We start from the raw sequence: 57,671 nt of genomic DNA, 5'->3' as shown, positions 1-57,671 counted from the left end.
GTGCATGGCTGGACTCGAGCGCGGGAATGACAGGCCCGTCAGCCATTGGATCAGAGAAAGGCACGCCCAGTTCGATGATGTCCGAGCCCCCGGCAACCAAGGCGTGCATCAATGGGACAGTCAATTCGGGTGCCGGATCACCTGCAGTGATAAACGGGATCAGGCCTTTCTTGTTTTTTGCTGCCAGCGCGGCCAACGTTGTTTTAATTCTGGACATGGTGAAATTTGCTCTTATAGGAGGTTCCGGTAGATGCCGGAACCTGTTGTCGCCACGGTCTCGTCAAACGGACCGCATTCGTCGAATCAAAAGATGGATGCCATGCAAAGCCAGCTCAGAGCTTCTTCTTCATGCGCTCTGCCACGGTATGCATGTCCTTGTCGCCGCGCCCGGACAGATTGGCCAGAATAATTTTGTCTTTCGGCAAAGTGGCCGCGAATTTGGCTGCATACGCGAGTGCATGGCTGGACTCGAGCGCGGGAATGATGCCTTCGATACGGCAGCAATTATGGAAGGCTTCTAGTGCTTCATCGTCGCTGATGGCGACGTACTGCGCACGCCCTGCATCCTTTAGCCATGCATGCTCAGGGCCGACGCCCGGGTAATCAAGGCCGGCCGAGACAGAATGCGTCTCGATAATCTGACCGTCTTCGTCTTGCAGCAGGTACGTGCGGTTACCATGCAGGACACCCGGTGAACCGGCGATCAGCGAAGCCGAATGCCGCCCCGTCTCCAGACCGTCTCCCGCTGCTTCGACACCAATCAACTGCACGTCGCGGTAATCGATATAGGGATAGAAAATGCCCATGGCATTGGAACCGCCACCAACGCAAGCCACCACATAATCCGGTTGGCGCCCCGTCATTTCCGGCATCTGCTCGATGCATTCATTGCCGATCACCGACTGGAAATCGCGCACCATCATCGGATACGGATGCGGTCCCGCCACCGTACCAATGATGTAGAAAGTGTTCTCGACATTCGTGACCCAGTCACGCATTGCTTCATTGAGCGCATCCTTGAGGGTCTTTGACCCGGACTCCACCGGCACGACCTTGGCGCCGAGTAGTTCCATGCGATACACGTTTTGCACCTGGCGCTTGACGTCCTCGCTGCCCATGTAGATTACGCACTCTAGGCCGAAACGCGCACAGATGGTTGCCGTTGCCACACCATGCTGCCCTGCGCCGGTCTCCGCGATGACGCGCGGCTTGCCCATGCGCTTGGCAAGCAGTGCCTGACCGATAACGTTATTGATCTTGTGTGCACCGGTGTGATTGAGGTCTTCGCGCTTGAAGTAGATCTGCGCGCCACCCATCATCTCGGACCAGCGTTTTGCGTGGTAAATCGGGCTCGGACGACCGACGAAATGCTTCAGTTCATTTTCAAACTCAGCCCGGAAATCCGGATCGCTGCGGAAGTGCGCATAACCTTCCTTCAACTGGGTCAGTGCATGGGTGAGTGTTTCAGAAACAAAACTTCCGCCGTAAGGACCAAAGTGTCCGCGGGAATCGGGAAGGTTGTAATGTGCGGCCTGATGCAAAGCCGTGGTCGGCATTGCCTGGCGCTCGGCAAAATTCTCAAGCGCGTTCAGTTCTTTCATGGTGATTCTCTCAACGTTTAAGTCAGTGAAGCGTCCGCCTGGCGCACGGCGCCGATGAAGGCGCGAATCTTGGCGGGGTCCTTGATGCCCTTGGACAGCTCCACGCCGCTGCTGATATCGACGGCGTGAGGACGTACCTGAAGCACAGCCTCAGTTGCGTTTTGCACGCTCAATCCACCACTTAAAACGACCCGAGGCGCGAGCTCTTTTGGAATGAGAGACCAATCGAAAACCTTTCCACCGCCGCCGTAACCCTCGACATAGGCATCGAGCAGCAAGCCGGAGAAAAGCTTGCTGGCGGCGCGATAATTTCGTTCGTATTCTAGCAAATTGGCGCCTGTCATCCCTTGCCCCATCCGTACTGCACGGAGAAATGGCCGATTGACGGCATGGGCGATGGCACAACATTGATCGACGGTTTCATCGCCATGAAATTGCAGCAGGGAAACCGGTGCCTGACGCAAGACGGCTTCTGCCTCCGCTTGCGCAATATTCACAAACAGCCCCACCGTCGTGACGAAAGGGGGCGCCGCCGCAATGAGATCTGCCGCGACCGATGCGTTTATGTAGCGGGGACTCTTTTCATAAAAGACAAAACCAATGGCGTCGGCGCCGGCTGCAGTCGCAGAAAGCATATCCTCCGCACGTGTCAGGCCGCAAATTTTGATTCGGGTGCGATGGTTCATTGGTTAATCGGAGTTGGTGGAACCGGCCTATTATGCACGCATTGAAGGGCTGGGGAAGTCACAGCCATGGCAGAGGATTGTCGGGCGATTGGGGAAGTCCCCACTTTGTATCGTATGCAATCTTTGCAAGGTATAGGCCGTCCGGCATGAAGGTCGGTGCGGCACGACTGCGATCGCGGCTTTCCAGTATCTCTTTCACCCACTCCGGACGCTGATTGCCATTGCCAACCACGATCAGCGACCCAACGATGTTACGTACCATATGGTGTAGAAAGGCATTCGCTGTGAGCGTGACAACGATGATATCTCCGCGTCGGGCGATACGGATATCCTGCATTGTCTTGACCGGCGATTTTGCCTGGCATTCCGCGGCCCGGAAAGCAGAGAAATCGTGTGTCCCCAGCAGGTGAGTCGCAGCGGCCTGCATCAGATCGACATCCAGCGGTCGAAAAACCCAGCCAACCCTGCCTGCCAGAAGAGGCGAACGTACCGGGTGGTTGTAGATAACGTAATGGTAGGTGCGTGCACTGGCACTGAACCGGGCATGAAACCCGTCCGGGGAATCCCCCGCAACCTCGCACGCCCAACGCACTGCAATGGATAGCGGAAGAAACGCGTTGACCCCACGTACCCACGAAAACATCTCGCGGCTGAGCTCCGTATCGAAATGGACCACCTGCTCCAGTGCGTGAACCCCCGCATCCGTCCGACCGGCACAGGTCGTGGCAAGATCCACCAGGGCAAAGCGCTTCATTGCCGCCTCCAGGGTGTCCTGTACCGTACCTCCGGACGGCTGGGTCTGCCAGCCCCGCCATGACATGCCATCGTATTGAACACCAAGAGCAATGCGTTTCAACTCAACTCCGATATCTAAATGCAGAAAACGAAACGGGCGCAAGCAATGCCTGCGCCCGTTTGCCAAGTCGATTTCCGATTATGCAAGCTCAAGCAACAGGGACTTAGCCTTCTCGGTTTGCTCCGGCGTGCCACCTTTGAGCACTTCATCCAGCAACTCGCGGGCACCTTCCTTGTCGCCAATCTCCTGATAGGCAATAGCAAGATCCAACTTGGTTGCCATCTCCGTGCTGCTCGAGGAGGACTCGTCGAAGGTGGACAGATCCATTGGCTGGTTCAAATCAAGCGACGGCTTGTCGCCGCCGACCGACGATTGCAGATCAAGATTAATACCAGACAAGTCAAAATCCATGGACTCTGGTTCGGCTTCCGCCTTGGCAGGTGCAGCTGACGCAGTGTCCTCCAGACCCGGAATGCTAAGTTCGAGCGGTGGCACATCGGCTTGCGGTGTTCCGATATCGAGTGCCACGTCATTCGCTTTCGGCGTTGCCGCTGGCTTCACTTCGTCGAGCGAGAACTCCAGATCTGGAACATCAGGAATCGAAGGAGCTGGTTCAACTTTCGACTCTGTCGGCTGCGGAGCAGGTTCAGCCACCGGCTCTGGCTTGGACTCACCCGGCACGTCAAGGAAGTCGAAATCAATCGATGCCAAATCCGCAGGCGGTTCGGCCGGAGCCGGACGCGGGATCGTATTTGGCACAGCCATGTCCTGCATGCCTTCGAGATCGAAATCCAGCTCGTTGGAAGAAACGCTCGATGCAGGAGAAGGCACTTCAGGCTCTGACGCCGGCTCCGGTTCCGGGGTCGGCTGAACCGGCTTTGCGACAGCAACACCCGTATTACCAAAGTAGGACGTATCGGCCGCGTCCAGAACGCTCGAACTATCCATTGATGGCGTGCCCGGTTGCGTGCTCGACAACAGTGTTGCCAGTCCCTGCTCCTCAAGCGGCTGCGTCGGCGCCACCAACACACTTTGCGCCGCGGACTTGTCAACCTTGCCGCCCGCATATAAGGGGTTTTTCGGGTCGAGATCGATTCCCATTGCCGCAGCCTGAGCCCAGTCCTCGCCCTCACCCTTGGTCAAGCCATACAGCTCGGTTGCCATTGTCTCGAATGCGCGCAGGTCCTTGCGGTTGGAGTAGATCTCAAGCAGTTTCACCCTGACGGCATGACGTTCCGGCTGGGTGCGGAGCGCCTCCTTCAGAATTTCCTCGGCCTGTGCATCGCGACCATAGGCAATGTACACATCCGCCTCGGCGACCGGATCGACTTCGTTGGTATCCAGCTGGCTGGCCGATGGCGCAAAGCTCGAATTGAACACACTGTTATTGGTGTCCACGCTCTGGCCACCAGTCGAGCCGAACAGTGAATTTGCCTTCAGGCTTGAGTCGGAAATCATGCTGTCGTCAAATGCCTTGGTTTGCTTCTGGCGACGGGCACGGTAAACGCCCAGCGCACCCAGCGCAACCAACAGTGCACCGACGCCCGGCAGGATCAGTGGATTTTCCAGCAACTCATCCACAAAGCTCATCTCGGGCTCTGGCGGGGGCGTAGTGACGGGTTTTGGTTTCGCAACCGGCGTAGCTTTCGCGACCGGAGGTGCAACCGGTGCTTGCTCTTCCGCCTTGCCTTCGGCCGTCTTGGCCGCTTCATCCGCTTGCGGAGTCTCTGCAGGAGCGGCAGGTGCCTGGGCGGTGCCAGCTGACGGCGCTGCGGGTGCAGGAGCTGATGACGTTGCTTCAGTTGCAGCAGGTTTGGCGTCCTTCGCGGCCTCGGCCTGCTTCTGCTGCTCGGCAAGGCTCTTGTTCTTGACCTCGAGCACCTTCTGCAGGTCGGTAACGTTCTTCTCGAGTTCTTTTACGCGTGCAGCGGCTTCGGCTGCTGCCTTTTCTTTGGCAATCTTGTCTTCGACGGTTGCAGCACCGGAGCCAGCCTTGTCGGCATTGGCACCAGGTGCTGGCATTGTGTTGGAGAGCTTGAGCTTGTCCTTCGCGTCACTTGCCGGCGTTGGCTGCTCTTCCACCTTCGCGGTGATCTTGCCTCCTGCGCTCTGTTTCGATTCTGCAGATTTTTGTGCATCAGCGGCGGCAACCTGCCCGGCGAGTTTGCTGCGATAGTTGTTGAAATCGGCCGCTTGAGCAACAACGATGCCACGTGCCTCTGGCTTGCTGATGGAACGTGCAGCATCTTCGCTTGGTACAGACAGGATCCGCCCTGCCTTCAAACGATTCATGTTACGCCCAGCGAAAGCTTCCGGATTGGCTTGGTAAAGTGCGACCAACATTTGGTCAAGCGACACGCCGCTTGGTTTGATTGCGCCAGCAATCTTGGCTAGCGTATCACCACGTTGAACGCGTACTTCCTCGGCAGCACCGCCTTCGCCAGGCTTTGCTGCCACTGCATTCCCTTGCGGCGGTTGCTGTGCAGGCTGCTGAGCTGGCGCCGGCTTCTCATTCTTTTGCGGCGCGGCAGTTTGGGCCGCCGGTTGATTCGCTTGTGCCTGCTGAGGGGCTTGTGCCGGCGCAGCTGGCGCCTTCGTTACCGGCGCAGGAGTGGGGGCAGTCGGCGCGACTTGTGCAGACTGCGTCGTACGCAAGTCGGGCGGGTCAAGCAGGAAAGTATATTCGCGCACGAGGCGACCGTTCGGGCCGCTCAATTCCAGCAACAAATCTACGAAAGGTTCGTTAATCGGCTGACTGGAAGTCATGCGGATAAACTGGCGTCCGTTACGTTGCTCAATCGAGATACGCAACGCGGACATCGAGGCACTGAAATCGATATTCGCTTGCTGGAATGCCTCCGGAGAAGCAATTTTCGCAGTCAGCGCGCCCACTTCATCTTTCGATACCGAGGTCAGCTCGATTTCGGCTCGCAAGGGCTGCCCCAATGCTGAGAGAACCGTCAACTTCCCAAGAGCAGCGGCGTACGCATTGGAAAACAACAGTGCCGAAGCAACAGCGGCAGTAAGCGTCTTCAAATTAAACGAGCCAAACGTTGGGCGGTTTTTATTTGAATGCATTTTAGATGGCATAGAGGGCATTCCGTCTGCGTATCTGATGGAGAACAAGTACCGCCCAATTTAACATTGTTCGGAGGAACTTTCACCATATCATCATGGACTTACGCGTGCAAGTGTAACTAACTTGCGAAGAAGTGTAATCAACTTGCCACAACGTCGTGAAAAGACATGCGACTGGACCGTTTTCTTGAAATTGACGTCATCTGCCATTTGTTGCAGATTGACAACGCAACTAGGGCCTGTCGATAACCGGAAAAAGCAACCGATCATCGGCAGGCCCTAGGTGCCGCTACTAACTTAATTAGTGTGCAGCGCGCCTATCAGTCTTCCAGCACGATGCGCAGCATGCGGCGAAGCGGTTCAGCCGCACCCCACAACAGCTGATCACCAACCGTGAAGGCGGACAGGTATTCGCCACCCATCTGCATCTTGCGCAGGCGACCGACTGGGATCGTCAGACTGCCGGTTACTGCCGCAGGCGTCAGATCCTTCATCGATGCGTCACGGGTGTTCGGCACAACCTTCGCCCACTGATTGTCGGAAGCGATGATGCCTTCGATCTCATCCAACGGGACATCCTTTTTCAGCTTGATCGTCAATGCCTGTGAATGGCAGCGCATGGCGCCGATACGCACACAGAGACCATCAACCGGGATGGCAGTCTTTGCAGCAGGGCCGAAGCCGGCGCCACGGCCGAGGATCTTGTTGGTCTCTGCACCGCCTTTCCATTCTTCGCGCGACACGCCATTGCCGAGGTCCTTGTCGATCCAGGGGATCAGGTTGCCGCCGAGCGGCACGCCGAACTGCTTGGTTTCTTCCGCGGTCATCGCGTGCTGCTTGGCGAGCACCTTGCGGTCGATTTCGAGGATTGCGGAGGCCGGATCATCGAGCAGTGCCTTCACTTCTGCATTGATCGTGCCGAACTGGGTCAGCAGTTCGCGCATGTGCTGCGCACCACCGCCGGAAGCCGCCTGATAGGTCATGGAAGTCATCCACTCGACAAGGTCTTTCTTGAACAGTCCGCCCAAGCCCATCAGCATGCACGAGACCGTGCAGTTGCCGCCGATGTAGTTCTTCACGCCACGGCCGAGTGCATCCTTGATCACATTCAGGTTGACCGGGTCGAGAATGATGATCGCATCATCCTTCATGCGCAGCGTGGAGGCTGCGTCAATCCAGTAACCGTTCCATCCGGCTGCGCGCAGTTGCGGGAAAATCTCGGTCGTGTAATCGCCGCCCTGGCAGGTAATGATGATGTCGCACTTCTTCAGCTCATCAATATTATTGGCGTCTTTCAGCGTCGTTTCGTTCTTCGCCATTGCCGGAGCCTTGCCGCCAGCGTTGGACGTCGAAAAGAACACCGGCTCGATATGAGCGAAATCGCCCTCTTCCTGCATGCGCTGCATCAGGACCGAGCCCACCATACCGCGCCAACCTACCAGACCGACTAACTTCACGATTTTCTCCCTCGGATACACTTCAAAAACTCTTGCGCCTACGCGAGCGCCTTCACGACCGCATCACCCATTCCCTTGGTGCTGACCTTGGTGGTGCCGTCCTCAAAAATATCGGGTGTACGCAGTCCCTGCGCCAGCACCTTCTTTACTGCGGATTCCACACGATCTGCCTGCTCGGACTTGTTCAGCGAATAGCGCAGCATCATCGCCGCGGACAAGATCGTTGCGAGCGGATTGGCGATGCCCTTGCCAGCAATGTCCGGTGCAGAACCGTGCGACGGCTCGTACAGACCCTTGTTGCTTGCATCCAGCGAAGCGGATGGCAGCATGCCGATTGAACCGGTCAGCATCGCCGCGGCGTCAGACAGAATGTCGCCGAACATGTTGCCAGTGACGATCACATCGAACTTCTTCGGCGCACGCACGAGTTGCATCGCTGCGTTGTCGACATACATATGATCGAGTGCGACATCCTGATATTCCTTGTGGACGTCGGTCACGATGTCTTTCCAGAACTGGAATGTTTCCAGCACATTGGCCTTGTCGACGCTGGTCAGGCGCTTGCCGCGCTTGCGTGCCGCCTGGAAAGCAACATGTGCGATACGGCGAATTTCCGTTTCCGCATAACGCATGGTGTCGAAACCTTCGCGTTCGCCCTTAAACGGGCCGTCCGGACACTCGCGCACACCGCGCGGCTGGCCAAAATAAATATCGCCCGTCAGCTCCCGGATAATCAGGATGTCCAGACCGGACACAACTTCCGGTTTGAGCGTGGAGGCGCCCGCCAGTTCCGGATACAAGATTGCGGGACGTAAATTGGCAAACAGGTTCAGGTTTTTACGCAGGCCGAGAATTGCCTGTTCCGGACGCAACGCGCGCTCCAGCTTGTCGTATTTCCAGTCGCCGACGGCACCGAACAGTACTGCGTCGGCTTCCTTTGCCAGCTTCAGCGTGCCTTCGGGTAGCGGATGGCCGTGTGCTTCATAACCGGCACCGCCAACCGGCGCCGTTTCCATTTCAAATTTTTCATCCAGTGCATTCAGCACGCGGACTGCTTGTTCGATGATTTCCGGGCCAATGCCGTCACCCGGCAGGATTGCAATTTTCATTTGTTTTTTTCAGCGGATGATTAAATCGTGTTGGCGAGCCACGGCTGGCTTGCGATATGGCGTTCTTCGAAGGCGCGGATCTTGTCTGCCTGGCGCAAGGTAAGTCCGATATCGTCGAGGCCGTTCATCAGGCAGTATTTGCGGAAGGCGTCGACTTCGAAGGAATAGGTTGCGCTGCCGTTCGTCGTACTGACGGTCTGCTTTTCGAGATCGATCACCAGCCGATACCCCGGGAACGCCTTGACCTCATTGAACAATTGGTCGACCTGTGCTTCGGACAGTACGATCGGCAGCAAACCATTCTTGAAGCAGTTATTGAAAAAGATGTCGGCAAAGCTCGGTGCAATCACGGCACGGAAGCCGTACTGCTGCAGCGCCCAAGGCGCATGCTCACGGGACGAGCCGCAGCCGAAATTCTTCCGCGTCAACAGAATAGAGGCGCCTTGATAGCGCGACTGGTTCAGCACGAAGTCCGGATTGAGCGGACGCGTGGAGTTGTCCATTCCCGGCTCGCCATGATCGAGATAACGCCATTCGTCGAACAGGTTCGGTCCGAACCCGGTACGTTTGATCGACTTCAGGAACTGCTTCGGGATGATTGCATCGGTATCGACATTTGCACGATCCAGTGGTGCGACCAAACCCTCGTGTACGTTGAATTTTTCCATGTTCTCGTTCCTGAAAACCTTAGCGCATCGCGCGCACATCGACGAAATGACCGGTGATACCGGCGGCCGCAGCCATTGCGGGCGACACCAAATGTGTACGGCTACCCTGCCCCTGGCGTCCTTCGAAGTTGCGGTTAGACGTCGAAGCGCAACGCTCTCCCGGTTCCAGTCGGTCGGCATTCATTGCCAGGCACATCGAACATCCCGGCTCGCGCCATTCGAAACCGGCTTCCTTGAAGATCTTGTCCAAGCCTTCGCGCTCCGCCTGCTCCTTGACCAGACCGGAACCCGGCACCACCAACGCCAGCTTGACGTTGGAAGCGCGGTACTTGCCGCGCACGACTGCAGCCGCCGCGCGCAAGTCCTCGATACGCGAGTTGGTGCAGGAGCCAATAAAGACCTTGTCGATGCGAATGTCGGAGATTGAAGTGTTTGGCTTCAGATTCATGTAAACCAAGGCCTTTTCCATCGCGTCGCGCTTGACGGCATCCTTTTCCTTGTCGGGGTCGGGCACGCGATCATCGATCGCAACGACCATCTCGGGCGACGTACCCCAGGTGACTTGCGGCTTGATTTCGGCGGCATTCAGCGTGACGACCATGTCGAACTTCGCGCCCGCATCGGAATGCAACGTGCGCCAGTATTCGACGGCACGGTCCCAGTGCGGGCCAACCGGCGAGAACGGACGGCCCTTGACGTAGTTGATCGTCGTGTCGTCAACCGCCACCATGCCCGCACGCGCACCGGCTTCGATGGCCATGTTGCAGATCGTCATGCGGCCTTCCATCGACAAGGCGCGAATGGTGGAGCCTGCGAATTCGATGGCGTAACCGGTCCCTCCGGCTGTGCCAATCTTGCCAATCACGGCCAGCACGATGTCCTTCGCGGTCACGCCAAACGGCAAGGCCCCATCAACCTGCACCAGCATGGACTTGGATTTCTTCGCCAGCAGCGTCTGGGTTGCGAGCACGTGCTCCACTTCGGAAGTGCCGATGCCATGCGCCAGACAGCCAAAGGCACCATGGGTCGAGGTATGGGAGTCACCGCACACCACCGTCATGCCGGGCAGCGTTGCGCCCTGCTCCGGCCCGATGACGTGCACGATGCCCTGTCGCTTGTCCTGCATGCTGAAATAGGTCAGGCCGTACTCTTTTGCATTCGCATCCAGCGTCTCCACCTGCAGGCGCGAAACCGGGTCGGCGATGCCGTTGGCACGGTCTGTCGTCGGCACGTTGTGATCGGCAACCACCAGGTTTGCGGACAGGCGCCATGGCTTGCGGCCGGCGAGTTTCAGTCCTTCGAAGGCCTGCGGGCTGGTGACTTCATGCACCAGATGGCGGTCGATGTAAAGGATGGCGGTGCCGTCCTCTTCAGTATGGACAACGTGCGATTCCCAGAGTTTGTCGTAGAGCGTTTGAGCCATGTGTCGAAGCGTGCCAGAAGTGTGCGCCGTAAGGCGCAAAACGAAGAAAACAGTCCTCGATTATGCCATAGTTGTGCAGCGCAAAAGCACGCCGAAGCCCCGTTGGCACAATGAAAAACGCCCACGGCTCTGGCTCCGCGGGCGTTCGTTTGTTGAATTTGTTGGTTGATTTACAAATCAGCGTTTCTTCTTCGCCTGCTCATACAGCGGCATCACTCGCGCCGAATAATTGGTCAGGTCGCTCAACCGGTCCGACTGCGACGGGTGGGTGGAAAGGAATTTGATGGGTTCGGCCCCGCCAACCTGGCCCATTTTCTGCCACAAGGTGACGGCTGCACGTGGATCGTAGCCCGCGCGTGCAGCCAGTTCCACGCCAAGACGGTCAGCTTCGGTCTCATGGCGGCGCGAGTTCGGCAGGCCAAGCAGCCCCATGTAGGCAAACTCGGCACCTTTCTGACCGATGTCGCCGATGCCGAGCACGGCAGCACCGACGGAAATGACGCTGCCGGCAATCGCCTGCTCGGATGCGCGTTCCCGCGCATGTTCGCGCAGGGCGTGAGCGATTTCATGGCCCATCACTGCGGCCAGCTCATCGTCGGTGATCTGAAGCTTTTCGATCAGGCCGGTGTAGACCGCCATTTTCCCGCCAGGCATGCACCATGCGTTTACTTCGGGCGCCGTCAAGACATTGACTTCCCATGCCCATTTAGCCGCGTCAGGCCGGAAGGCTACGGTCTGCGGCACGATGCGGTTGGCAATAGTCCGCACGCGCTCGACCTGCGACGGGTTACGGTTGAGCGTGCCCTTTTGCCGCTCCTGTGCAATCAGTTCGGCATACTGCTTGCGCGCGGCCTGGTCAATGCTCTCGGCCGAGATGGCCATTCGCTGTTCGCGGTCGACGCCGACGACACCGCCCTGCGTGGTTTGCACTGTTTCGCATGCCACGAGCGTGAGCATCGCTGCGGCGGCCAATACGTGTTTGACGATCAAATTCATTTTCTCCCCTCCGGTTGAAGTGGCTGCCAGCGATAACACAATGCCGCCGCAACGGCACCCGCCAGCGAAAATATTGCGGCCATTAAATAGACTGCCTGGGAGCCAAATGTATCCCAGAACCAGCTTAAGATCAGCCCGCCGATCGTACCACCCAAGCCGTAAGAAATGCTCGTGAACAAGGCTTGGCCGCGCGCCTGCAGCGGACCGGAAAACCAGCGCTGCAGCGTCGCGATCGACGCGGAGTGATGCACGCCAAAGGTGGCGGCGTGCATCACCTGCGCCACCAGCAACAGGAACAGCGATTCGGCGCCGAATCCGATCAGCAGGAAGCGCAGCACGGCAATCAGCAAGCTCGCCATCATCAGGTTCCGTATGCCGAAGCGCTTGAAGATTGGTGCCTGGTAGAAAAAGAAAACGATCTCGACCACGACGCCGAGCGACCACATCAGACCTATCACGGTGTTGCTGTAACCAAGTTGCGCCAGGTACAAGGAATAAAAGACGTACAAGGCCGCGTGAGCGGCGATCATCAGGAAGGTCGACGTGAAGAACGCAATTACCTCACGGCGGCGCAGAAGTGCCTGTACTGAAGGAGCCGCCGCATGATCATCGCCGTGGGCCGTCTCTTCCATGCGCAGGCTGGATGCCGTTACCAGCATGAGCAGCCCGAGCGCAATCCATAGCACCAGCCCGATGCCGAAGCGGTCAAGGAAGGGGCCGGCCAGTGTGACCGCAAGGATGAATCCGACCGAGCCCCATAACCGAAGCTTGCCGTAATAGGTAAGGTCACCGCGCATTTCGGAGAGCATCAGCGCTTCCGACAAGGGGCCTTGGGCGCTGGTGAACAGGTTGATGGCGACCATGACGACAAAAAATTGCGCAAAGGTCTGGCCGAAGAAAAGGCCGCAAAACGACGCCACCGCGGCAATCGCGGTAATCCGCAGCACACTCACCCGCTGCTGATGACGGTCTGCGACCCAGCCCCAGAGGTTGGGGCCGAAAATGCGCATGACCTGCATCAGCGACATCAGCACGCCGATCTGCGCAACGGTCATACCTTTTTCTGCGAAGTACAGGCTTGCGTACGGAGTAAAGACGCCTACGTAGCCGAAGTAGGCGAAGAAAAACAGGGCGAAACTGAACGACTGCTTGGGCCAGGGTGAATGCGGCACGGAGATATTTCTCGGGAAATGGTGCAACAGGCGCCGGACGGCGAGATTTTGCCCGGGCGGCGATTGCCGGCCGGGTGCAGCGATGATGCGTTACCTGATGCGGGCTGCGATCTTCGGCGTGCTGACGCGAACATCGCCGCACTGCGCACGGTGGCGCAGCGCATGGTCCATCAGTACCAGCGCCAGCATTGCCTCCGCAATCGGGGTGGCCCGGATGCCGACACAGGGATCATGCCGGCCGAAGGTTTCGACGTTGACCGGATTGCCGCTCTTGTCGATCGAGCGGCGTGGGGTGCGGATGCTGGACGTCGGCTTGATGGCAAGCGACACCGTAATATCCTGGCCGGTAGAGATCCCGCCGAGGATACCGCCGGCATGATTGGTTGCGAACCCCGCCGGGGTCAGTTCGTCGCCGTGCTCGGTGCCTTTCTGTGCAACCGACTTGAAGCCTGCGCCGATTTCCACACCCTTAACTGCATTGATGCCCATCATGGCAAAGGCGATGTCGGCATCAAGCTTGTCGTAGATCGGCTCGCCCAAGCCAACCGGCACATTCCGGGCGACCACATCAATGCGCGCACCGCAGGAATCACCATCTTTGCGCAGCTGATCCATGTACTCCTCAAGACGCGGCAGGATACTGGTGTTTGCGGCAAAAAAAGGATTGTTCGGGACATGTTCCCATGACTCAAACGGGATGGCGATCTCGCCGAGCTGGCTCATGCAACCCATGAACGTCGTGCCGTATTGTTCCAGCAGCCATTTCTTGGCAATGGCCGCTGCCCCGACGACTGGCGCGGTCAGGCGGGCAGACGATCGGCCACCACCACGCGGATCGCGGATCCCGTATTTGTGCCAGTAGGTATAGTCGGCATGTCCGGGCCGGAAGGTATCGGCGATGTTTCCATAGTCCTTGCTGCGCTGGTCTTCATTACGGATCAACAATGCGATCGGCGTCCCGGTTGTCTTGCCTTCGTACACTCCTGAAAGGATTTCCACTGTATCCGACTCCTGGCGCTGCGTGACGTGGCGCGAGGTGCCCGGCTTGCGACGATCGAGTTCCGGCTGGATATCTGCCTCGGACAAGGTTATGCCGGGTGGGCAGCCATCGACCACGCAACCGATTGCAGGTCCATGTGATTCGCCGAATGTGGTGACGGTAAAGAGCGTGCCAAAGGTGTTGCCGGACATGGTGATATCGAATTGATCTGGAAAGCGGAGATTTTAACGTATGGGCCGATTGTTCCCACGAAACTCCTTCTTGCCCGCCGCCGGGACGCCTGTGCGCCGACCGAAGGAAGAACGCCACCTGTCGCTTTTTTTCGACCTGCAATGTCGCGCGTTTTACTTTTGCTCAGCTGATGATTGCATGTCAACAAAATATGGGGCAACATCGATTCAAATTTGACAACAGGCAAGAAATGCCTACCCTTCACCTGCACTGCCGAGCACAACATTATTCAGAATGGCTTCGACATCATTGATAACCACAACTTCTCTGCGCAGGAGCATTCAATGATCCCGCCGGTGTCGTCGGTCGACGACGATCTGGTATTTCTGGAGGAAGATGCGCTCCCTGGCGAATTACCGCCACGTGCACAGACCGCGACATGGCGGGTGATGATCGTCGACGATGATGCCGACGTCCATCATGCAACCACTTTTGCGCTTAGGAACCTGGAAATCCAGCAAAGGCCGCTGGACTTTCTGCATGCGTACTCAGCTGCGGAAGCGCGTCAAATGCTGCGCCAAGAGAGCGGTATTGCGGTCATCCTGCTGGATGTGGTCATGGAACAGGATGACTCCGGCTTGCAGTTGGTCCGCCATATCCGTGAGGAGCTGAAACTGGACGAGACGCGTATCATTCTGCGCACCGGCCAGCCCGGATATGCGCCGGAAATCGAAGCCATCCGCGATTTCGACATCAACGATTACAAGACCAAGTCCGAACTGACACGCATCAAGTTGTACACGACGGTGACCGCGGCGATCCGTTCATACGAACAGATCCGCGCTATCAACGACAGCCGGCACGGGCTCGACCGGGTCATCTCTGCAAGCACCGAACTGATGGCATCTCATGGCCTGGAGGATTTTGCTGCAGGAGTCCTCCTGCAGATCGGGCAGGTGCTCAAACTAAGCCCGAACGGCATATTCTTCGCACGGAATTGCTTCGACGATCCAGAAAACCAGCCGATTGTCATCGCTGCCAGCGGTAATCTCGGATGCCTGCGCGACAACCTCTCGCAAGCTCGGGACAACCGCCACATCGCTCAAGCGCTGGATGAAACCTTCACATGCCGCCGCAATATCTACGGCCGGGATTTCGCGACGCTGTATCTCAACGAGAATGCAAACCGGGATTTCGTCGTCTTCTTTGATACCGGCCGGCCCTTGAACGACCTGGATCAGCGCATGCTTGATGTTTTCTGCCGCAATATCGCAGTCGGGTTGGACAACATCCTGCTTGTCACACGTTTGCACAGCGCTGCGTTCTACGATCCGCTGACCCGCTTGCCAAACCGTGCAAGGCTGAAGGAACTGCTCGACCATGCCCTCGCCCGGCAGGCTGATGAAACCCTTGCATTGATCGACATTGACCATTTTGCAGAAACGAATGACGCACTCGGTCACCAGTTCGGCGATTTGCTGCTGCTCGGTGTAGCTGCCCGCCTGCAGTCGGAGCTGGATGGCCGGATCATCCTTGGCCATATCGGCGGCGACACGTTTGCCGTCCTTGGCCCCGCACCGCTGATTGAGCCGCACGCCCTGCTGGCCCTGTTCCACAAGCCGTTTCATATCGATGGGCAGGAGGTTCAGTTGTCCGCAACGGCCGGCCTGGTCCGTCTGTGCGAACATGCAGGATGCGGCGTGGACGCGCTCAAGGATGCCGAAATTGCGTTGAAGAGAGCAAAGCTGCTGCAGCGGGCCGGCCATTTCTATTTCTCGCGAAGCATGGGCGTCGATATCCGCGAGCGGGTCAGCATGATGCACGCGCTGCGCACCGCCTTCGAAGAGAAAGACCTCTTCGTCGTCTATCAGCCTCAGGTCGACCTTGCCACACGCCGGCCGGTCGGTGCGGAAGCGCTTCTCCGCTGGAAAACCAAGAATGGCACCCATATTGCGCCCGATCGTTTCATCCCGATCGCGGAATTTTCCGGCCTGATTATTGAAATCGGAGAGCGTGTATTGCGCGCTGCATGCCGGGAACTGGTCCGCTTGCACGAACGAGGATTCGTGGACTTCACCCTGTCCGTCAATGTGTCCCAGGTCCAGTTCCGCCATCCGCGGTTTCTCGATATGCTGCACAGCATCCTGGCCGACACGCAGGCGCCGCCATCGCATCTGGAGCTTGAGATTACCGAATCAATCGCCATGGAGGACTCCAATGCGCTGATCCACCTGCTGGGCCAGATCAAGCAGACCGGCGTCAACATCGCGATTGATGACTTCGGCACCGGATTCTCCTCGCTCAGCTACCTGCAGCGGTTGAGTGCCGACCGGCTGAAAATCGACCGCAGTTTCGTGACCGAAATCACGCGCTCCGCACCCGGCGGCAGCATCGCAGAAATGGTGATCCAGCTCGGGCACAATCTCGGCCTGTCCGTCATCGCAGAAGGCGTTGAAGACGAACAGCAGGCCAACGTACTCGCTGCACTCGGCTGTCCTCTTGCACAGGGATACCTGTTTGCACCGCCGATGACCGCGGAACAACTCGCAGTCTGGCTGCAGAACAATGACGCTCGCTAACCAGGTCCGGCACACCGCCATTGCCGTGCGATGCTTCGTTCGCAGAATCCCTGCCCGCCCATGAATTCCGCTGGACGTACGTTGACCTTGCGCCGGACACTCGTGCTTGCTGTCGCACTTGGCCTGCTCCTTCCGGCGCTCCTGATCAGCGGTTACTCCTGGTTCAAGCAATTCAACGAAGGCATCCACAGACAGACCGAAGAGCTGCTTCAGCAGCACGCAGACATCCTTGCCAGCGGAATACAGGAACCGCTGTGGAACGTCAGCCAGGAAAGTGCCAATGCCCTGCTGGACGCAATGATCTCGCGTAGCGAAGACATCGTCCGCATCGAAGTTCGGGACAACACGCTGGGCGTATTCGTTGCAGGCGAGCGCGCGTGGCGTCGGGATGAACGGACTGCGGCGACAGAAAGACCGGTGACTTACCGGGGTGGCGTCATCGGTTCGGTGAGGATCGAGATCAGCAACAAGCGGCTGCGCACGGCGCTGATTGCGGACCTGCGCGAGTCGCTTGCGACCCTGTTGGCACAGGCAGCCTTATCCATTGCGCTGATCTTGATCCTGCTGGAGCATAGATTCGTGCGACCACTGAGGCGGCTCGGCGTGGGTGCAGAGCGCCTGTCTGCTCGACAGCTCGATGTGCCGTTCGAATGGAAGCGACTGGACGAAATCGGCAGGCTTAACAAGCGCCTTGAAGAGGCCCGCGTCAGCCTGCGTCGGTTTTTTTCCGAACTCGACTACAAGAACCACGAGCTGGAACAGGACATCGACAAGCGCAAGCGCATTGAGCAGGAATTGCATGAGCGCGAGGAACGCTTCCGCGCGCTGGTCGAGCATAGTCCCATTGCGATCATCGAATGGAACAATGAGCACAAGGTGCTCGAATGGAATGCTGCCGCAGAACGAATCTTCGGCCATACGCGCGAGCAGGCCATTGGCCGTCATGCCAGTTTCATCTTTTCGGATGTGAGCCGCGAGACGATCGATACCCGTTTTCTCCACCTGATTTATGGAGTTGGCGAAAGCCGCACCGTCAGCCGTAATCGCCGTATCGACGGGAAGACGATTACATGCCAGTGGAGCCACACACCGATCCTCGACGAAATGGGTGCCGCAGACCGGTTGCTGTCAATCGCCGAGGACATTACGGACCAGCGTCTGCTGGAGGAGCAGAAAGCGGAAGCCGACCGCGCGCTGCTGCGGCTCGCCCAGGGCACAAGCGATATGGCCGGCGAGTCGTTCTTTGAACTGCTGGTGGCCGACCTGGCGTCAGCCTTGCGCACTGATGGCGCCTTCATCGGGCTGCGTGGAGGCAGCACACCCGGCTCTATCCATACGCTCGCAGCCCACCTGCGCGGACATACGGTCGAGAACTTTCATTACACGAGCCGCGGTACTCCCTGCGAAAGCGCGCTGCAAGGCTGCATCTGCATCTTCTCCTCCAAACTCGAATCCAGATATACGGGTACCGGCGCATTTGCTGGCGAGCGCTGGGAGAGCTATGCCGGCGCGCCGTTGCGCGACGGCGCCGGCAACATCATTGGGGTGCTTGCTGTCATGCATACCGAAGCCTTCGGCAACCCGGGCCTGGTGAAGTCCATGCTCCAGGTCTTCAGCGAACGCGCCTCCGCCGAGCTGGAGCGCAAGCGTGCGGAAGAAGAGTTGCGCAGCAGCGAACAGCGCTTCTCGACAATCTTCCAGTCATCCCCGATTGCCATGTTCGTCACCCAGGTTCGCGGCAGCTATGTTGTGAAGGACGTGAACCGTGCTTTCGAGCGCCTGTTCCTGCTTCCGCGTGATTCCGTGATCGGCAAGAACACGATGGAACTCGGGCTGTACTGCGACAACGCCGACCGTACTTCGCTTATCGAGGAGCTGAAGACAACCGGGTCAACGGAAACGCATCGTGAAGTGTGGATGCGCCGCGGCGACGGCAGCAAGGTGCTGATTCAGTTCTCCGGTCATACCTTCTCGCTGGCCGGGGAAAAGTTCGGCATTCTTGCCTGTGATGACGTGACCGACAAACGGCGCATCGAGAATGAAATCCGTGAGCTGAATGCCCACCTCGAGCAGCGCGTGGTGCAGCGTACCGAGGAATTGCAGCATGCCAACGCAGAGCTTGCCTACACGCTGGAAACACTCGACATGGCGCAAGAGGAGCTCTCGCGCAGCGAAAAGCTGGCGGCACTCGGCTCGCTCGTGGCCGGCATTGCGCACGAGCTCAATACGCCGATCGGCAACAGCCTGATGGTAGCCAGTACGCTCGCCGACCAGACGCAAACCCTGTCGCGGGATTTCAGGAATGCCGGCCTGAAGCGCTCCACGCTGGAAAGCTATATCGCTGACGCTGAAAAGGCGGGCGACATCCTCGTGCGCAACCTGCTGCGGGCGGCAGACCTGGTCAACAGCTTCAAGCAGGTTGCCGTCGACCAGACGAGTTCGCAGCGACGCCTCTTCTCCGTCGCCGAGGCGGTATCGGAAATCATGCTGACGCTTTGGCCGACACTGAAGAAAACGGCGTTCTTCGTGAAGCAGGAGATTCCGGATTCGATTGTGATGGACAGTTACCCCGGGCCGCTCGGCCAGGTCATTGCCAATCTTGTCAATAACGCCCTCTTGCATGGATTCGACGGCAGACAATCGGGAACAGTGACGATTTCGGCCGAAGCGAGCGATACCGGGTGGATGGAACTTTGCGTCAGGGACGATGGCGTCGGCATTCCGTCGATCAACCTCAACCGCATCTTCGACCCGTTCTTCACGACCAAGCTCGGCGCCGGTGGTTCCGGGCTCGGATTGAACATCGCACACAATATCGTCAAAGACATACTCGGCGGCCGCATGCGGGTGCAGAGCGATCCGGGTGCAGGCAGCACATTCATTCTCAGCCTGCCGTTGATCGCCCCGCACCGGCCGGCAGAAGAGGTGGAGATTCCCTCCCGTGCCACAACGGTATGAGCAGGAATGCGCTGAGCGGAGCCGTTACTGGCCGATCGCTCTGGCGATTGCGCAGCCGCTCAAGTAAGCGTTTTCCATGCGTCCGCTACCTTCCAGCCCGGTGGAAAACCAGTCGCCGCACACACCGACTCGCGACGTTTCATCCCACAAACAGTCACCCGGCAACGTTGTGGTGGCCTGCGCAAAGCGCCAGAGATGCACGTCCGCGTATACCGGCTGGACATGGGAGCCGGTCGCTTCATGGAAGGCTTTCAGGAGCTTCTCCTTTACCCGCTCTGGATCATCGTTGAGATGCTCCGTGCTCCAATCGGGAGGGGCATGTCCGATCCAGTGCTCGCCGGGACGCCGCTGCGGCTTTGATGTATCACGCGCGATCCACCGCAGGCGAGAGCCCTGCACCCATGCGCCGTCATACTCGACGCCAAGCGCTTGCTCGAAACTCAGAATCAACGCCCAGCACGGCGCAAGATGTTCCTGTGCGATCTTTCCCGCCATGGATGACAGTGGTTGCAGCAGCGGCACTGCCTGGTCTGCCGGCATGGCAAGGATGACCGCATCGAACGCCCCCGCGCTGGCTGCAATCGGCACCGTATCGGACATGACCTGCAGCAACCACTGATCATCGAAGCGCTCCATGCCGTGGACGGCCTGTCCCGGGCGCAGCTCGATGCCGTCGGCCAGGTACGCTCCCAGTGTGGCCATGCCGGGGACGGCCACAAGCCGGTCACTCCCGTTCGTTCTGCCTGCTGGCTTGGCGACACCCTTCTCCAGCGTCACCAGCTTGCCGTCCCACGGCACTACCCAACCCGCCTTCCGCCAGGCATTGGCCTCCTTCTTGAAGCCTTCGCTGGATACAGTGAAGTACTGGGCGCCATGATCAAAACCGCCGAGCTCGGTCTGCCGGGTGCCCATGCGCCCGCCGGCTGTTTCGTTCTTTTCGTAGACGACGACGCTATGCCCGCGCTCCTGCAACTGACGGGCACACGTCAGGCCGGCGAGACCGGCACCGACAACGGCGATATGCATGGAAAACCTCCTGTATCAAGTCGTTCTATCGGAAAGTCACACTCAGGGAAAACCATGTGAAAAAGGCCGTTCATGCATCATCATGAACGGCCTTTGAAAGTCTGTGATATACGAACTGCCTATTCGTCACCATCGGCGGGCCAGTCGCGGATATAGGCCTTGAGCATCTTGTTTTCGAAGCTCTGCGCTTCGACAACGGCCTTGGCCACGTCGTAGAACGAGATCACCCCGAGCAGCGTCTTTGCATTCACCACGGGTACGTAACGGGCATGCCGCTCCAGCATCAGGCGGCGCACTTCATCGATTTCGGTCTCGGGGGTAATCGTGATCGGATGGTCGTCCATGTGCTTGCGCACCGTCGTCGTGCCGATGGATCCCTTGTTCTCGTGCAGGGTCTTCATTACCTCGCGAAAGGTCAGCATGCCGACCAGCTCACCGAACTCCATCACCACGAGCGAGCCGAGGTCTTTCTCTGCCATCGTATCGGCGGCTTCGCTCATCGGCGTATCGGGTGTAACGGTATAGAGGATATCGCCTTTGACTTTAAGGATTTCGGATACTTTCATGCGGGACCACCCTGGGAGCTAATGTGTTGTATTGTCGCCTTTGAAATGTAGCCTAAGCGCCCTGAAAAATCCAGCGCATAAGGCAAGCCCCTGTCATCCACATGACAGCGATCGCAGTCGCTTCGATGCTAGGATGTCGAACGGACAATCACACAGCCTCGGAGACAACAAACACGATGAGCGCCCCCAAATATCCAGGGTTCGACACCCTGTCCCTGCATGCCGGCGCGGCCCCCGATCCCGCTACCGGCGCGCGCGCAACACCGATCTACCTGACCACCTCCTTTGTTTTCAAGGATTCGGACCATGCCGCCTCGCTGTTCAACATGGAACGCGCCGGCCATGTGTACTCGCGGATATCGAATCCGACGAACGCGGTCCTGGAGGAACGCATTGCCGCGCTGGAGGGCGGCGTCGCCGGCATCGCCGTGGCCAGCGGTCAGGCCGCAATGCATCTGGGGCTGGCAACGATAGCCGGTGCGGGCTCGCATGTGGTGGCGTCGCGGGCGCTGTATGGCGGCTCCCAGAACCTGCTCGCGTACACGATGAAACGCTTCGGCATCGAGACCACCTTTGTCGATCCGCGCGACCTGGACGCTTGGCGCAATGCAATCCGGCCGAACACCAAGGTGCTGTTTGGCGAGACGCTGGGCAATCCCGGCCTTGACGTATTGAATATTCCCGCCGTCGCGGCGATCGCGCATGAGCATTACCTGCCGTTGATGGTGGACGCGACCTTCACCACGCCTTATCTGCTTCGCCCCTTCGACCACGGTGCCGACCTGGTTTTCCATTCCGCGACCAAATTCCTCTGCGGACATGGCACCGCCGTCGGCGGCCTCCTCGTGGACGGCGGCACCTTCGACTGGCAACAGGCGTACGAGAAGACCGGGCATTTCGCCGAACTGTGCGAACCCTATGACGGCTTCCATGGCATGGTCTTTTCGGAAGAATCGACGGTCGCCCCCTTTTCCCTTCGCGCGCGGCGCGAGGGTTTGCGCGACTTCGGCGCAGTGATGAGCCCGCACAACGCCTTTGCGATCCTGCAAGGCATCGAGACGCTGGGTTTGCGCATGGACCGGCATGTCACCAATACCCGCAAGGTGGTCGAATTCCTGGCGGCACATCCTGCAGTCGAATCGATTGCTTATCCTGAACTGGAATCTCACCCCGACCATGCACTGGCGAAAAAGCTGCTGCCCAAGGGATGCGGCGCGGTTTTGTCGTTCAGCATCAAGGGCGACCGTGCGGCGGGGCAGCGTTTTGTCGAATCGCTGAAACTATTCTCCCACCTTGCCAACGTTGGCGATGCCAAGTCGTTGGTAATCCATCCCGCGTCGACCACGCACTTCCGCGTACCGACGGAGCAGCTTGCGGCATCGGGTATTACAGAAGGAACGATGCGCCTGTCCATCGGGCTGGAAGATGCGGACGACCTGATCGAAGACCTCGCACGCGGACTCAAGGCCGCACAGAAGGGAGCGTGACATGCTGCTGAACGTACACGGACAAGATGCCTATTGCTATACCGGCGGCAAGTCATTCAATCCGCAACAACCTACCGTGGTGTTCATCCACGGTGCGCAGAATGACCACTCCGTCTGGATCCTGCAGACCCGCTATTTCGCGCATCATGGCTTCAATGTGCTGGCGGTCGATCTGCCGGGGCATGCGCGCAGCAAGGGTGCACCGTTGGCAAGTGTGGAAGCCATGGCCGACTGGCTGTTGGCACTGCTGGACGCAGCCGGCGTGCAGCAGGCTGCCCTTGTCGGTCACAGCATGGGCTCGCTGATTGCGATCGAAACTGCATTCCGCGCCCCGGCACGCGTGAGCAAGCTGGCGCTGGTCGGGACCGCTTACCCGATGAGGGTTTCGGACGCCTTGCTGGAAGCGTCCCTGAACAATGAACAGGCGGCCATCGACATGGTGAACATCTGGTCGCATACCTCGATCGCGCACAAACCGTCCTGTCCCGGCCCCGGCTTCTACGTCATGGGCGGGGGCCAGCGCCTGATGCAACGTATATCAGCGCAAAATTCGGCCAAGGTGTTCCATACGGATTTTTCTGCCTGTAACAATTATGCGAATGGTGAAACGGCAGCGAAGAGCGTCGGATGCTCTACCCTGTTCCTTCTCGGAAAGAAGGACATGATGACACCGCCAAAGGCTACGGCCGTACTCACGAAGTCCATTCCGCATGGCCGCACGGTGCAGATCGACAACTGCGGGCACGACCTGATGGCGGAGCAGCCGGATGCGGTTCTCGAAGCACTGTTCGACTTCATGGAAGCAGCTTAGGTCCTGTTGGCAATGCTCCGCTTCTTCTGGGAAATGACGTTGTTTTGAGGAATTCCGGTTGCAAGTCACCGCAACCGGACTATGCTGAGGAAAACAACATCGAGGAGACACCATGGCAAACGTCCTGCAGAAGGAATTCGCGTCGTTCGCGGAGTTCTACCCCTACTATTTGAGCGAACACTCCAATCGCACCTGCCGCGAACTGCACTTCGTCGGCTCGACCCTTGCACTGTTCTTCGTTGCGACGACGCTACTGACCGGCAACCTGTGGTGGCTGCTGGCGGCGCTGGTCAGCGGTTATGCATTTGCATGGATCGGCCACTTCATGTTCGAAAAAAACCGCCCTGCCACCTTCAAGCACCCGATCTATTCCTTTATGGGCGACTGGGTGATGTACTGGCAGATGCTTACCGGGCAAACATCCTTTTAGAGACTGTTCAGTATCTTAGACGAGCGCTCTCTGAGCAAAATGGTCGGCGAGGGTCTGGTGCAACCCTCGTTCGACGGCGCTTTCCACCTGCTTTGCAAGCGCAGCGTTTCCGGCGGTATTGAAGACGAACATCCGATACACGTCGGCAACCTTCAATTGCGCAGGATTCGCCAGCAAGACCCACGTATCCTGTCCCTCGATGTTCGGTTTCCCGAAGCCCGTGTGTTTTTTTGCCGGTTCTGCCTTCACACGTCCCACCCAACCGGCATCCAGCATCTTCTCCAGCAAGGCTTCCGACTCGTCATAACCGATGCGCGTCAGCTCGCGTATTGCCCTTGCATCGACGGCTGCGTTGCTTCCCTGCTCGCGAGCCTGATACAGGACATTGAGCACAGCCATGGCATCAATGAAGGCGCTGCCTGGCGTGGGAACATGCCACCAACGCTCGTACTTGACGATGGGCAGCGCGGCGGCAAGCACCGCGCCCATCAGGGTGATCAACCAGGAAATATAGAGCCACAATAAAAAGATCGGCAATGCGGCCAGCGCGCCGTACACCACGGTATAGGTGGGGAACTTCGACACGAACACCACAAAGATCCGCTTCGCAATTTCGAACGCTGCTGCTGCCAGCAATCCGCCGCAGGCCGCGTCGCGCCAGTCGACGAAGCGATTCGGCACAGCCATGTACAGCAAGGTGAAGGCACCGGTGGTAAGGGATACGGACAGCACCGTATTCCATAACGCAGCAGCGAGCGGCCAGCTTCTTGCGAATCCGTTAGTGGCATTGAACAGGTCGGATGTGAGGGTGATAGAACCGCCGATCATCAATGGCCCGAGGGTAACGACCGCCCAATAGATCACCAGGCGCTGCGTGAAGGGGCGTGCTGCCTTGACGCGCCAGATATGGTTGAACGCGCGGTCGATGGTCAGCATCATCACCAGCGCGGTCAGGATCAAGCCGATGGCGCCGAATGCCGACAGCCTGGTCGCCTTGCTTGCGAAAAGGTTCAGGTTGCCGAGAATCGTCTTGGCAATCGTCTTCGGCATCAGGCTCTTGATGAAGTAGGCCTCCAGCGATGCACGGAATGTGTTGAACAGCGGGAAGGTCGTGAAGATCGCCAAGGCGATCGTCAGGATCGGCACCAATGCCAGCACTGTGGTGAAGGTCAGGCTTCCGGCCACTTGCGGCAGGCGCTCTTCATTCAGCCTTGTCTTGGCAAAACGAAACAGTCCGCGCACGTCCTCCAGCGGAAAATTGCGGAAGATCGCGAGGTTGAAAGGAAACATGCGAACGAACTCGGGTTGAGGCATCGGGGCGCTGCGTTTTGGCGTTGTCAAAGCATCCTATAATACCAAGCATGAATTATTCATCCGATCTCACCATCCTCGTTCTGTATTATTCCCGTCACGGTGCCACGCGCAAAATGGCCGAACTGCTTGCACAGGGCATTGAGAGTGTCCAGGGCTGCGAAGCGCGGCTGCGGACGGTTCCTGCGGTGTCCACCGTCGTAGAAGCAACGCAACCCGCTGTTCCGGAAAGCGGTGCGCCTTATGTGGAGCTGCAAGACCTGGAAGAATGCGCCGGCCTTGCGCTGGGCTCGCCCACGCGCTTCGGAAACATGGCTGCGCCGATGAAATACTTTTGGGACAGCACCTCCGCGCAGTGGCTGTCCGGCGCATTGAGCGGCAAGCCGGCATGCGTGTTCACCTCCACCGGCAGCATCCACGGCGGACAGGAAGCGACGCTGCTGTCAATGATGATCCCGCTCCTGCATCATGGAATGATGGTGCTCGGCCTGCCCTATACACATCCGCAACTGATGACGACCACGACCGGCGGCACTCCCTATGGCGCAAGCCACTGGTCCGGCCCCAACGGCAATCACGCAATTTCCGACGATACGCGCGTCCTCACGATTGCACTTGGGCGCCGGCTGGCAGAAACCAGCGCCCGTCTGAGGAGTGCATGATGACCAACGAAACACAGAATCCCATGCAAAAGACTTTCCATGTCGGGGCAGCTATCAGCCTCGTCGCCCTGATCCTGTTGTGCGTCGCGTGGGAACTGATGCTCGCTCCCCTGCGTCCCGGCGGGTCGTGGATGGTGCTCAAGGTGGTGCCGCTGCTCTTCCCCTTGCGCGGCATCCTGAAACGCAACATCTACACCATGCAATGGTCGTCGATGCTGATCCTCCTGTACCTCCTCGAGGGCGTCGTCCGCGGCATGACCGACAGGGGGCTGTCTTCCACCCTCGGATGGATCGAAGTGGCGTTGGTCAGCGTGTTCTTCACCTGCACGGTCTTCTATCTCCGCCCGTACAAGCAGGCTGCCAAAAAACTGGCGAAGCAAGTCATCCAGAAGGCTTCAAAATGAATGAATTCCTCGCTCGCTGCCGCGATGCCGTCGGCGACGCTCATGTACTGACAGAGCCCGCCGATATGGCGGGCTACCTGACCGACTGGCGCCGCCGCTTTACCGGCAAGGCGCTCGCAGTCGTGAAACCGGGAACGACGGATGAAGTCGCTGCGATCATCCGTCTGTGCAACCAGTTCCGCGTGCCGGTCGTGCCGCAAGGCGGCAATACCGGCCTGGTTCTTGGCAGCGTGCCGGATGAAAGCGGCAATGCGATCGTCCTGTCGCTCACGCGGCTGAACCGCATTCGCGCGGTTGATCCGGTCAATAACACGATGACGGTTGAAGCCGGCTGCATCCTCGATCATGTGCAGAATGCAGCGGCCGATGCCGGCCGGCTGTTTCCGCTGTCTCTCGCCGCCGAAGGCAGCTGCACGATCGGCGGCAATCTGTCGAGCAATGCAGGCGGCACCGCCGTACTCCGCTATGGCAATACGCGCGAGCTCTGCCTCGGGCTGGAAGTGGTGACGGCGCAAGGCGAACTATGGAGCGACCTGCGCGGCCTGCGCAAGGACAATACCGGCTACGACCTGCGCGACCTGTTTATCGGCGCGGAAGGTACCCTTGGCATCATCACTGCCGCCGTACTCAAGCTGTTCCCGCAGCCGAAGGCGCAGCTGACCGCATTGGCAGCGATGCAGACGCCTGACGACGCATTGCGCCTGCTGTCGCTGGCGCAGGAGCGATGCGGTGCAGCGCTGACCGGGTTCGAACTGATGTCCGACTTCTGCCTGAAGCTCGTCGCCAAGCACTTCCCCCAGATCCGCGCGCCCTTCCCGCAAAGCTACGGCCAATACGTCTTGCTGGAATTGTCGGACAGCGAATCCGAAGAACATGCGAACGCCATGCTGGAATCGCTGATCACCGACGCGCTCGAGCAGGAGATCATCCAGGACGCAGCCGTCGCATCGTCGATCGCGCAATCCAACGGGTTGTGGAACCTGCGCGAACATATTCCGCTGGCACAGGCAGAAGAAGGCAAGAACATCAAGCACGATATCTCGGTGCCCATCTCGCGCATCGGCGACTTCATCCGCACCACGGACGCGCAGTTGCATCAGCACTTTCCTGGCTGCCGCCTGGTGACATTCGGCCATCTCGGGGATGGCAACCTGCACTACAACGTCTCTCCGCCGGAGAACGAATCGCCGGATGCCTTCATCGAGCGGCAGGCGGACATCAATCGTGTGGTGCACGACAGCGTGCATCAGTTCGGCGGCTCGATTTCTGCAGAACACGGACTTGGCGCGCTCAAGCGCGACGAAATCCGACAATACAAATCCGAAGTGGAAATGCAACTGATGCGTACGCTGAAGCAGGCGCTCGATCCCTTATGCCTGATGAACCCCGGCAAAGTCCTATGAGAAGAAAGCAACTTTCCCGCGCCTTGTTGAGCGCTCTCCTGTTGTCCTGTGCCGTTCCATCCATCGCCATCTACAAATGCGAGTCGGGCGGAAAGGTGGTCTACAGCGACACAGCCTGCGATGGCGGAAAGGCCATGCACGTCGACACCGCCCCTTCTTCCGATCCGGACATGGCGCTTCGCCGGGCCGCCCAGGAAAAGCAGCAGGTCGAGCGCCTCGTAAGTGCACGGCAAAAGCGCGAAGCCATCGAAGAGAAGGAACAAAAGCGCGCGGCGCATGCAGCAGCCGCAAAGCGCAAGCGATGCGACAAGCTGGCGCGACGCCAGAAATGGGCAGAGGAAGATGCCGCTTCAGTGACCAGGACCAGGGTGGAAGCGGCGCGCCGCAAGGCTAAGCGTGCTGCCGAGGAATATGTCGCCGAATGCGGCGGGCAGGACACGCTCAGCTTGGCACGCTGACGTCCCGGGCGACGGGGCGCTCGCCGTCGAGCAACGTGATCAGCGGCTGCAGTAGCTGCGCCTCATCTGAGACAAGCGCCTCCGCCTGCAATGAAAGGTCACGCGCGACATCGCGCAAGCGCCATGCGATCTCGCTACTGACAACGTTCGACTCGAACAGGACATCGATATCGCGAGGGTCAAAAAAACCGTCAGGATCATCCAGTGTGGAATCCAACCCGGTGCTGCTGAACGCGCGCTGGATGGTGGTAGCGCGCCGCTGCACTTCAGCAAGAAGATGTTTTGCTTTGGCAGATGCCAAGGCGTTGGTCGCAGCCAGGCTCTCTGTTGTCTCGATTACGGCCCCAATACGCTGGTGCAGCTGGGCGACCTTCGCTTGTTCCTCAGCGGCCGGAATGGCACTCCCGACTGTCATGTTCTCATTGCGGACCTGCCGGGCAGCACTCGATACGGCTGACACCAGCTTGTGCACATATTCTCCGGGTACAACCCGCAGCGCCAGTTCAGCGTGCTGAAGCGGGTGGTCAGAATCAACGAATACACCTGCAATCATCTCAGCAGTGGCCACAACCTGCCCGGCCGCGCTGATACTGCTTCCGGAGATCTGGCGTGGATAGCCGCTGCCATCGTGACGCTCATGATGCTCAAAAACAGCCTGCGCAACTGCCGCCGGATAATTTTCGAGATTCGAAACCAATAGTTGGCCGATGCGCGGATGCACGACCACATGCCGCCATTCGTGCGGATACAGGTGATTGCGCGAGTGCAGATACTGCGGATCGATATACAGCTCGCCAATATCATGCAGAAGGCCTGCCAGTGCGACGATGGACTGGTCCGTGCTGCTCATGCCCAGTTTCTTGCCGAGGCAGATCGATAGCAGGCTCACCATGACGCTGTGCTCCAGCGCACTCGATCCGCCGCGTTCAATGAGCGTGAGCATGGTGCTCATTGCGCTGCCAAACTGGATGCCGGAAAGAACCTGTACCGGGGACTGGCCACCGATACTCTGGACAATGGCACGCACCGGTTCGACGGTCTCGATGATGCGCTTTGCGTCGCTTGCGATGAGGCTGATGTCCACACCGGAATCGATGGCAATGCTTGATTCAAAAGGCTTGTTCAACTGGCGCTCCTGCAGGCTGGGCGAAATCTTCGTGCCCTTTGCGACCAGCTTCATGCCGCGCGCATCGAAGATATCCTCGGTCGCCATGATGTCCGCCGCGTCCGCGAGCGTCATCACGCGGTCGAGGTAATGCTTGTTGATGGAATTGATCAAGTGTTCTTCTGGCATGAGGCGTTTCTCGCTTTCGATTGCCGTGAGGTCGAGGCATCTTCTCTGCAGATTGCTGGCGCTCGAGACGTCAACTTCAATAATTTCATGATGGAAATTATGCTGAGTGTGCCTTTAGCATTAAATACATTTTCGAAAGACGCCTATTCTTCCTCGGTTCGCTCCACTCATATAGTTCCTCACCTCAATAGCGAAAAGCTACCAACCGATACTTTCCACAAATAAATGAATCTTTCAGGAAACTATTTCCTGCGAACATTGACTAAACCTACGTCTACTGCGCTTTACTTAGCGAAAGTATCTGTTTTAAACCGGGCGCCGTGTCCGGTTGTTAGGAGAAAGTTATGGGTTCGTTTAGCGTTTGGCACTGGCTAATCGTCTTGGTGGTTGTGATGCTGGTTTTTGGTACGAAAAAGCTTGGCAGCGTTGGCGCCGACCTCGGGAAAGCGGTAAAGGGCTTCAAGGATGGCATCAAGGATGATGAAGAAAAGGCACGCCCGGCATCAACGCAACCGCCAATCAGCGATACCGCCCCCCACTAAGTATCACAGTCAGCCTAAGGAAAAGGATCGCTTCATTGGCCAAGGCAGACAGAAGGTCTTCTTCCAATAAACCTTCGAAAGCAGGAAAGCAAGCGTCATTCCCTCCGGTGATCTCCGAATGGAAGACGCTTTTGAGCTCGCATTTTAAGAAAGCAGTAGTCAACCTCGTTTAATGCATTCCAACGTCGTCCTGCTGCTTATTTAGTTATCACAGATTGTTTTTTCCTTGTCTGCGAGCCTTTAAAGCCTGATGAGCGTTTTTGAGCATCCCCTCATCGGTACAGAAAGGTCTCTGCCAGACGAGTGATTCGGTGTAATGATGGTTTTAGACCCCTTCCGGCTTACTGTTCCGGCTCCATGGCGCTGGGCGATCGCATTCAGTAAGCAATCCGGAAAAGAAGTTGTTTCGTATGTACTGACGTTGCATTGCTTCCGCCGGTCGCGATGCAAGGTCAGTATCATCCGGGGCCATATCAACCTCCACATTGACTTCACTGCCTGCAGCCACCTAGCGACGGCCCGGTTTCCCGTTCGGGCAAACCGCGCGGCTCTGCGACGGCCCCAGTTTAGTGTGAGCTGTCCCGACCCTCAGCACCATCCGCCCTTTTCTCAGTACTCGGCCTAACGGCCACAGCTCTTCTTCGATTTCTCGCAATCGGCACTGATTGTCATCGCCTCTCGTTCGAGGCGAGGGGACAGTCATGCCCAAAACTTCTGAAAGGCACATAACCATGCAACGGTTATCCGTAAACCCTCCTAAATTCCGCCTGCGCCACTCGTATGCAGTCATGCTCGCCGCTGGCATTTGCATCGCGCCCAGCGTGCTCGCACAAACAGCCAGCACACAGGCGTCCTATGATGCAACCAATGTGTACTATCGCGTGCCTTACTCAAGCACGACAACATGGATACGCGTATATCTCGACACGGACCGAAACGCCACGACCGGATATCGATTCGGGACCATTGGTGTCAACCATTTGATCGAGAACGGCAAGCTCTATCGCTATTCCGGCACCGGAGGCACAAACTGGGCATGGACGCTCGTGAAGCAAGTTGGTTTTACGAAGAGCAGTGGAATTGCCAGCATTACCGCTGCCCGCACTGATTTGGGTTCGCCTGCAGGCATTGACCTCATCTCCCGTACCGATCCTCCGCTGCTCACATCGCCAACGATCACCCAAACATTTACAGTCGCAACCCCCACCGCGACCAACGATGCGACGAACGTTTATTACAAGATCCCGTATTCGGGTACGCCATCCTGGGTGCGCGTCTTCTTGGACACAGACCGTAATTCATCAAGCGGTTATCGATATGGGGACATTGGCGCGAACTTCCTGATCGAAAACGGCAACCTTTATCGTTACTCAGGTACTGGCGGAAGCAATTGGGCATGGACGCCGGTTAAACGTGTTAGCTATTCAGTGGGCACTGGAGTGGCGAGTGTGACGGTTGCCCGCACCGACCTAGGATCTCCTGCCGGAATCAATTTGATTACCAAAACAGATCCGCCGTCGAACATCTCGGCAGTCATCAGCCAAACGCTGGTTGCAGTTTCTGCACCTGCACCTGCACCTGCACCTGCACCTGCACCTGCACCTGCACCTGCTCCTGCTCCTGCTCCTGCACCTGCACCTGCACCTGCTCCTACACCTGCTCCTGCTCCTGCTCCTGCTCCTGCTCCTGCTCCTGCTCCTGCTCCTGCACCTGCACCTGGTCCCGAGCCAGCGCCGACGGGTCCGGTGTACTACATTTCACCCAATGGCAACGATGCCAATGCGGGCACGGCCACTGCGCCATGGCGTACCATCCAGAAGGCGGCCAGCACTGTCTCCGCCGGCGCCACCGTCATCCTCCTCGACGGCACTTATGAAGAACCCTCCATCAGCTTCCGCCGCTCCGGCACCGCTGACAACCCCATCACCTTCAAGGCGCAGAACAAGTGGAAGGCCGTCGTCGCGTCCACTTCCGGATGCAACCCGGCATTCAGCATCAAGGCCAGCCATATCCGGGTCAAGGACCTTCGCTTTACGCTCTCGCCGAAGAACGTCAAGTGCTCGACCTTCTCCTCTGCCAACGTCTCTATCCGCGCATGGGAAGCAACGGTGCCCAATCCGTCCAATCCCAGCACCGGACATGTCGGCTTCGTCGCTGACGGCATTTATGTCGACGCCATCGCCGGTCGCGACGTGGGGGTCAAGTCCAATCAGGATTATTCGATCATCCAGAATTCGGAAATCGGCAACGACGTCAATCTGCTCAACAACAAGAATTCGATCGTCCGCAACAACCTGATCTTCGGCCAGAACCGCTATGGCATTTCCATTGTGGCCAAGGGCGGCGTGCGCAATGCCCAGATCTACGGCAACGTCATCCGCAACAAGGCCACCAATGGTCAGGCCATTTATCTCGGCGGCTATTCCTGCGATGCCTGCTTCTACGATACCAGCGCCAAAGTTGAAGCCTACAACTCGGTGGCCTACAACAATGTCGTCATCAATGAAAGCGGCGTCGACATGGTGGGCCTGGTATTCCAGGGGGCCAAAGACAGCGCGTTCTTCAACAACGTCGTCATCGGCGGACAGCTGTCGATGCAGCTTGGCGGGCACAACACCGGACCGCAGGCATCGGTGCACAACCCGACCTTCAAGAACAATATCGTCATCTGCACCAGCGGCGATCCTGTTCAGAGCCCGCGCGGCTGGGCCGGCAATTACACCGGCACGCTCACTGTGGATTACAACAACTTCTACAACTGCTCCGGCACGCTCGCACAAGCCCATCCGATTAACGGCGATCCGCTCTTCGTGAATCGCACTTCGGACTGGCGCCTGCAAAGCGGCAGCCCTGCGCTTAACACCGGTGCGCCGACTTCCATCCAGGGGTACGGTGGCGAAACCATCGATGTCTCGCGCGACAAGAACGGCGCTGTTCGTTCCGCTCCGTGGGACCTGGGCGTCTATAACCAGTAACCCCCTCCTCCTCCGTCCATGACGGATTCTTCCCCATCCCTCCCCTCAGAGGGATGGGGAGCTCTTAGCTTTAATGAAGGCCGGTTCGCATACCGGCCCTTTAATTTCCGCATTCATATCTGCATGCATGCGTATTTCATAACGAGTGAGAAGAAAGGCTTCCTTTCTTATAAAGCCTTCGCAAAGCCTTCGCAAAAAACTTTTCCCCGACTGCAATTTTGCAGGAACCAATGCCTGTAAATGCTGCTCCTAAGAAACTCTTGCCCACGGGCATCGTTTGAATAGATTTAATAGGAGTGCAAATTGGCAATAACAGATTTTCAGCGCACGGCAGTTTCGAGAATTTCTTTTGCATGTGCAGCTGTATTGCTCGCCGCATGCGGTGGTGGGGGTGGATCCGGCGGCGAAGAGACGTCGGTACCTTCTAATGCGGGAGTCACAGATGCTGTTCAGTCGCATCAGGATAGCAATGCCGTGTTGTCGCCATCATCCTCTGCACAACCTTCGCCAACCCAACCTTCTGCCTCCGAACCCGAGCCAGCGCCGACGGGTCCGGTGTACTACATTTCACCTAATGGCAACGATGCCAATGCTGGCTCGGCCACTGCGCCATGGCGTACCATCCAGAAGGCGGCCAGCACTGTCTCCGCCGGCGCCACCGTCATCCTCCTCGACGGCACTTATGAAGAACCCTCCATCAGCTTCCGCCGCTCCGGCACCGCTGACAACCCCATCACCTTCAAGGCGCAGAACAAGTGGAAGGCCGTCGTCGCGTCCACTTCCGGATGCAACCCGGCATTCAGCATCAAGGCCAGCCATATCCGGGTCAAGGACCTTCGCTTTACGCTCTCGCCGAAGAACGTCAAGTGCTCGACCTTCTCCTCTGCCAACGTCTCTATCCGCGCATGGGAAGCAACGGTGCCCAATCCGTCCAATCCCAGCACCGGACATGTCGGCTTCGTCGCTGACGGCATTTATGTCGACGCCATCGCCGGTCGCGACGTGGGGGTCAAGTCCAATCAGGATTATTCGATCATCCAGAATTCGGAAATCGGCAACGACGTCAATCTGCTCAACAACAAGAATTCGATCGTCCGCAACAACCTGATCTTCGGCCAGAACCGCTATGGCATTTCCATTGTGGCCAAGGGCGGCGTGCGCAATGCCCAGATCTACGGCAACGTCATCCGCAACAAGGCCACCAATGGTCAGGCCATTTATCTCGGCGGCTATTCCTGCGATGCCTGCTTCTACGATACCAGCGCCAAAGTTGAAGCCTACAACTCGGTGGCCTACAACAATGTCGTCATCAATGAAAGCGGCGTCGACATGGTGGGCCTGGTATTCCAGGGGGCCAAAGACAGCGCGTTCTTCAACAACGTCGTCATCGGCGGACAGCTGTCGATGCAGCTTGGCGGGCACAACACCGGACCGCAGGCATCGGTGCACAACCCGACCTTCAAGAACAATATCGTCATCTGCACCAGCGGCGATCCTGTTCAGAGCCCGCGCGGCTGGGCCGGCAATTACACCGGCACGCTCACTGTGGATTACAACAACTTCTACAACTGCTCCGGCACGCTCGCACAAGCCCATCCGATTAACGGCGATCCGCTCTTCGTGAATCGCACTTCGGACTGGCGCCTGCAAAGCGGCAGCCCTGCGCTTAACACCGGTGCGCCGACTTCCATCCAGGGGTACGGTGGCGAAACCATCGATGTCTCGCGCGACAAGAACGGCGCTGTTCGTTCCGCTCCGTGGGACCTGGGCGTCTATAACCAGTAACCCCCTCCTCCTCCGTCCATGACGGATTCTCCCCCGCCCCTCCTCGTCAGGAGGGATGGGGAGAAACTCTCCTCCCTCCCTATCCATGTCGTGCGAGTCGTAACACGTACGTGGGCAATTGATCCATATCGATAGTCAGGCGTTTATGGATAGATACCGTTCAACCAAGATGATTAAATGCGTTGGTAAATAAAACCTTCCAGCTCAGGATGTAACGCACTGGTTCATCTCTAAGCGCAAGCACGAACATCGGAAAAGAACATGCTTCAATCATTTCACGGGCCTCTGTGGTATTGCCGTTTCCATTGCAATAGTCAATAGTGAGGTCCGTTCTCTTAATAGGTCGAGTGGCATGCATGGTATTTGTACCAATGCTTGGTCTGATGCCAAGTATTGCGTTCGCAGTGTCACGCTCGCATCCGGGGCCGACTAGTCCGGTGTACTACATATCACCCAATGGCAACGACGCCAATGCCGGCACGGCTCGTGCCCCATGGAGGAGTATCCAGAAAGCAGCTGACACCACTTCTGCAGGTGCGACTGTTATTCTCCTTGACGGCATTTACGAAGAACCCTCCATCACTTTCCACCGTTCAGGCACCGCAGACAAGCCAATCACCTTCAGGGCGAAGAACAAGTGGAAGGCTGTTGTTGCTTCCACTTCAGGATGCAACCCAGCATTCAGCATCAAGGCCAGCTACATCACGGTCAAGGATATTCGCTTCTCGGTTTCGCCCAGAAACATCACCTGCCCCATCTTCACTTCAGCTAATGCTGCTATCCGCGCATGGGAAGCAACGGTGCCCAATCCGTCCAATCCCAACACCGGACATGTCGGCTTCGTCGCTGACGGTATCAAGGTTGACGCCGGCCCCGAGCGCGCTGATGGCGTTAAATCCAACCAGGATTATTCGATCATCCAGAATTCCGAAATCGGTCAGGCGGTCGTTATCCTAAACACTCGCAACTCGATCATCCGAAACAACCTGATCTTCGGGCAGAACAAATATGGTGCATCCATCCTCGCCAAGGGCGGCGTTCGCAATGCGCAAATCTACGGGAATATTATTCGGAACAAATCTGCCAAGGGTCAGGCAATCTACATCGGAGGCTATTCCTGCGATGACTGCCACTTCGATACCGAAACGAATATTGAAGCCTACAACTCCGTCGCCTACAACAATGTAGTCATCAATGAGAGCGGTGCAGATATGGTTGGCTTGATTCTACAGGGAGCCAAAGACAGCGCGTTCTTCAACAACATAGTGGTCGGCGGACAGATATCGATGCAGATCGGTGGACATAACTCGGGGCCACAGGCACCAGTGCACAACCCGACCTTCAAAAACAATATCGTTATCTGTGACGGAAGGCCGGCCAAAAGCCGCCGCGGCTGGAACGGCAACTACACCGGCGCACTAAGCGTGGACCACAACAACTTCCACGATTGCAAAGACGTTCCACATCAGAAGAACCCCGTTGCCGGAGATCCGCTGCTGGTAAACCGAACGTCCGACTGGCGCCTTCAATCGGGAAGTCCGGCTATCAGCGCCGGTACCCCCATATCATTCAAGGGCTTTGATGGAGACGACATCGACATTTCTCGCGATCGGGACGGCGCCATCCGCACAACTCCCTGGGATTTGGGTGTTTATCGGTACAAGGAATGCTGCAAAGGCGGACACTCCGATAAAACAGCATCTCGCATAAGGAAACAACCGCCAAAATAGGAGCGTCTTTCTGTAAGTCGATCAGACAAAAAGGTGTGGTGCGCTATCACCACCGACTCAGCCTCGTGCACGAATTTTGTTGCACACACAACCAGGATAACAATGTAAAAACGAGAACACTCAAGCGGTTGTCGCTACTGTCCAATTCGTAGCAGTGCCACGTCCTTCGGGTTGCCGACAATACGGCTTCTGATCCGCTGGCCTTCCAAGCAGAGAGTAACAATTTAGTTTTTTCCGAACTTCATGAATATCATTGAACATCAGCACATCGATGATTGACAGTAAAGGAACAAACTCGTTTCGGAATTGCGGGTAGCTGACGTCACCGATCTTGTGGAACTTGAGCTCCATTCCGTGCGCCTCGAAGCGGTCGAAATCGTAGAGCTGCATCCCACCCACAAAGTTGATATAGGTTTGGCCATCAAGTTTCTTGGCCGTTCTGATCACTCGATCCTGCTTATCGCTGACATCGTTAATCTCGAGGTCAGACGCGATCAATATCGGGGTCGCGATGCTCATATAGGCACATAGTTTTCTGATCGAATTCTCGGCGTACTTTGCAAGATTCGTCTCCCTATGCATGAAAATTTCTTCCAACAGAGGATTCACCTTTTTGTAATAGGGGGCCTTCGCGTAAGCAGCATATAGCACCCTCAACAACCTTTGCATTTCCGATTGGTAGTCGTCACTCAAAGCCCGTTCGTTGATTTTCGAGAGATGAGCACCTTTCTTCAACGGAAAGGTAATCAGCTTATCCTTTCCGTTCATGAGAATTCTGTTTCTGTTGATCCATGACTCTTTGACATACTGCAGATCGTCGCCGAGGACAAACACATCAACTGCTGCAATCAGTTGAAAGTACCCCAGATAGGGAAACAGGTACGGCTGCATCATTCCGATTTTTTTTCCCATACTTGTATCCTGAAAAGTAAGTCCATTGACGAATATGCCCCCTGCAAGGCAGAGGCAAGCCACCCAACAATGCTTCAGCGCCTTTACCGATCCGCACCGCAATCTCATGGCAAATCGCTTTCCATCAGCAGTGCATTTTGGTGGAGGGAGCTGGATTCGAACCAGCGAACTCTAAGAGGACAGATTTACAGTCTGTTGCCTTTAACCACTCGGCCACCCCTCCACGTTTACCTTCAATAGATCTTTTCTTACAGCCTGTCAGTGAGCATGAATAAATCGATTCAATCTTCTTAGACATTGGCATCCGGCCTGCTTAATCTTCATCCGCTACGCTTCTCTTCTGGCGAAGATCAATCCGGTCCGGAGACTGCTCCAACTGCCGCAGGATGCCGAGCAAATACTCCCCATATCCATTCTTCGTCATTGGGTCGGCAAGTCGCTCGACATGCTCTGCCGTAATCCACTTCTGACGATATGCGATCTCTTCAGGGCAGGCGACCATCAATCCCTGGCGCTTCTGTAACGTCGCAATAAACTGTCCAGCCTCCAGCAGGGAGTCATGTGTCCCTGTGTCGAGCCACGCTATCCCTCGGCCTAGAATCTCCACGTTTAAAGCATCCATCTCCAGGTAACACTTGTTAATAGTGGTGATTTCCAGTTCCCCACGCGCTGAAGGACGAATAGTGGCTGCGATATCGCATACGCGCTCATCATAAAAATACAAACCGGTGACTGCATAGTTGGAGCGGGGTTCACGTGGCTTTTCGTCGATCGACAAAGCACGAAAATCAGCGTCGAAGCTCACTACGCCGTAGCGTTCTGGATCATGCACGTGATACGCAAAGATGCTCGCACCCTGAGGCTGCCCACTGGCCCTGCGCAATTTGCTCGCCAGTTCATGGCCGTAAAAAATGTTATCGCCAAGCACCAGTGCGCTTGGTTTACCACCGATGAAATCCCTTCCGATAATGAAGGCCTGCGCCAACCCATCCGGACGGGGCTGGACCGCATACTGGATATCCAATCCCCACTGGCTGCCGTCGCCTAACAGCTCCCGGAAACGAGGAGTATCCTCAGGCGTAGAAATGAGCAAAATCTCCCGGATACCCGCCAACATCAGGGTCGTCAGCGGATAGTAGACCATCGGCTTGTCATATACCGGCATCAGCTGCTTCGACACGGCGCGAGTGACTGGATACAAGCGCGTGCCGGAACCTCCTGCCAGAATGATGCCCTTGCGTTGAAAACTCGTCGTGTTAGTCATGTCTATGCAGGTAGTGGAAAGACTGATGCCTCATAGGGAGGCGATGAAGTGCGTTAATAAAAGCGCACATCCGGGTTCAAGATGCCTCCCCAGTGTCGGACAGTGTCGGCGCTGTGCACCTCTTGTTCCGGCTTATTACCTTCGTTATAAGGATCAGATTCTGACTAGCGATTCTAGAAAGCTTTTCTAAAATCGTTTTGAGGCAAAGCAGACGCTTTACCGGTTTGCGATGACTGCATGCGGAAGACAGTGATTGTCATTCCGCGATGCAGGTGTTTCAGGAAGTCTGCAAGAAGAGATTGGCACGACGAAGTGAACGAGCTAGTGCAGGATCAAGTCCCGTACTGCGTCCGTATCCATTCGCGATATGCACCACTGATCACATTCTCGATCCATGGCATATTTTCAAGAAACCATGAAACCGTCTTGCGAATGCCAGAATCGAACGTTTCTGCTGGCAGCCAACCCAGCTCGCGCTCGATCCGGGAGGCATCGATGGCATAGCGTCGGTCATGTCCCGGGCGGTCCTGCACGAAGGCGATCTGTGTTGCATAGGACTGCCCGTCGGCACGCGGCTTGATCTCGTCCAGAATCATGCAAATCGTATGTACGACTTCCAGGTTTGTCTTCTCGTTACGCCCGCCGACATTGTAGGTCTGCCCGACCACGCCCGCCTCCAGGACTCTTCGTACGGCACTGCAATGGTCTTTCACATACAGCCAGTCCCGGACTTGTTTCCCATCCCCGTAGATAGGCAACGGCTTGCCGGATAACGCATTCAGGATGCAGAGCGGGATGAGCTTCTCCGGAAAATGGTAAGGGCCGTAGTTGTTGCTGCAATTCGTCGTAATGACCGGAAGTCCATACGTGTGATGCCAGGCCCGCACCAGATGGTCACTAGCAGCTTTGCTTGCGCTATAAGGGCTGTTCGGCTGGTACGGCGTCGTTTCGGAAAACGCCGGGTCATCCGGGCCGAGCGTGCCATAGACCTCATCCGTCGACACATGCAGGAATCGAAAAGTGTCGCGCTCCGCATCGGGTAGAACGGCCCAATAAGCCCTGACCGCTTCAAGCAGATTGAATGTGCCTACCACGTTTGTCTGGATAAAGTCGCCGGGCCCATGTATCGAGCGATCCACGTGGGATTCCGCGGCAAAATTAATGACTGCACGTGGCCGATGTTTGGCGAGCAGTACACCGACCAGAGTCTTGTCAGCAATATCGCCACGCACAAATACGTGACGCTTATCGTCCTTGATACTGGAGAGCGTGTCGAGGTTGCCCGCATAGGTCAACTTATCGAGATTAACGACCGGCTCGTCGTGCGCAGCCAGCCAGTCCAGAACAAAGTTACCGCCAATGAAGCCGGCGCCGCCCGTTATCAGAATCACACATCACCTCTTTCTCGAATTCTCTACGCGGTTTATGGCTTCCGCATTGCCTTGCCTTGAATAGCGACCCCGCCGGTGGGGTTTAGCTGAAGCCCGCTATTTTCTCTCTCAATGCCAGCGAGCGCATCCAGGTATTTTTGAATTACCGTTTTCTCATCGAATTCACGCTCCACCTTTCTGCGTCCAGCCCAGCCCATCGCAAGTCTCTCTTCTGGCGAGAACTGGAACATCCTGATCATTTTTGCAGCGAGATCTTCAGGATCCTTAACCCTGCAGAGCAGGCCGTTTACATTGTCCTCCACGATGTCGCGGCATCCAGTCACATCGGTTGCGATAATAGGTCGGGCCATCGCCGCTGCCTCCAGAAGCGAACGCGGCACGCCCTCACGGTAGGAAGGAAGGACCACACAATCCGCGTTTTCCAAGTATGGCCGGACATCGTCCGTCTTTCCAAGATAGCTCGCGACTCCTTTCGCCTCCCAGTCCCGGATCCTCTCCATGGGAATGGAGTTCGGATTGGCCTCATCCACAAAACCGAGGAGATGAAACTGCACCGAAGGTATCCGCCGCCGGACGAGCCGCGCTGCTTCCATAAACTCTTCCACACCTTTGTCCTTGAGCATCCTTGAGACAAGCAGATAGACGAAGGACCGGTCTTGCAGAGACCGAGGCGCTTCCGGCTGAAAGCGCGCGAGATCCATTCCCGACCCAGGAAGCCTGTCCGTACGTTCCGGTCGCACCAGCCCGGTCGAAGTGAACAAAGCCTGGTCATCTGCATTCTGAAAAAAAACACGACGCGATCCATGCAGCGCAATGCGATAAAGCCCCCGCACGATACGCGTCAGCATACTGCTATTAATAAAAGCCGTTCCAAGGCCGGCAATGTTATTAATGACCGGGATGCCGAGGAAGTGTGCCGCCATGGAACCATACACATTTGGTTTCACCGTATAACCGAGATAGGCAAGCGGTCTCTCCGCCCGTAGCAAGCGAACATACCGTATCAGCAACTGCAGGTCGCGTCCCGGATGAGTACCGTTGCTGTCCATGGGGATATGCATGAAACGACATCCGAAGCTTTTCAGTCGCGCAGCATATTCGTCGCGCGGAGCCACCGCGACGACATCGTAACCACCATTGACAAGTGCCTTGATCAGGCCGGAACGAAAATTGTAGAGATTCCAGGCTGCATTGACGGAGATAATGATTTTGCGGTTCATAACGGATTGCCTGTAGAAGATCGCTACCTCAATTGAATTGTCCCGGAAAGAATGGATTTGGCATCACCACTACAGGACGACTGGGCGCTTAGAAGTAAATCTCGCATCAGTACATGACGGCGATTTTCTGCGCGGGCGAAGCGTCTTCATCCGCTTGTCCTGAGCAATCCGCCTGCATGACTTCGACCATCTTCAGCAAGAGGAAAACACGGAAAGCCAAGACATTGCCGTCCAGGCTCGGCTTCAACAGTAGATCTCGAATCCGGTTTTTCAGCGAGCGTGGAATAAAAGACTTCATCTTGCTTCCGGGCCGCTTCTCGTCGCTCGCGGTCGGATTACCTTCTTCCTTCATTCCACTCAGGACGTAATTCAGGAACTCGCTGTCAAAGATTTGTTTTGCTTCATCAGATTGGATTTTCCGCCGCATCATTTGTACAAGCTCCCGTTTCCTTAAAATGCTGCCGGGGCTCGCATTGGCGCCTTCATTTGCATACGGTACATCCGGCGCGATCTCGTGGACGATTTCCTTGAACAATGCCTTATCCGTTCTCAGTCCGTCCGGGAGTTCCCTGACACGCCGCAGTACCGATCTCGCGAGCAAGGGATTGATGATTTCAACGTAGCTCAACTTGATATCGGACAAGGCCGCGAGAATGACAGGCATTCTGTAGGCATGATAGAGACGGTCCCTCCAGGCATTGAGGGTTTCCCCTTTCTTCCGTTGAAGCTCAGCAGGAAGCGTCTGTTCGGGAAGCCTGAATTTTTTCATCATCTTTGCGAGATTGCGATAGTCGCTACACAGGCCAATCCCTACACTAAGCCGCGTTGTCAGTTCCGAAGAGACCGGAATCCACCCAAAACCCTCGTCGCCGCGGATAATGCCACTGCACTGCTCCTCCTCAAGAAGCCTTCTCCATATCTCCATTCCATCCATGTATCCGGACAAATGGTCGACGCGACCTTCACCGCAATGAATAAAACGGTCTATCACTTTTTCGACCGGCTCATCGCTGAGATCCGTATGGAAGTACCGGTGTCTGACTCCAACCCTGGATGCGAGAGCCTCGGCAACAGACGCATCGTTGCCGGTGCGATTGCGATTCTTACCTAGGCCCCAAGTAATTGTCCTCAGATTCTGTGGCATCCTGCGCTCGCCAAGGAAGCACAGTATTCCCCTGCTATCGTAGCCTCCGGAAAGCGGTAGCACATACTTGTCCAAGTCGACAGAACGACGTACTGACTGCACCGCTCCGCGAACTGCCTTTAATAGCAGTCCCTTATGTCTCACCCTGCTTTCATGCCTGACGGCAAACGATATCGGCTGGCTGATGACGGAAATTGACCAACGCTTCCTGTCCAGCACCAGAGACGATTCCGGAGGCAACCGTTTTATCCTCTTATCCCAAGACAATGCCGGTCCTAGCGAGCCGGTCGAAAGCATCCAGGGGATGACGCGCTCGTCAAACTCAAAACGCTCGAGATACATGACAATTGCCCTCTGCGACGTGGACGCGACAAGGAGCTCGTCGTCGAAGCAATACCATATGGTCCGGGAACCGGCGGCATCACTGACCAGCTCCACACAGTCATCGCTGCTGCGAAAGAGCGCATACGACCCATCCGGATGGCCCGATCGCGGCACGGACCAATCCCTCTCCTCCCCATAAAGACACCCCAGCAAAACACTGTTTCCCTCTATATAGGATCCACGTTCATTGCATACGCCATACACCAGACTTCCGCTTGCGGCGACCTTATGTGGCACGGGCATTGACAGGTTATCGGGGACAAGCCTGTTGCATATCTCTGTTACTTTTCTCTCCGTTCCCTGATTGAACGGTGTCTTGCGACTGCACGCATAAATAATCTTCGACATGGGAAACCCTGAAACGCGCATTGGATTGATTGGCTTCTGGTAGCGCTTCGAAGCCAGAACGACTGCCTACCTGCCCTTCTCTATTTTTATGCAACTCGTGCCACGATCCGGGATTCCAGCCTCTCCTCTGGTGTGTCATTCATCTTGCCGGTTTCCCGCTGCTGCTCCAGCCATGCCTGAAACATCAGGACATCCCATAGATAGAACTGCCTTGGCTCGCCTGAAAGATGCTCACTCCACTTCTTCCTGACCAGCGCGGGATTAAAGAATCCCTCCTGGCTTAACCGAGATGCATCTAACAGTGCCTCTGCCCAATCGCGCAAAGGGCCGCGCAACCACTTTCCGATCGGGACACCAAAACCCATCTTGGGTTGCCTGAAGAAATCCTGTGGAACGTGTTTGTACAAGACCTGCCGTAACACCCATTTCGTGACGCCTTCCCGCAGCTTTATGGACTGTGGAAGACGCCACGCAAACTCCACGACACGATGATCAAGATAAGGAACGCGTGTTTCGAGCGATATCCCCATGGCCGCACGATCGACCTTCGCCAGAATGTCGTCAGGCAGGTAGGTCATCATGTCGACAAGCATCATGCGCTGAATACTGTCCAGTCGCGTATTGGCCGGGTTCTCGTTCACCAGAAGCGGCGGTTCATGTCCACCGATGACCAGCGATGCAGGCGCATACCAATGGGATGCCATTCTCAGATACAGGCTTTCAACCGATCTGCATTCCAGCAGGCTTGCAGCCTTGTGCAGCTTCTCCCCCATGACGGATGCCCGTGATGAAGCGGGCAGTACCGCACCTGCAACAGCGGCCATGCGCTCCCAGGAGCGGGGGGAAATGCTTCCCACTCCCTTCACTGCCAGCCGGCGTAGCGGTAACGGCCCAAGCGAAATCCGATCCCACAGGTCTGCCATCCGGCGATAACGCGTATAACCACAGAATAGTTCGTCCCCAGCATCGCCGGAAAGCGACACCGTGACATGGCTGCGTGCAAGCTGCGACACCAGAAACGTTGGAATCTGTGATGAGTCGGAAAACGGTTCGTCATATAGCGTCGGTAACTTCGGGATCACTGCCTGCGCCTGTTCAGCGCTGACATAAAGCTCCGTGTGATCAGTACCGAGATGCCGTGCAACGGCCTTCGCATGCTCTGCTTCGTTAAACCCATCCTCGTGAAAACCGATGGTGAAGGTCTTGACCGGCCGTACAGACTGGGACTGCATCAATGCCACAATGGCGGAAGAATCAACACCTCCTGACAAAAAGGCGCCGAGCGGTACATCTGCCATCATCTGTTGGCGAACCGCATCCTTGAGCAACTTCTCGAGTTCGTCTACTGCCTGTTCCGGACTTCCCTGAAAGGTGTCCGCTGCACCGGATTCTGCCGCCTGCGCTATCGACCAGTAAGCCCGGGCTTTTTCCTCAGGCTGCTGCAAGGACACTCTCAGGAGATGACCAGGGGGTAGTTTGGAAATGCCTTCATAAATCGAGTGCGGCGCAGGAATGTAGTTGTGTCGCATCTGAAGGCTAAGTGCGCCTCTGTCGATTGCGCCCTCAAATACCGGGTGGGGGCGTAACGCCTTCAACTCGGAGCCGAACAGGAACACTGCGTGCCGGCCCTTTCCCTGCCAGCCGTAATAGAGCGGCTTCTCTCCCATGCGATCCCGCCCCAGGGTCAGTGTGGCTGATTCCCTGTCCCATACGGCAAAGGCGAACATGCCGATAGCACGCTCTATCGTGCCTTGAATCCCCCAAGCATCGAAGCCGGCGAGCAGTGTTTCCGTGTCCGCGTGACCGCGCCAGCACGGTGCATGTCCCGTTTTCTCAAGCTCCTTCCTTAACACGCGATGGTTATATATTTCCCCGTTAAAGATGAACATGTACCGACCACTTGCAGACTGCATGGGTTGATGCCCTGCTGAAGAGAGATCGACGATAGCAAGACGCCGATGCCCGAGGGCGATGCGCCTCTCCGCATCAAGCCAGTATCCAGCATCGTCCGGGCCGCGATGCGCGATCGCATTAGCCATACGCTTGATGACAGCAAGATCGCTCGCTGCGCCATCCGGGGCCGCCCCCCCGAGAAAACCTGCAAAGCCGCACATCAGTGTTCACTTCCCTTCAGTAAGCGTAGATAGATCGACTCAAAGTGTTCCCGCGCGCGCTCCAAGGTAAATTCCGCAAGGATTCGGGATCGTGCCTGCTGTCCCAGTTGCTGTCGCGCCGCCGGCCCCATGGCAAGCAACCGCTCTAGACCGCGTGCGAGTGCCGGCGAGTCTTCCTTCGGCACAACGATACCGGTATCACCTACCAGAAGAGCGGCGTCGCCAACATCCGTAACGACGCAAGGCACCCCCATTCCCATCGCTTCCCCGACGGCATTCGGAAAACCTTCATTGCGCGAGGAAAGGCAAAAGATGTCCATTGCCGCCAGGCAGACCGGAACGTCTGAACGCTCACCAAGGAGTACAAACCGGTCGGGATGTCCTGTATCCGCGATCCATTCCGCGAGCTCTTCGTTGTCGGCGTCAAGGCCGCGCCCCACCATGAGAAACCGGACATGCGGGTACTGCTGCGCAAGCAGCCCTGCCGCACAGACAAAATTCTGTTGATCCTTGCTTGTGTTAAACCTGCCTACACTACCAATGACGACCGCCTCATCATTCAAACCACACTGGCGGCGAAGCAAATCTACCTGTCCATCCTCAGCCGTGAGCCTTGAAAGATCAAATCCATTGGGCACAACCACCATTCGGGCAGCGTCATAGCCGGCATGTACGTGGGCGCGGCGAGCCGCTTCTGCCACGCATACGATGGTATGCGGCAACTGCCTTGACAGCCGTGCACATATTCGTCGAGCAAGTGCAGTCATCCTCGAGTTGCCTGCCGTTAGCTCCGATGTCCGGATGCCCCAGATAACATTGCGGTTGCCTGCAAGGCGAGCAGCCAACCCACCGAACATGTCCGCGTGGTACATCCATGTTTGTACGATGTCCGGTTGTTTGCTACGCAAGTAAGAAAACAAGCTGAAGAAATGCGCGATCGGGGATTTCCTAAAATCGAAAGTCGTCAGTTCGATTCCCGACGCAAGCAACCGGTCGCCCATCGGCCCGCCGGGCGTCAATGCGATAACAGCGTGTTCGTACTTGCCATTCACCGAACCAGTAATCAGCCGGTAAAGTGCCATTTCTGCACCACCGATTTCCAGTCCGCCGATTACATGCAATATTTTTGGCATGAATACTGCCCAGTCTCTAGTTGATCCAACTGAAAGGCGTCATAACAAATGCCGTAACATGCGCCGTAAAAGCACCGTTACGGCCGTTCTCCAGTGCGGGCGTCATCTCCGCTTAGGGCTAATCAAGCACGCGTTCGGTTATCTGTGAACGCATGGCACCCACTTCCATAAAAAAGCCATCCCACTCCCGAAGTACACTTCCGAGGCTGAACCGCCTGCGCACCGATTCCCTGGCCCTACTGCCGAGTGCCCGCCGCAACCCGATATCGCCCATCATCGAAGCAAGTGCAGCAGCCAGGCCGTCCTGATCATTCAAAGGGACAAGCAATGCATCGCGGCCGTTCGACGTAATTTCCCTCGGTCCGCTCGGGCAGTCGAACACAACGCATGGCAAACCAATGCCCATTGCTTCAAGCAAGGCGTTCGGGAAACCCTCATAAGCCGAGACCATCACGAATGCGTCGGCATGCGCCATGACTTCCCAAGGCTGGTCGGTTGCCCCCATCAGCATGGTGCGACCTGCCAATCCAAGCGCAAGAATCTGTTGTTGGAGTTCTGTCTGTGACCTGCCGTCGCCATAGATATGCAAATCCCAATCGGGAAAAGATGGCGCAACAACGGCAAAGGCGTCGAGCAGGCGGCCGATCTGTTTCTCTGGCGATAGGCGTCCAAGACTCAATAGCACTCTGCGCGGACTTTTCCGGTCGACGTGCTTTGCCGTCGCGGCAAGCACCCCTTCCGGCAAAGGATTTGGTATGGTGCGTACCTTTTCCACGCCTGGGAAAATTCTGCCGACCTTTGTAGCCACTGCCTGCGTCTGAACCGTCAGCATGTCCGCAAAACGGTAGGACAGTCTGCACAGCATTTTCAAAGCCCACGGATAGGAGCGTCCGGAGGGGTCACTCCTCTCGCAGATAATTATGGGGATTCCTAAGAATGCTGATGAAAGAAGTGCCGCGACGTTCACGTTTGGCAAGAATGAAACAATCACATCCGGTGCTGTTTCACGAATCAGCCGGCGCAATGTGACTATTCGGCGCACATAGCCAGTGACGCCTTTCTGCGTTGTTCCCGCTTTATCGGCCAGGTAGAAAAACTCAACTGACTCGGAAATGGGATAGAACGCGCCGCTCCCTCCGCCGGAAAAGGTAGCAATGAGGCTCACCCGGTCGCCCCGTGCTGCCCATGCGTTGCACAGCGTTGTGGCAACGCGTTCTGCTCCTCCGCCACCCATCGAACTGGTCAGTAAAATGATGTTCATACCTATCCAGTTTTCTAGACCGACTTCCCACAAACGCACATTGGCCGTTTTTCCTTTCCCTCACAAACAATCGCTCTGTTTTTCATTAACTATGTGCGCTGCCATGCAGGCAGGCGCGATGTGGCTCTCATGCCGAAAGCCGCGCCGCCGTATACCGTGACAGGCTTCTGTATCTTTATCGCGACATGCGCGGCATCGGCTTTAGTTTGCACTGGCCGACTTGCCACAAAAAAGGCATACGCAAGCGCAACCTGAAAGGCAGTTGTCTCAAAAAAATTGTGACTAAACAGGAAGGTGGGGAATATGCAGAGAAACAGGTATTTAAGTGACGGGACGAAATAGAACCTTAGGAAAACCATCAGCATGACGAAAAAGCCGACGATGCCAAAATTGGCCAGCCATTCGACAACTTCATTGTGTGTGCCGACGCCGAATGAGCCGACCATAACACGCATCCCATGTCCGATCAGGGGACGTTCAGCAAACTTGGCCAATGCGCTTTGCAGCACGTGGTAACGTTCGGCCGAACTGCCATCGCCCTGGAAGCGCTGAAAAATCGAGTTGTAGATATCCTCCAACGCACTTGATTCACTAAAGAACAGCAGCGCAACGGCAGCGCAGGCAACGGGAATAAAGTAGTAGCGCATCCGTTTGATACCGCCCTCGTAGAGCTTGCAAAGAAAATACAGAGCAAGGAATAGCATGGCCGCCCGCGACTGAGTCAACGAAACAACAAAGAGACAAAGTGCGACACTTGCAGACTTCAACCAGTAGGAATTTTTCCCTCGAGATTCGAGCGCACAGAACAGCCAGATGAGGCTCAAGGCTGCGGACATGTTTGGATTAAGGAATCCTCCGGGTCGCAGCAGCAGCCCTTCGTCCACCCCCTCCATCACCTCCCCATCGCGTCTTGATGCGAGATAACCGTTTAGTTGAAGCAGGATTGCCCCAGCAATTATCGTAAGACTGCTCAATGGCAGAAGACTTGGTAATCCACCTTCCGCCAGTAAGTGAAGGATCCGTCCAATAATTAAATACGCACAAATTCCGAGGGCGAAGTTCAGGTAGAGGCGGCTGGCAACGTCATTGCCCATATCTCTGCCGAAATTAAGAAGCAGGAAACCGACGTAGAGCAACAGAACAACGTTGCTCTGCAAGTTTACTTTGCACGCCCGCTGGAAAAGAAGAATTGAATAAATAAGCGCAGCAATGCCGATCAGAAGATAAAGTGCGGGCGTAAAAAGTACATACAGGCCCGTTCCAATAATCATTCCCAAAGGGAGAAGAAGACCGTACGCGACTTTTCTAAGATCTATAGTAAAGGGCTTCATTGGCATAGTTATCAGGCATGGAATCCAGCGACGGACCTGCTACATACGATCGCTAGAACAGTACCCTTGACCGGACGATGGCAATTCGACAAAAAGCAATCTTTAAAGACATTTCTTGGCGCCCACGAATTTTCTTCGAGCGTTAACCGAATCGATTGCGCTTTACGCGAATTGCGAAACCAATGAAATCGCTAAAGAACACCATTAGTTTTAGGAAAGCGCTATGTCTTCGATTTGAAATAATCCTTGTTGAATTTCGCGCGATTTCTTTTGCCAGCTCCACCCGATCATTTGCAATGAAGTTCTTGATGCAATCCCTGCACAGGGCAAATTTGCGTTTTTCAAGCTCGTCTTGGTCATTCACCACCTTGTGGATCTCGTTGAGGGCAGCGAGGTTCAGATTAAAGTAGCGTAGTGATTGATGTGAGCACGACGTCATCGATGCCCCATGCCGACGATACACGCCCAGATACTGATTGATGAACCCGATATGTCGGTCTCTTACGCGCCAAATGTGGAATAGAAAATCAATCGTTTCTTCCTTGATATCCGGAATCTTGTTGCAGGACGCACGATGCATGGTGGAGGAATTCGCCAGGAAGTTTCCATGTTCGTAGAAGGCGGATATTTTCATCACAGAAGGAAAATGATCACGATGATCGTCTGAGAGCCTCTCTCCGTCATCGGTCACATACATCCTGTGTCCGGAAACACTGCATTCCGGGTGCTTCTCCATGAATTGCACCTGCGCCTCCAGTTTCGAGGGCAACCAGTAGTCATCTCCGTCGCAGTTGCAAATGAGCTCACCTTCAGCCAAGCGGAGCACACTCAAATAATTGTTCGTCGCTCCCACGTTCTTTTCGTGTAATAGGGGGCGGATGATGTCAGGATATTTTTCTGCAAATTCCTGGACAATGGCACGTGTACCGTCCTTGGAACAATCCTCGCCCACTATCACTTCAAAACGGAAACTTGTTTTCTGGTCGACAATGCTTTGAAGACATTGGCGAATGTACTTTTCGTGGTTATAAGTCACCACGCATACGGATACCTTGACACCTTTTCTAACGCTGCTACTCATCGATCCTTTTCCATTCACATATCACTTGTTTAACAAGTTCCCGCAAGGGAGATGCTGAGTTGCGCCTATTAAATCGGACACCACGGTGGTTCATAACGAAGCAACGACAGAACCATTCGCTTCACTAAACTTGCACGAGCCGCCTCTTACTGAAAATTTTCCTCAGCCAAGAAGAACCAGTTGCTGCGGTCATCAATACACCAATGCCGACAAGGAAGACTGCTGTCGCAACTGACGTCCGTCCCTCGGGCCACTTCATTAACCAATGGGCGACTAAAGCCGCCGTCAAGGTGAGCAAGACAATTAACCCTACGTCCTTCACCAACCACGGGGCATGCAAGCCCTTTGCAAACCGTTGATGAACTCTAGGCACCCAGAACAGGAAAAGCAGTGCATTCGCGCTTAGCCAGGCATAGCCGGCGCCGACGACACCGAAATTCCAAGTGGCCCAGACCAGCGCCGGAATAAGAAGCACCACGAATAGAACATTGCCAATCAAATGAAGGCGCATGTCACCTTTGGCAAACTGGAGATAGTAAGAAAAGGCTCCTAGGGCGAGAATTCCATTCCCCAAGGCATATAGGGTTAGTACGGGTGCTGCCTTACGAGCGATATCGGCGTTACCTGTCCATGCCCACAGTATCTGTTCGGAGAAAAAAGCAAGCATCAGTGCTGCGGGAACGGCAATCACACCGACCAGCTGAGTGGCGTTTCGGTACAAACGAATGAAACCGATGTCGTCTCCCTGCGCAGCCATTCGCGTCAAGCGAGGCTGGAGAGCCAAACTCACCGGACCGCTTATCAGCGTCACGCCATTAGCAACAAGTACGGCAAGCGTGAAGTATGCGTATTCATCCAATGGCAGGATTCTGGATAGCAGCAACTTATCAGTCTGTGTAACCATTACCCACACCGAACTCGAGAAAGCGACACTGAGAGAGAACTTCAGAACCCCGCGTAATGGTTGCCATTCCCATACGATGCGTTTGGCGTTATCGAGTTTTGGCAAAACCCTATACGCCTGAAATACCAGCAACGTTAGCTCGGCAAGCGCCACCACGAGCTGAAAACTGAAGAAGTGAGCCGCGCTGGTTCCTCCAAAGATGAAGAACGGCACCACTAAAACAAAACGTGCGGTCGCTATACTAATGTTGAAGCCACTCAGCCAGACCTGACGCTCAAAACCCACAATCACGCCCCGATAGAGACCGCACACCCAACGTAAAGCGATGACGCCCGCCATCAGCATGATCGCGAGCTTTACGTCTTCCAAGGGTAGGGTTTGCACACGAAGCCAATTCCGGGCGATCGCGTCTGCACCCAAGAGCATGATGCCCGCTCCCAACACCGCTACTCCCACAAAAATCCCTTCGAGCGCGCGCAGCAAGCGGCGCAAACTTACTGCGTCGACTGCGCCCCCCCGAAAACGGGCGGTTTCGCGTGCCATCGTTGGCGTAAGACCTATGTCCAACAAATGGAACCATGCCTGGAGCATCGCAAAAAATCCGACCAGGCCATATGCTTCTATCCCCATGTAACGCACATAGGTCGGCACCATAACGATGCCTACCAAGGCCACATATATCTGACTGGTGTAGTTGGCAATAATGTTATGTTTGAGCGACATTCGATTTTGAATTTGAATTTCTCTCTTCAACCGGACGAGCCACGCAAAAAGGAGCGAATACTGATCATTTTTCTCGCACCGGCGAAGAGGGTTTAATGAACAGTCTCAACTGCTCCAATAACTGGTTTTCTGAACAAGAGCCCGATAGCTTTCCTGTGTAACGCCGGCCATCACCAGGTCGTAGTAGCGGCCGCCGCGGTAATACCAGTTCCTTCGCCTTCCTTCGATCTCCCAACCACAGCACTTCGTATAAAAGTTAATGGAGCGCTCATTGAATGCCACCATGCCTGTGTCCAGACGAATCAGCCCTAATTCATCGAAGGCATACCGCATCAGCGCCATGACCGTGTCAAAACCGAACCCTCTGCCGCGCACTTCTTCTTCACCCAGCATGATTCCATGCTCCGCGCGGCGGTTACGCCAGTCGATCTGGACCAGATTCGTCGTTCCAATCAACCCCAGCTCGGGTGTTTCAATACAGAAGATAAAGCTGGATTGGCTATTGTTGTTGAGACTTGAGATCCATCTCTCAGTCGAGAGACTACTGTGTGGAAAATGCCATCCCCCCAGCACGCGCCATATATCCGGGTCATTTGCCCATTTGTTCAACAGTTCCGCATCGCGCAACTCTGGGGCGCGCAGTACCACTTTCTTGCCGCGAATATTCATTCCTCAACCTCCTCATTGGTAGAACTCCGCCCGGCGTCGACCGCAGGCATGAATTCGTGGTGCTCCCTGATTCGGATGTTTCGGGACATTCACTTTGCCTCTTGCTTTCATTCTTGAATCTCCATAACGTCCTCCGGCAAAACGTTTGAAAAATGGTTCAGGCATGTATCGACCACTCTTTCCATGTCTTCTTCGTCGTATCTCTGGTCGCATGGGAGTGGAACGAGCCTGTCTACAAGATAAGCTTCCGTAGAAGTGGATGGCACGAGTTCGAGAACATCGCGCCAGTAGGTGGGGACATAGATGCGCTTGCTGATCAGCAGTTTGCGCAGGCCGTCGCAGTTGACGAGGAGCGGATAGCACATCGGGCCCTCCACTCGCAACTGGCCCAGATCCATCAGGTTGTGCCGGCCCAGGCGATCATGCAGATAGGCGAAGTTGCGGTTCCGCACCCGCGCTACCTGTGGATAATCGATCCCGGCAAGCATCCGTCTTGTCAGCACCGACATGGCCGCAGGCTCCTGGTCGAACAGCGTCTCTTCGGCGCAATGATGCTCGGCGTACGCGACTTCAGGCGAAAACGCGGCTCGCTTCAACAGGGAGATGGCACGGTCGAAGGAACCGTCGTCGCAATGCGCGGGCTCCTCCACATGGAGACAGGTCGCCAGCAATCCTCCATCGGGGACGCCGAGGAACTTTCTGGGGGAATAGATCGTGGCAAGGCAATCAAACGGGCCGGAGAACAGTGCTTGTGACGCATCGATGACAACGCGCTCCGCACCAAAACGTTTGATTACCGACACTGCATTCTCGGTACACAGCCCAAAATAGTTGGTGTAAAGGAGCCAGTCACCCTCTTGGAGAATGATGTCATCGGCAATCCGGAACTGCCGATCAATGGAATAAAAAACTACATCGACACCGGCCTGCCTCAGAGAGGCAAGCATCGTGAAGCAAGTGTAATACGGCATCCACACCCGACGTGGACGGCCCGCACGCAACAGGGCGAGAAACGCCGCACGCGCGGACTGGAACTTCACCGTATCGGAATGTAATGGCGGCTTTGCAGCCGGAAACTCCAGCTCAAAAAAACCGCCTAGTGCTTTCCCTCTCATTGCAGTGCTCCATCAAAGGCATACCGCCGGCGATGTCGCCGCTGCGGACAAAGTCGTCAATTGAGTCGACGCCGGCTCAATATTCGGCGCGACCGCCAAGACGATCCTTCTCCAGATGGAACGTCGCTGCGACATCGGCAATCGATATGGAGGGGAATTTCTCGCCGCGAGCGGCAATGATCTGGACAATGGTCTGGATCTGTTCATCCTCCAGATCCGGATAGATCGGCAGGCAAAGGACCCGGTTGGCAATATCTGCAGCCACAGGCAGGTTATCGCGATGCGCGGATGGCAGCCCTCGATACATCGGGAAATCCGAGATCAGCGGATAGAAGTAGCGCCGCGCAAAAACGTTGTAGTTGCGCAGCTCGCGGTACAACGCATCCCGGCTCATCGGGTAGTCGTTCTCGACGAGGATCGGGAAGTAGGAGTAGTTTTCAACCGTCTCGCCACTATTAGGAACACAACGGATGCCAGGCACCGCTGCGAGCAGCTCGCGATACGTGCTTGCAATCTCTTTCCGGCGCTCGATTGCATGATCGATGTATTCAAGCTGAAGCATGCCGAGTGCCGCGTTCAATTCGCTCATCTTGCCGTTGATCCCGGGAGCGACGACCGTTACCTCGTCGATGAAGCCGAAATTCTTCAGATGATCGATACGCTGTTTCGTCTTTGCATCCGGGCAGACAATCGCTCCTCCCTCAAAGGTGTTGAACACTTTGGTGGCATGGAAACTGATGACTGACAGATCACCGTGGCGAAGAATGCTTCCCCCTTCGTCCTCCACCCCGAACGCATGCGCTGCGTCATAAATGAGGTGGAGATTGTAGTTGTCCGCAATCTTCTGGATCGCCTTCACGTCGCAGGGATGGCCATAGCAGTGGACCGGCATGATCGCTGTCGTCTGCGGTGTAATCGCCGCCTCGATCTTGGCGGGATCCATGTTGAGCGTATGCGGGTCGATATCGACGAAGACCGGCTTGATACCGTTCCAAAGAAGTGAATGAGCGGTCGCAACAAATGAATACGGTGTGGTGATCACCTCTCCCGTCACGCGCAGCGCCTGCAGGGCAGTCACCAGCGCGAGCGTTCCGTTCGAGAACAAGGCAATGTGCTCTACGCCGAGGTATTCGCACAGCGCTTTCTCGAGGCGTTGGTGAAACGGGCCGCCGTTCGTCAGAACCTTGCTGTTCCAGATCTTTTCGAGATAGGGAATGAATTCCGCCAGCGGTGGCAGATGCGGCTGGGTAACGTAGATCGGCTTGCTTTCCTGTGCCTGGATCGCGTACACGGCATTGGTATTGTTCATGGTCGCCTCGATGATTCGTTGAATCTGTGCCCTCAAATGCACGGTATCGGACCTTGTGCGAATTCGTCTTAAGGTCTTAAGACGGGCCCCGCCAGTGGGTGTTACGCATGCCGACGCTATCCGGCGGTGTCGGCAAGACTGCGTTTTGTCGCCTTTTTTACATACCACGGCATTGCTGCCGCGATTCCGTCACGTATTCGGTAAGCCGGGCTGTAGCCAAGCCGTGTAGCCGCCTTTCCGATATCGGCCTGGGAATGCTTGACGTCGCCTTGACGGAAGTCGCCATACCGCGGCTCCTTGCAGAACTCGATATCGTTGTTCCGCAGTTCCGACTTCAGGTAACCGAACAGCTGGTTGAGCGTCGTGATGTCGCTTACGGCAACGTTATAGACGTGGTTCTTGCATTCTTCCGGTGCGGTGGCCGCAAGCAGATTTGCCTGGACAGCGTTGTCGACGAAGCAGAAATCCCGGCTTGTCGTACCGTCGCCATTGATAACAACATCCTGGTTGTCGATCATGGCGGCGATCCATTTCGGGATCACTGCCGCATAGGCGCCATTCGGGTCCTGGCGCTTTCCAAACACATTGAAATACCGCAAACCAATTGACTTGAAGTCATAGCAGCGAGCAAACACCTCGGCGTACAACTCGTTCACGTACTTCGTTACTGCATAGGGCGACAGCGGCTTTCCGATACGGTCCTCGACCTTCGGCAAACCGGGGTGATCACCGTAAGTGGAACTGGAGGCGGCATAGACAAAGGACGACACGCCGGCGTCACGTGCTGCGACCAGCATGTTGAGAAAGCCGGTGATGTTCACATCATTGCTCGTCAGCGGATCCTTAATCGACCGCGGTACCGATCCGAGAGCAGCCTGATGCAGCACATGATCGACACCAGTGACAGCTTCCCTGCAGGCATTGGCGTCACGAATATCTCCCCGGATGAACTGGAACCGAGCCCATTGCCGAGCGCTTACCGCCTCTTTCACTTCATCCAGGTTGTGTTGATACCCGGTTGCGAAGTTGTCCAGGCCGACCACTTCCTGATCCAGCAAGAGAAGTGTCTCGAGCAGGTTGGATCCGATGAAACCGGCACATCCGGTCACCAGCCATTTCTTCGGCTGTCTCCGCAGTTCTTCCTTGATCTTTTCAAACTGATTCATAGATGGCTCTTGTTGCGCATTGGTGGGAATCCACAACTGATTCGCTTCTCTTCTGCGTCGTGACGCCGTGTCGAATAACGCAGCGTTCCTGACGAAACGAACAGTGCGAGTCTCTATAGGTACGGTTCGCGATATTCCGCTTACAGCCGAATGTCAGCTGCCTCCTTCGGAAGCACATACTTAAGGTCGAAGAGCACATGCTTTTCCTTGCCAAAGCGACGCAAGCCTTCCGCTCCCAGTGCCTTGAACTGGCGATGACCAACAGCAAGGACGACGGCGTCGTACTTGCCCGGTTCAGGCTCACTGATCGGTGTAATTCCGTACTCGTGCTGTGCCGCTTCCGCATCGACCCACGGGTCGTACACATCAACGTTGATGTTGTAATCCTTCAGCTTGTTGATGCTGTCGATAACCTTGGTGTTGCGCAGGTCCGGGCAGTTTTCCTTGAAGGTCAATCCCATGACGAGCACGTTCGCATTTTCGATCTGAATACGCTGCTTGATCATTTTCTTGACCAACTGGCCAACGACGTACCCGGCCATGTTGTCGTTGATGCGACGGCCTGCCAGGATGACCTGTGGGTGATAGCCAAGCGCTTCGGCTTTGTGCGTCAGGTAATACGGATCGACGCCGATGCAGTGGCCGCCGACGAGGCCGGGGCGGAACGGCAGGAAATTCCATTTGGTTCCTGCTGCCTGCAGGACGTCTTCGGTATCGATCCCCAGTTTTTTGAAAATGATGGTCAGCTCGTTCATCAGCGCGATATTGAGGTCGCGCTGCGTGTTCTCGATGACCTTCGCTGCCTCGGCCACCTTGATCGATGAAGCCTTGTGCGTACCGGCGGGAATGATGCTTGCGTAGAGTGCATCCACAAACTCTGCCGTCTCCGGGGTGGAGCCGGACGTCACCTTGGTGATGGTCGTCAGGCGATGCTCTTTGTCACCCGGATTGATGCGCTCCGGGCTATAGCCGGCAAAGAAGTCTTCGTTGAACTTCATGCCGGACACGCGCTCGATCACCGGCACGCAGTACTCCTCCGTTGCCCCCGGGTAGACGGTCGATTCATAGACGACGATATCGCCCTTCTTCAACACCTTCCCCACTGTCTCGGACGCCTTTTGCAGCGGCGTGAGGTCGGGGTTCTTGTGCTCGTCAACGGGCGTAGGGACCGTGACGATGTACACCGTGGCACGGCGCAAGTCTTCGATGTCCGTTGAATAGGTCAGGCGTGACGCCTCTTTCAACTCGTCCGCCGTTGTTTCCAGCGTCATGTCGATTCCCTCCTGCAGCTCCTTCACGCGTCGCGTGTTGATGTCAAAGCCGAGGGTGGGATACTTCTTGCCGAATTCGACAGCCAGGGGCAAGCCGACATATCCGAGGCCGATGATCGCAATGCTGGTATTCTTCGAGACTTTCATGATTATTCGATTTCTATCGGTGAATGCAGACGTTGTTGATAAAGGCGGATACCTCTGATACTTGGTACTACTGAGTTACTCGCAAATTTTTTGGGCACGCTACCGCCCTTGGATTACTGGTCATCTTCCAAAAAACCAAATCACTTCATCTATGTAATCAGGCGCTTAGAGCCTGTTTGAAAACTTACTGCACAGCCCGATTTTGG

General features: G+C 56.3%; 43 protein-coding genes, 1 tRNA gene and 2 pseudogenes (1 of these 46 only partly in view). 13 read left to right on the top strand and 33 right to left on the bottom strand.

The window, feature by feature from the left end:
- From ACYVIA_RS09995 to aroC, 12 genes and pseudogenes are all read right to left on the bottom strand, one after another.
- Positions 1-217: pseudogene (locus ACYVIA_RS09995) on the bottom strand (tryptophan synthase subunit alpha); its annotated part reaches 32 nt to the left of the window's first position; the annotation flags it as partial.
- A gap of 115 nt (positions 218-332) precedes the next feature.
- Positions 333-1,601, bottom strand: a complete 1,269-nt coding sequence (gene trpB, locus ACYVIA_RS09990; RefSeq protein WP_460840331.1) for a tryptophan synthase subunit beta — start codon at positions 1,599-1,601, stop codon at positions 333-335.
- Between the two features lie 17 nt (positions 1,602-1,618).
- Positions 1,619-2,287: a phosphoribosylanthranilate isomerase gene (locus ACYVIA_RS09985; protein ID WP_460840329.1), complete on the bottom strand. Its 669-nt coding sequence runs from the start codon at positions 2,285-2,287 to the stop codon at positions 1,619-1,621.
- A 58-nt stretch (positions 2,288-2,345) separates the two neighbouring features.
- Complete coding sequence (truA, locus tag ACYVIA_RS09980) at positions 2,346-3,143, bottom strand: tRNA pseudouridine(38-40) synthase TruA (RefSeq protein WP_460840536.1); 798 nt, start codon at positions 3,141-3,143, stop codon at positions 2,346-2,348.
- Positions 3,144-3,221: 78 nt separating this feature from the next.
- Positions 3,222-6,161 (bottom strand): FimV/HubP family polar landmark protein, encoded by a 2,940-nt coding sequence (locus ACYVIA_RS09975; RefSeq protein WP_460840327.1) that lies wholly within the window; start codon positions 6,159-6,161, stop codon positions 3,222-3,224.
- 320 nt (positions 6,162-6,481) lie between these two features.
- Positions 6,482-7,618, bottom strand: coding sequence for an aspartate-semialdehyde dehydrogenase (gene asd / locus ACYVIA_RS09970; RefSeq protein ID WP_460840325.1), 1,137 nt, complete (start codon positions 7,616-7,618; stop codon positions 6,482-6,484).
- Between the two features lie 38 nt (positions 7,619-7,656).
- A complete protein-coding gene (gene leuB, locus ACYVIA_RS09965; RefSeq protein ID WP_460840323.1) occupies positions 7,657-8,727 on the bottom strand; it encodes a 3-isopropylmalate dehydrogenase in 1,071 nt (356 codons plus the stop codon).
- Positions 8,728-8,747: 20 nt separating this feature from the next.
- Positions 8,748-9,395, bottom strand: coding sequence for a 3-isopropylmalate dehydratase small subunit (leuD, locus tag ACYVIA_RS09960; RefSeq protein WP_460840321.1), 648 nt, complete (start codon positions 9,393-9,395; stop codon positions 8,748-8,750).
- Between the two features lie 19 nt (positions 9,396-9,414).
- The gene (gene leuC, locus ACYVIA_RS09955) at positions 9,415-10,818 is read right to left on the bottom strand and encodes a 3-isopropylmalate dehydratase large subunit (protein ID WP_460840319.1); all 1,404 of its coding nucleotides are present in this window, start codon (positions 10,816-10,818) and stop codon (positions 9,415-9,417) included.
- A gap of 177 nt (positions 10,819-10,995) precedes the next feature.
- Complete coding sequence (locus tag ACYVIA_RS09950; protein WP_460840318.1) at positions 10,996-11,814, bottom strand: M48 family metallopeptidase; 819 nt, start codon at positions 11,812-11,814, stop codon at positions 10,996-10,998.
- Complete coding sequence (locus ACYVIA_RS09945; RefSeq protein WP_460840316.1) at positions 11,811-12,986, bottom strand: MFS transporter; 1,176 nt, start codon at positions 12,984-12,986, stop codon at positions 11,811-11,813. Before ACYVIA_RS09945 ends, ACYVIA_RS09950 begins: the two co-directional genes overlap by 4 nt.
- A 90-nt stretch (positions 12,987-13,076) precedes the next feature.
- Positions 13,077-14,177 carry a chorismate synthase gene (aroC, locus tag ACYVIA_RS09940; protein ID WP_460840314.1) on the bottom strand — a complete coding sequence of 367 codons (1,101 nt, stop codon included), beginning with the start codon at positions 14,175-14,177 and terminating at the stop codon, positions 13,077-13,079.
- A 324-nt stretch (positions 14,178-14,501) separates the two neighbouring features.
- Between aroC and ACYVIA_RS09935 the strand changes: the two genes are divergently transcribed.
- Together ACYVIA_RS09935 and ACYVIA_RS09930 are read left to right on the top strand one after the other, a co-directional pair.
- Positions 14,502-16,736, top strand: coding sequence for a GGDEF/EAL domain-containing response regulator (locus ACYVIA_RS09935; protein ID WP_460840312.1), 2,235 nt, complete (start codon positions 14,502-14,504; stop codon positions 16,734-16,736).
- Between the two features lie 60 nt (positions 16,737-16,796).
- Complete coding sequence (locus ACYVIA_RS09930) at positions 16,797-19,694, top strand: PAS domain-containing sensor histidine kinase (protein WP_460840311.1); 2,898 nt, start codon at positions 16,797-16,799, stop codon at positions 19,692-19,694.
- A gap of 24 nt (positions 19,695-19,718) precedes the next feature.
- On the opposite strand, the gene ACYVIA_RS09925 is transcribed toward ACYVIA_RS09930, so the two are convergent.
- Both ACYVIA_RS09925 and ACYVIA_RS09920 read right to left on the bottom strand, forming a co-directional pair.
- Positions 19,719-20,720, bottom strand: a complete 1,002-nt coding sequence (locus ACYVIA_RS09925; RefSeq protein WP_460840309.1) for an NAD(P)/FAD-dependent oxidoreductase — start codon at positions 20,718-20,720, stop codon at positions 19,719-19,721.
- Positions 20,721-20,839: 119 nt separating this feature from the next.
- Positions 20,840-21,286, bottom strand: a complete 447-nt coding sequence (locus tag ACYVIA_RS09920; RefSeq protein ID WP_460840308.1) for a CBS domain-containing protein — start codon at positions 21,284-21,286, stop codon at positions 20,840-20,842.
- A gap of 176 nt (positions 21,287-21,462) precedes the next feature.
- Between ACYVIA_RS09920 and ACYVIA_RS09915 the strand changes: the two genes are divergently transcribed.
- The 3 genes from ACYVIA_RS09915 to ACYVIA_RS09905 all read left to right on the top strand — a co-directional run bounded on the left by ACYVIA_RS09915 (position 21,463) and on the right by ACYVIA_RS09905 (position 24,014).
- Positions 21,463-22,773, top strand: a complete 1,311-nt coding sequence (locus ACYVIA_RS09915) for an O-acetylhomoserine aminocarboxypropyltransferase (RefSeq protein ID WP_460840306.1) — start codon at positions 21,463-21,465, stop codon at positions 22,771-22,773.
- Position 22,774: 1 nt separating this feature from the next.
- Entirely contained in the window at positions 22,775-23,584 is an 810-nt protein-coding gene (locus ACYVIA_RS09910) for an alpha/beta fold hydrolase (RefSeq protein ID WP_460840304.1), read from the top strand.
- 112 nt (positions 23,585-23,696) lie between these two features.
- Complete coding sequence (locus ACYVIA_RS09905; RefSeq protein ID WP_460840303.1) at positions 23,697-24,014, top strand: Mpo1-like protein; 318 nt, start codon at positions 23,697-23,699, stop codon at positions 24,012-24,014.
- Between the two features lie 15 nt (positions 24,015-24,029).
- Here ACYVIA_RS09905 and ACYVIA_RS09900 read toward each other — a convergent pair whose 3' ends face one another.
- Complete coding sequence (locus ACYVIA_RS09900; protein ID WP_460840301.1) at positions 24,030-25,304, bottom strand: YihY family inner membrane protein; 1,275 nt, start codon at positions 25,302-25,304, stop codon at positions 24,030-24,032.
- A 71-nt stretch (positions 25,305-25,375) separates the two neighbouring features.
- On the opposite strand from ACYVIA_RS09900, the gene wrbA reads away from it, so the two are divergent.
- From wrbA to ACYVIA_RS09880, 4 genes are read left to right on the top strand one after another with little or no spacing between them, the layout of a single operon-like run.
- Positions 25,376-25,987, top strand: coding sequence for an NAD(P)H:quinone oxidoreductase (gene wrbA / locus ACYVIA_RS09895; RefSeq protein WP_460840300.1), 612 nt, complete (start codon positions 25,376-25,378; stop codon positions 25,985-25,987).
- On the top strand, positions 25,984-26,391 hold the full coding sequence (locus ACYVIA_RS09890; protein ID WP_460840298.1) for a DUF2069 domain-containing protein: 408 nt from the start codon (positions 25,984-25,986) through the stop codon (positions 26,389-26,391). Before wrbA ends, ACYVIA_RS09890 begins: the two co-directional genes overlap by 4 nt.
- Positions 26,388-27,794 (top strand): FAD-binding oxidoreductase, encoded by a 1,407-nt coding sequence (locus ACYVIA_RS09885; protein ID WP_460840296.1) that lies wholly within the window; start codon positions 26,388-26,390, stop codon positions 27,792-27,794. The genes ACYVIA_RS09890 and ACYVIA_RS09885 overlap by 4 nt, the downstream gene beginning before the upstream one ends.
- Positions 27,791-28,252, top strand: a complete 462-nt coding sequence (locus ACYVIA_RS09880; protein WP_460840294.1) for a DUF4124 domain-containing protein — start codon at positions 27,791-27,793, stop codon at positions 28,250-28,252. The genes ACYVIA_RS09885 and ACYVIA_RS09880 overlap by 4 nt, the downstream gene beginning before the upstream one ends.
- Here the strand turns inward: ACYVIA_RS09880 and ACYVIA_RS09875 are convergent.
- A complete protein-coding gene (locus ACYVIA_RS09875; protein WP_460840292.1) occupies positions 28,236-29,546 on the bottom strand; it encodes an HD-GYP domain-containing protein in 1,311 nt (436 codons plus the stop codon). The two genes, ACYVIA_RS09880 and ACYVIA_RS09875, sit on opposite strands and share 17 nt — an antisense overlap.
- A 344-nt stretch (positions 29,547-29,890) precedes the next feature.
- Here ACYVIA_RS09875 and tatA point away from each other — a divergent pair, with 344 nt between their 5' ends.
- The 4 genes from tatA to ACYVIA_RS09855 all read left to right on the top strand — a co-directional run bounded on the left by tatA (position 29,891) and on the right by ACYVIA_RS09855 (position 36,578).
- Positions 29,891-30,088, top strand: coding sequence for a Sec-independent protein translocase subunit TatA (tatA, locus tag ACYVIA_RS09870; protein WP_460840291.1), 198 nt, complete (start codon positions 29,891-29,893; stop codon positions 30,086-30,088).
- A gap of 731 nt (positions 30,089-30,819) precedes the next feature.
- Positions 30,820-33,063 (top strand): chondroitinase-B domain-containing protein, encoded by a 2,244-nt coding sequence (locus ACYVIA_RS09865; protein WP_460840289.1) that lies wholly within the window; start codon positions 30,820-30,822, stop codon positions 33,061-33,063.
- Between the two features lie 555 nt (positions 33,064-33,618).
- The gene (locus tag ACYVIA_RS09860; RefSeq protein WP_460840287.1) at positions 33,619-34,848 is read left to right on the top strand and encodes a chondroitinase-B domain-containing protein; all 1,230 of its coding nucleotides are present in this window, start codon (positions 33,619-33,621) and stop codon (positions 34,846-34,848) included.
- 356 nt (positions 34,849-35,204) lie between these two features.
- On the top strand, positions 35,205-36,578 hold the full coding sequence (locus ACYVIA_RS09855) for a chondroitinase-B domain-containing protein (protein ID WP_460840285.1): 1,374 nt from the start codon (positions 35,205-35,207) through the stop codon (positions 36,576-36,578).
- A gap of 120 nt (positions 36,579-36,698) precedes the next feature.
- Here ACYVIA_RS09855 and ACYVIA_RS09850 read toward each other — a convergent pair whose 3' ends face one another.
- The 17 genes and pseudogenes from ACYVIA_RS09850 to tviB all read right to left on the bottom strand — a co-directional run bounded on the left by ACYVIA_RS09850 (position 36,699) and on the right by tviB (position 57,465).
- On the bottom strand, positions 36,699-37,490 hold the full coding sequence (locus ACYVIA_RS09850) for a WbqC family protein (protein ID WP_460840283.1): 792 nt from the start codon (positions 37,488-37,490) through the stop codon (positions 36,699-36,701).
- Between the two features lie 138 nt (positions 37,491-37,628).
- Positions 37,629-37,713: transfer RNA gene (locus ACYVIA_RS09845), tRNA-Tyr, on the bottom strand.
- Between the two features lie 90 nt (positions 37,714-37,803).
- Positions 37,804-38,754 (bottom strand): glucose-1-phosphate thymidylyltransferase RfbA, encoded by a 951-nt coding sequence (gene rfbA, locus ACYVIA_RS09840; protein WP_460840282.1) that lies wholly within the window; start codon positions 38,752-38,754, stop codon positions 37,804-37,806.
- Between the two features lie 332 nt (positions 38,755-39,086).
- The gene (rfbB, locus tag ACYVIA_RS09835; RefSeq protein ID WP_460840280.1) at positions 39,087-40,145 is read right to left on the bottom strand and encodes a dTDP-glucose 4,6-dehydratase; all 1,059 of its coding nucleotides are present in this window, start codon (positions 40,143-40,145) and stop codon (positions 39,087-39,089) included.
- Positions 40,146-40,177: 32 nt separating this feature from the next.
- Positions 40,178-41,365 carry a glycosyltransferase family 4 protein gene (locus tag ACYVIA_RS09830; RefSeq protein WP_460840277.1) on the bottom strand — a complete coding sequence of 396 codons (1,188 nt, stop codon included), beginning with the start codon at positions 41,363-41,365 and terminating at the stop codon, positions 40,178-40,180.
- A gap of 106 nt (positions 41,366-41,471) precedes the next feature.
- A complete protein-coding gene (locus ACYVIA_RS09825) occupies positions 41,472-43,241 on the bottom strand; it encodes an asparagine synthase-related protein (RefSeq protein WP_460840275.1) in 1,770 nt (589 codons plus the stop codon).
- A gap of 86 nt (positions 43,242-43,327) precedes the next feature.
- Complete coding sequence (gene asnB, locus ACYVIA_RS09820; RefSeq protein WP_460840273.1) at positions 43,328-45,355, bottom strand: asparagine synthase (glutamine-hydrolyzing); 2,028 nt, start codon at positions 45,353-45,355, stop codon at positions 43,328-43,330.
- Positions 45,355-46,488 (bottom strand): glycosyltransferase family 4 protein, encoded by a 1,134-nt coding sequence (locus tag ACYVIA_RS09815; protein ID WP_460840272.1) that lies wholly within the window; start codon positions 46,486-46,488, stop codon positions 45,355-45,357. The genes asnB and ACYVIA_RS09815 overlap by 1 nt, the downstream gene beginning before the upstream one ends.
- Positions 46,489-46,606: 118 nt before the next feature.
- Positions 46,607-47,749 (bottom strand): glycosyltransferase family 4 protein, encoded by a 1,143-nt coding sequence (locus tag ACYVIA_RS09810; protein ID WP_460840270.1) that lies wholly within the window; start codon positions 47,747-47,749, stop codon positions 46,607-46,609.
- Between the two features lie 89 nt (positions 47,750-47,838).
- Positions 47,839-49,080, bottom strand: coding sequence for an O-antigen ligase family protein (locus ACYVIA_RS09805; RefSeq protein WP_460840269.1), 1,242 nt, complete (start codon positions 49,078-49,080; stop codon positions 47,839-47,841).
- A 142-nt stretch (positions 49,081-49,222) separates the two neighbouring features.
- Positions 49,223-50,161 (bottom strand): glycosyltransferase, encoded by a 939-nt coding sequence (locus tag ACYVIA_RS09800; RefSeq protein WP_460840267.1) that lies wholly within the window; start codon positions 50,159-50,161, stop codon positions 49,223-49,225.
- A 124-nt stretch (positions 50,162-50,285) separates the two neighbouring features.
- Complete coding sequence (locus tag ACYVIA_RS09795; protein WP_460840265.1) at positions 50,286-51,818, bottom strand: oligosaccharide flippase family protein; 1,533 nt, start codon at positions 51,816-51,818, stop codon at positions 50,286-50,288.
- A gap of 75 nt (positions 51,819-51,893) precedes the next feature.
- Positions 51,894-52,457 (bottom strand): GNAT family N-acetyltransferase, encoded by a 564-nt coding sequence (locus ACYVIA_RS09790; RefSeq protein WP_460840263.1) that lies wholly within the window; start codon positions 52,455-52,457, stop codon positions 51,894-51,896.
- Between the two features lie 107 nt (positions 52,458-52,564).
- On the bottom strand, positions 52,565-53,572 hold the full coding sequence (locus ACYVIA_RS09785; RefSeq protein ID WP_460840261.1) for a hypothetical protein: 1,008 nt from the start codon (positions 53,570-53,572) through the stop codon (positions 52,565-52,567).
- Between the two features lie 172 nt (positions 53,573-53,744).
- A pseudogene (locus ACYVIA_RS09780) lies at positions 53,745-54,881 on the bottom strand (DegT/DnrJ/EryC1/StrS family aminotransferase); the annotation flags it as partial.
- Between the two features lie 116 nt (positions 54,882-54,997).
- On the bottom strand, positions 54,998-56,047 hold the full coding sequence (locus ACYVIA_RS09775) for an NAD-dependent epimerase/dehydratase family protein (RefSeq protein ID WP_460840259.1): 1,050 nt from the start codon (positions 56,045-56,047) through the stop codon (positions 54,998-55,000).
- Between the two features lie 140 nt (positions 56,048-56,187).
- On the bottom strand, positions 56,188-57,465 hold the full coding sequence (gene tviB, locus ACYVIA_RS09770; RefSeq protein ID WP_460840258.1) for a Vi polysaccharide biosynthesis UDP-N-acetylglucosamine C-6 dehydrogenase TviB: 1,278 nt from the start codon (positions 57,463-57,465) through the stop codon (positions 56,188-56,190).
- Positions 57,466-57,671 lie beyond the last annotated feature (206 nt).

The sequence above is a fragment of the Noviherbaspirillum agri genome (genome assembly GCF_054780595.1).
This window is presented reverse-complemented; position numbering and strand designations above follow the sequence as displayed.

Excerpts from the sequence above, each read along its gene's own strand:
- ACYVIA_RS09825 (WP_460840275.1), bottom strand. The coding sequence starts at position 43,241 with ATGTCGAAGATTATTTATGCGTGCAGTCGCAAGACACCGTTCAATCAG.
- ACYVIA_RS09775 (WP_460840259.1), bottom strand. The coding sequence starts at position 56,047 with ATGAATCAGTTTGAAAAGATCAAGGAAGAACTGCGGAGACAGCCGAAG.
- ACYVIA_RS09915 (WP_460840306.1), top strand. The coding sequence starts at position 21,463 with ATGAGCGCCCCCAAATATCCAGGGTTCGACACCCTGTCCCTGCATGCC.
- ACYVIA_RS09920 (WP_460840308.1), bottom strand. The coding sequence starts at position 21,286 with ATGAAAGTATCCGAAATCCTTAAAGTCAAAGGCGATATCCTCTATACC.
- ACYVIA_RS09830 (WP_460840277.1), bottom strand. The coding sequence starts at position 41,365 with ATGAACCGCAAAATCATTATCTCCGTCAATGCAGCCTGGAATCTCTAC.
- tatA (WP_460840291.1), top strand. The coding sequence starts at position 29,891 with ATGGGTTCGTTTAGCGTTTGGCACTGGCTAATCGTCTTGGTGGTTGTG.
- ACYVIA_RS09790 (WP_460840263.1), bottom strand. The coding sequence starts at position 52,457 with ATGAATATTCGCGGCAAGAAAGTGGTACTGCGCGCCCCAGAGTTGCGC.
- ACYVIA_RS09905 (WP_460840303.1), top strand. The coding sequence starts at position 23,697 with ATGGCAAACGTCCTGCAGAAGGAATTCGCGTCGTTCGCGGAGTTCTAC.
- ACYVIA_RS09850 (WP_460840283.1), bottom strand. The coding sequence starts at position 37,490 with ATGGGAAAAAAAATCGGAATGATGCAGCCGTACCTGTTTCCCTATCTG.
- leuB (WP_460840323.1), bottom strand. The coding sequence starts at position 8,727 with ATGAAAATTGCAATCCTGCCGGGTGACGGCATTGGCCCGGAAATCATC.
- ACYVIA_RS09885 (WP_460840296.1), top strand. The coding sequence starts at position 26,388 with ATGAATGAATTCCTCGCTCGCTGCCGCGATGCCGTCGGCGACGCTCAT.
- aroC (WP_460840314.1), bottom strand. The coding sequence starts at position 14,177 with ATGTCCGGCAACACCTTTGGCACGCTCTTTACCGTCACCACATTCGGC.
- ACYVIA_RS09985 (WP_460840329.1), bottom strand. The coding sequence starts at position 2,287 with ATGAACCATCGCACCCGAATCAAAATTTGCGGCCTGACACGTGCGGAG.
- ACYVIA_RS09910 (WP_460840304.1), top strand. The coding sequence starts at position 22,775 with ATGCTGCTGAACGTACACGGACAAGATGCCTATTGCTATACCGGCGGC.
- ACYVIA_RS09930 (WP_460840311.1), top strand. The coding sequence starts at position 16,797 with ATGAATTCCGCTGGACGTACGTTGACCTTGCGCCGGACACTCGTGCTT.
- ACYVIA_RS09810 (WP_460840270.1), bottom strand. The coding sequence starts at position 47,749 with ATGAACATCATTTTACTGACCAGTTCGATGGGTGGCGGAGGAGCAGAA.
- ACYVIA_RS09900 (WP_460840301.1), bottom strand. The coding sequence starts at position 25,304 with ATGTTTCCTTTCAACCTCGCGATCTTCCGCAATTTTCCGCTGGAGGAC.
- ACYVIA_RS09975 (WP_460840327.1), bottom strand. The coding sequence starts at position 6,161 with ATGCATTCAAATAAAAACCGCCCAACGTTTGGCTCGTTTAATTTGAAG.
- tviB (WP_460840258.1), bottom strand. The coding sequence starts at position 57,465 with ATGAAAGTCTCGAAGAATACCAGCATTGCGATCATCGGCCTCGGATAT.
- ACYVIA_RS09925 (WP_460840309.1), bottom strand. The coding sequence starts at position 20,720 with ATGCATATCGCCGTTGTCGGTGCCGGTCTCGCCGGCCTGACGTGTGCC.
- ACYVIA_RS09815 (WP_460840272.1), bottom strand. The coding sequence starts at position 46,488 with ATGCCAAAAATATTGCATGTAATCGGCGGACTGGAAATCGGTGGTGCA.
- leuD (WP_460840321.1), bottom strand. The coding sequence starts at position 9,395 with ATGGAAAAATTCAACGTACACGAGGGTTTGGTCGCACCACTGGATCGT.
- trpB (WP_460840331.1), bottom strand. The coding sequence starts at position 1,601 with ATGAAAGAACTGAACGCGCTTGAGAATTTTGCCGAGCGCCAGGCAATG.
- ACYVIA_RS09950 (WP_460840318.1), bottom strand. The coding sequence starts at position 11,814 with ATGAATTTGATCGTCAAACACGTATTGGCCGCCGCAGCGATGCTCACG.
- ACYVIA_RS09805 (WP_460840269.1), bottom strand. The coding sequence starts at position 49,080 with ATGAAGCCCTTTACTATAGATCTTAGAAAAGTCGCGTACGGTCTTCTT.
- rfbA (WP_460840282.1), bottom strand. The coding sequence starts at position 38,754 with ATGACTAACACGACGAGTTTTCAACGCAAGGGCATCATTCTGGCAGGA.
- wrbA (WP_460840300.1), top strand. The coding sequence starts at position 25,376 with ATGAATTATTCATCCGATCTCACCATCCTCGTTCTGTATTATTCCCGT.
- leuC (WP_460840319.1), bottom strand. The coding sequence starts at position 10,818 with ATGGCTCAAACGCTCTACGACAAACTCTGGGAATCGCACGTTGTCCAT.
- ACYVIA_RS09890 (WP_460840298.1), top strand. The coding sequence starts at position 25,984 with ATGATGACCAACGAAACACAGAATCCCATGCAAAAGACTTTCCATGTC.
- ACYVIA_RS09880 (WP_460840294.1), top strand. The coding sequence starts at position 27,791 with ATGAGAAGAAAGCAACTTTCCCGCGCCTTGTTGAGCGCTCTCCTGTTG.
- ACYVIA_RS09935 (WP_460840312.1), top strand. The coding sequence starts at position 14,502 with ATGATCCCGCCGGTGTCGTCGGTCGACGACGATCTGGTATTTCTGGAG.
- ACYVIA_RS09855 (WP_460840285.1), top strand. The coding sequence starts at position 35,205 with ATGGTATTTGTACCAATGCTTGGTCTGATGCCAAGTATTGCGTTCGCA.
- ACYVIA_RS09875 (WP_460840292.1), bottom strand. The coding sequence starts at position 29,546 with ATGCCAGAAGAACACTTGATCAATTCCATCAACAAGCATTACCTCGAC.
- ACYVIA_RS09785 (WP_460840261.1), bottom strand. The coding sequence starts at position 53,572 with ATGAGAGGGAAAGCACTAGGCGGTTTTTTTGAGCTGGAGTTTCCGGCT.
- asnB (WP_460840273.1), bottom strand. The coding sequence starts at position 45,355 with ATGTGCGGCTTTGCAGGTTTTCTCGGGGGGGCGGCCCCGGATGGCGCA.
- ACYVIA_RS09800 (WP_460840267.1), bottom strand. The coding sequence starts at position 50,161 with ATGAGTAGCAGCGTTAGAAAAGGTGTCAAGGTATCCGTATGCGTGGTG.
- ACYVIA_RS09865 (WP_460840289.1), top strand. The coding sequence starts at position 30,820 with ATGCAACGGTTATCCGTAAACCCTCCTAAATTCCGCCTGCGCCACTCG.